55 protein-coding genes (1 of these 55 only partly in view) are annotated in these 55,123 nt (G+C 70.6%); 19 read left to right on the top strand and 36 right to left on the bottom strand.

Annotated elements, in window-relative coordinates:
- Nucleotides 1–54: 54 nt before the first annotated feature.
- Entirely contained in the window at nt 55–936 is an 882-nt protein-coding gene (locus ACFQMF_RS05035) for a nucleoside phosphorylase (RefSeq protein WP_256408653.1), read from the top strand.
- A gap of 80 nt (nt 937–1,016) precedes the next feature.
- A complete protein-coding gene (locus ACFQMF_RS05030) occupies nt 1,017–2,198 on the top strand; it encodes an NAD(P)/FAD-dependent oxidoreductase (protein WP_256408654.1) in 1,182 nt (393 codons plus the stop codon).
- A 164-nt stretch (nt 2,199–2,362) separates the two neighbouring features.
- Here ACFQMF_RS05030 and ACFQMF_RS05025 read toward each other — a convergent pair whose 3' ends face one another.
- Both ACFQMF_RS05025 and ACFQMF_RS05020 read right to left on the bottom strand, forming a co-directional pair.
- A complete protein-coding gene (locus ACFQMF_RS05025; RefSeq protein ID WP_256408655.1) occupies nt 2,363–2,896 on the bottom strand; it encodes an Rrf2 family transcriptional regulator in 534 nt (177 codons plus the stop codon).
- 88 nt (nt 2,897–2,984) lie between these two features.
- A complete protein-coding gene (locus ACFQMF_RS05020; protein ID WP_256408914.1) occupies nt 2,985–3,296 on the bottom strand; it encodes a hypothetical protein in 312 nt (103 codons plus the stop codon).
- Nucleotides 3,297–3,400: 104 nt separating this feature from the next.
- On the opposite strand from ACFQMF_RS05020, the gene rocF reads away from it, so the two are divergent.
- Nucleotides 3,401–4,309, top strand: coding sequence for an arginase (gene rocF, locus ACFQMF_RS05015; protein WP_256408656.1), 909 nt, complete (start codon nt 3,401–3,403; stop codon nt 4,307–4,309).
- Between the two features lie 27 nt (nt 4,310–4,336).
- On the opposite strand, the gene ACFQMF_RS05010 is transcribed toward rocF, so the two are convergent.
- On the bottom strand, nt 4,337–4,633 hold the full coding sequence (locus ACFQMF_RS05010; protein ID WP_256408657.1) for a DUF7565 family protein: 297 nt from the start codon (nt 4,631–4,633) through the stop codon (nt 4,337–4,339).
- Between the two features lie 260 nt (nt 4,634–4,893).
- On the opposite strand from ACFQMF_RS05010, the gene ACFQMF_RS05005 reads away from it, so the two are divergent.
- Entirely contained in the window at nt 4,894–5,685 is a 792-nt protein-coding gene (locus ACFQMF_RS05005; RefSeq protein WP_256408658.1) for a PHP domain-containing protein, read from the top strand.
- A 73-nt stretch (nt 5,686–5,758) separates the two neighbouring features.
- Here ACFQMF_RS05005 and ACFQMF_RS05000 read toward each other — a convergent pair whose 3' ends face one another.
- Entirely contained in the window at nt 5,759–6,271 is a 513-nt protein-coding gene (locus ACFQMF_RS05000) for a metal-dependent hydrolase (protein WP_256408659.1), read from the bottom strand.
- A gap of 147 nt (nt 6,272–6,418) precedes the next feature.
- On the opposite strand from ACFQMF_RS05000, the gene ACFQMF_RS04995 reads away from it, so the two are divergent.
- Nucleotides 6,419–7,522, top strand: coding sequence for a pyridoxal phosphate-dependent aminotransferase (locus tag ACFQMF_RS04995; RefSeq protein ID WP_256408660.1), 1,104 nt, complete (start codon nt 6,419–6,421; stop codon nt 7,520–7,522).
- A gap of 341 nt (nt 7,523–7,863) precedes the next feature.
- On the opposite strand, the gene ACFQMF_RS04990 is transcribed toward ACFQMF_RS04995, so the two are convergent.
- The gene (locus ACFQMF_RS04990; protein WP_256408661.1) at nt 7,864–8,508 is read right to left on the bottom strand and encodes an FAD-dependent oxidoreductase; all 645 of its coding nucleotides are present in this window, start codon (nt 8,506–8,508) and stop codon (nt 7,864–7,866) included.
- A 389-nt stretch (nt 8,509–8,897) separates the two neighbouring features.
- On the opposite strand from ACFQMF_RS04990, the gene ACFQMF_RS04985 reads away from it, so the two are divergent.
- The 3 genes from ACFQMF_RS04985 to ACFQMF_RS04975 all read left to right on the top strand — a co-directional run bounded on the left by ACFQMF_RS04985 (nt 8,898) and on the right by ACFQMF_RS04975 (nt 12,923).
- The gene (locus tag ACFQMF_RS04985) at nt 8,898–10,655 is read left to right on the top strand and encodes a 2-oxoacid:acceptor oxidoreductase subunit alpha (RefSeq protein WP_256408662.1); all 1,758 of its coding nucleotides are present in this window, start codon (nt 8,898–8,900) and stop codon (nt 10,653–10,655) included.
- A 3-nt stretch (nt 10,656–10,658) separates the two neighbouring features.
- Nucleotides 10,659–11,522, top strand: a complete 864-nt coding sequence (locus ACFQMF_RS04980; protein ID WP_256408663.1) for a 2-oxoacid:ferredoxin oxidoreductase subunit beta — start codon at nt 10,659–10,661, stop codon at nt 11,520–11,522.
- A 165-nt stretch (nt 11,523–11,687) separates the two neighbouring features.
- Nucleotides 11,688–12,923, top strand: a complete 1,236-nt coding sequence (locus ACFQMF_RS04975; protein WP_256408664.1) for a digeranylgeranylglycerophospholipid reductase — start codon at nt 11,688–11,690, stop codon at nt 12,921–12,923.
- 51 nt (nt 12,924–12,974) lie between these two features.
- Here the strand turns inward: ACFQMF_RS04975 and citZ are convergent, their stop codons facing one another.
- From citZ to alaS, 5 genes are all read right to left on the bottom strand, one after another.
- Nucleotides 12,975–14,129 carry a citrate synthase gene (gene citZ / locus ACFQMF_RS04970; protein ID WP_256408665.1) on the bottom strand — a complete coding sequence of 385 codons (1,155 nt, stop codon included), beginning with the start codon at nt 14,127–14,129 and terminating at the stop codon, nt 12,975–12,977.
- Nucleotides 14,130–14,251: 122 nt separating this feature from the next.
- Nucleotides 14,252–16,150 (bottom strand): PINc/VapC family ATPase, encoded by a 1,899-nt coding sequence (locus tag ACFQMF_RS04965; protein ID WP_256408666.1) that lies wholly within the window; start codon nt 16,148–16,150, stop codon nt 14,252–14,254.
- A gap of 97 nt (nt 16,151–16,247) precedes the next feature.
- Complete coding sequence (locus tag ACFQMF_RS04960) at nt 16,248–16,964, bottom strand: type 1 glutamine amidotransferase (RefSeq protein WP_256408667.1); 717 nt, start codon at nt 16,962–16,964, stop codon at nt 16,248–16,250.
- 102 nt (nt 16,965–17,066) lie between these two features.
- Complete coding sequence (locus tag ACFQMF_RS04955; protein WP_256408668.1) at nt 17,067–17,873, bottom strand: alpha/beta fold hydrolase; 807 nt, start codon at nt 17,871–17,873, stop codon at nt 17,067–17,069.
- 25 nt (nt 17,874–17,898) lie between these two features.
- A complete protein-coding gene (gene alaS / locus ACFQMF_RS04950; RefSeq protein WP_256408669.1) occupies nt 17,899–20,679 on the bottom strand; it encodes an alanine--tRNA ligase in 2,781 nt (926 codons plus the stop codon).
- Between the two features lie 135 nt (nt 20,680–20,814).
- On the opposite strand from alaS, the gene ACFQMF_RS04945 reads away from it, so the two are divergent.
- From ACFQMF_RS04945 to ACFQMF_RS04935, 3 genes are read left to right on the top strand one after another with little or no spacing between them, the layout of a single operon-like run.
- Nucleotides 20,815–22,725 carry a histidine kinase dimerization/phospho-acceptor domain-containing protein gene (locus ACFQMF_RS04945; protein WP_256408670.1) on the top strand — a complete coding sequence of 637 codons (1,911 nt, stop codon included), beginning with the start codon at nt 20,815–20,817 and terminating at the stop codon, nt 22,723–22,725.
- Nucleotides 22,726–22,770: 45 nt separating this feature from the next.
- Entirely contained in the window at nt 22,771–23,049 is a 279-nt protein-coding gene (gene srp19 / locus ACFQMF_RS04940; RefSeq protein ID WP_092563260.1) for a signal recognition particle subunit SRP19, read from the top strand.
- Between the two features lie 2 nt (nt 23,050–23,051).
- The gene (locus tag ACFQMF_RS04935) at nt 23,052–23,282 is read left to right on the top strand and encodes an H/ACA ribonucleoprotein complex subunit GAR1 (protein ID WP_256408671.1); all 231 of its coding nucleotides are present in this window, start codon (nt 23,052–23,054) and stop codon (nt 23,280–23,282) included.
- Between the two features lies 1 nt (nt 23,283).
- On the opposite strand, the gene ACFQMF_RS04930 is transcribed toward ACFQMF_RS04935, so the two are convergent.
- The 18 genes from ACFQMF_RS04930 to aglJ form a co-directional block, all read right to left on the bottom strand.
- Nucleotides 23,284–23,763 carry a hypothetical protein gene (locus ACFQMF_RS04930; RefSeq protein WP_256408672.1) on the bottom strand — a complete coding sequence of 160 codons (480 nt, stop codon included), beginning with the start codon at nt 23,761–23,763 and terminating at the stop codon, nt 23,284–23,286.
- 94 nt (nt 23,764–23,857) lie between these two features.
- Nucleotides 23,858–25,390, bottom strand: a complete 1,533-nt coding sequence (locus ACFQMF_RS04925; protein WP_256408673.1) for an NADH-quinone oxidoreductase subunit N — start codon at nt 25,388–25,390, stop codon at nt 23,858–23,860.
- Nucleotides 25,383–26,915, bottom strand: coding sequence for a complex I subunit 4 family protein (locus ACFQMF_RS04920; protein WP_256408674.1), 1,533 nt, complete (start codon nt 26,913–26,915; stop codon nt 25,383–25,385). The genes ACFQMF_RS04925 and ACFQMF_RS04920 overlap by 8 nt, the downstream gene beginning before the upstream one ends.
- Complete coding sequence (nuoL, locus tag ACFQMF_RS04915; protein ID WP_256408675.1) at nt 26,912–28,954, bottom strand: NADH-quinone oxidoreductase subunit L; 2,043 nt, start codon at nt 28,952–28,954, stop codon at nt 26,912–26,914. Before nuoL ends, ACFQMF_RS04920 begins: the two co-directional genes overlap by 4 nt.
- A 1-nt stretch (nt 28,955) precedes the next feature.
- A complete protein-coding gene (nuoK, locus tag ACFQMF_RS04910) occupies nt 28,956–29,276 on the bottom strand; it encodes an NADH-quinone oxidoreductase subunit NuoK (protein ID WP_008004452.1) in 321 nt (106 codons plus the stop codon).
- Complete coding sequence (locus ACFQMF_RS04905; protein WP_256408676.1) at nt 29,273–29,632, bottom strand: hypothetical protein; 360 nt, start codon at nt 29,630–29,632, stop codon at nt 29,273–29,275. Before ACFQMF_RS04905 ends, nuoK begins: the two co-directional genes overlap by 4 nt.
- Nucleotides 29,629–29,895, bottom strand: a complete 267-nt coding sequence (locus tag ACFQMF_RS04900) for an NADH-quinone oxidoreductase subunit J (RefSeq protein ID WP_256408677.1) — start codon at nt 29,893–29,895, stop codon at nt 29,629–29,631. Before ACFQMF_RS04900 ends, ACFQMF_RS04905 begins: the two co-directional genes overlap by 4 nt.
- A 49-nt stretch (nt 29,896–29,944) precedes the next feature.
- Nucleotides 29,945–30,406 (bottom strand): NuoI/complex I 23 kDa subunit family protein, encoded by a 462-nt coding sequence (locus tag ACFQMF_RS04895; protein ID WP_004596401.1) that lies wholly within the window; start codon nt 30,404–30,406, stop codon nt 29,945–29,947.
- A gap of 1 nt (nt 30,407) precedes the next feature.
- Nucleotides 30,408–31,481 (bottom strand): complex I subunit 1/NuoH family protein, encoded by a 1,074-nt coding sequence (locus ACFQMF_RS04890; protein ID WP_256408678.1) that lies wholly within the window; start codon nt 31,479–31,481, stop codon nt 30,408–30,410.
- Nucleotides 31,481–33,145 (bottom strand): NADH-quinone oxidoreductase subunit D, encoded by a 1,665-nt coding sequence (locus ACFQMF_RS04885; protein WP_256408679.1) that lies wholly within the window; start codon nt 33,143–33,145, stop codon nt 31,481–31,483. The genes ACFQMF_RS04890 and ACFQMF_RS04885 overlap by 1 nt, the downstream gene beginning before the upstream one ends.
- The gene (locus ACFQMF_RS04880) at nt 33,142–33,840 is read right to left on the bottom strand and encodes an NADH-quinone oxidoreductase subunit B (protein ID WP_137782834.1); all 699 of its coding nucleotides are present in this window, start codon (nt 33,838–33,840) and stop codon (nt 33,142–33,144) included. Before ACFQMF_RS04880 ends, ACFQMF_RS04885 begins: the two co-directional genes overlap by 4 nt.
- The gene (locus tag ACFQMF_RS04875) at nt 33,840–34,256 is read right to left on the bottom strand and encodes an NADH-quinone oxidoreductase subunit A (RefSeq protein WP_092562085.1); all 417 of its coding nucleotides are present in this window, start codon (nt 34,254–34,256) and stop codon (nt 33,840–33,842) included. Before ACFQMF_RS04875 ends, ACFQMF_RS04880 begins: the two co-directional genes overlap by 1 nt.
- Nucleotides 34,257–34,959: 703 nt before the next feature.
- A complete protein-coding gene (gene purE / locus ACFQMF_RS04870) occupies nt 34,960–35,568 on the bottom strand; it encodes a 5-(carboxyamino)imidazole ribonucleotide mutase (protein ID WP_256408680.1) in 609 nt (202 codons plus the stop codon).
- A 437-nt stretch (nt 35,569–36,005) separates the two neighbouring features.
- Nucleotides 36,006–37,178, bottom strand: a complete 1,173-nt coding sequence (gene purK, locus ACFQMF_RS04865) for a 5-(carboxyamino)imidazole ribonucleotide synthase (protein ID WP_256408681.1) — start codon at nt 37,176–37,178, stop codon at nt 36,006–36,008.
- A gap of 102 nt (nt 37,179–37,280) precedes the next feature.
- The gene (locus ACFQMF_RS04860; protein WP_256408682.1) at nt 37,281–38,015 is read right to left on the bottom strand and encodes a hypothetical protein; all 735 of its coding nucleotides are present in this window, start codon (nt 38,013–38,015) and stop codon (nt 37,281–37,283) included.
- A 107-nt stretch (nt 38,016–38,122) separates the two neighbouring features.
- The gene (locus tag ACFQMF_RS04855; RefSeq protein ID WP_256408683.1) at nt 38,123–39,304 is read right to left on the bottom strand and encodes an FtsZ/tubulin family protein; all 1,182 of its coding nucleotides are present in this window, start codon (nt 39,302–39,304) and stop codon (nt 38,123–38,125) included.
- 46 nt (nt 39,305–39,350) lie between these two features.
- A complete protein-coding gene (locus tag ACFQMF_RS04850) occupies nt 39,351–40,475 on the bottom strand; it encodes an AI-2E family transporter (RefSeq protein WP_256408684.1) in 1,125 nt (374 codons plus the stop codon).
- A 97-nt stretch (nt 40,476–40,572) separates the two neighbouring features.
- Nucleotides 40,573–41,652: an S-layer glycoprotein N-glycosyltransferase AglJ gene (gene aglJ / locus ACFQMF_RS04845; protein ID WP_256408685.1), complete on the bottom strand. Its 1,080-nt coding sequence runs from the start codon at nt 41,650–41,652 to the stop codon at nt 40,573–40,575.
- A gap of 161 nt (nt 41,653–41,813) precedes the next feature.
- Between aglJ and ACFQMF_RS04840 the strand changes: the two genes are divergently transcribed.
- Complete coding sequence (locus ACFQMF_RS04840; RefSeq protein ID WP_256408686.1) at nt 41,814–42,194, top strand: DUF7522 family protein; 381 nt, start codon at nt 41,814–41,816, stop codon at nt 42,192–42,194.
- Nucleotides 42,195–42,224: 30 nt separating this feature from the next.
- On the opposite strand, the gene ACFQMF_RS04835 is transcribed toward ACFQMF_RS04840, so the two are convergent.
- The gene (locus ACFQMF_RS04835) at nt 42,225–42,584 is read right to left on the bottom strand and encodes a response regulator (protein WP_256408687.1); all 360 of its coding nucleotides are present in this window, start codon (nt 42,582–42,584) and stop codon (nt 42,225–42,227) included.
- Nucleotides 42,585–42,741: 157 nt separating this feature from the next.
- Between ACFQMF_RS04835 and ACFQMF_RS04830 the strand changes: the two genes are divergently transcribed.
- From ACFQMF_RS04830 to ACFQMF_RS04800, 7 genes are all read left to right on the top strand, one after another.
- Complete coding sequence (locus ACFQMF_RS04830) at nt 42,742–43,773, top strand: phosphate signaling complex PhoU family protein (protein ID WP_256408688.1); 1,032 nt, start codon at nt 42,742–42,744, stop codon at nt 43,771–43,773.
- A gap of 69 nt (nt 43,774–43,842) precedes the next feature.
- The gene (locus ACFQMF_RS04825; RefSeq protein WP_256408689.1) at nt 43,843–44,025 is read left to right on the top strand and encodes a DUF7525 family protein; all 183 of its coding nucleotides are present in this window, start codon (nt 43,843–43,845) and stop codon (nt 44,023–44,025) included.
- 52 nt (nt 44,026–44,077) lie between these two features.
- The gene (locus ACFQMF_RS04820; RefSeq protein WP_007998354.1) at nt 44,078–44,305 is read left to right on the top strand and encodes a DUF7123 family protein; all 228 of its coding nucleotides are present in this window, start codon (nt 44,078–44,080) and stop codon (nt 44,303–44,305) included.
- 157 nt (nt 44,306–44,462) lie between these two features.
- A complete protein-coding gene (locus ACFQMF_RS04815) occupies nt 44,463–44,891 on the top strand; it encodes a CoxG family protein (protein WP_256408690.1) in 429 nt (142 codons plus the stop codon).
- Nucleotides 44,888–45,694: a nitrilase-related carbon-nitrogen hydrolase gene (locus ACFQMF_RS04810; protein WP_256408692.1), complete on the top strand. Its 807-nt coding sequence runs from the start codon at nt 44,888–44,890 to the stop codon at nt 45,692–45,694. The genes ACFQMF_RS04815 and ACFQMF_RS04810 overlap by 4 nt, the downstream gene beginning before the upstream one ends.
- A 664-nt stretch (nt 45,695–46,358) precedes the next feature.
- Complete coding sequence (locus ACFQMF_RS04805) at nt 46,359–47,420, top strand: presenilin family intramembrane aspartyl protease PSH (protein WP_256408693.1); 1,062 nt, start codon at nt 46,359–46,361, stop codon at nt 47,418–47,420.
- A gap of 53 nt (nt 47,421–47,473) precedes the next feature.
- Nucleotides 47,474–47,911, top strand: coding sequence for a VOC family protein (locus ACFQMF_RS04800; RefSeq protein ID WP_256408694.1), 438 nt, complete (start codon nt 47,474–47,476; stop codon nt 47,909–47,911).
- 24 nt (nt 47,912–47,935) lie between these two features.
- Here ACFQMF_RS04800 and metG read toward each other — a convergent pair whose 3' ends face one another.
- From metG to pyk, 7 genes are all read right to left on the bottom strand, one after another.
- Nucleotides 47,936–50,065, bottom strand: coding sequence for a methionine--tRNA ligase (metG, locus tag ACFQMF_RS04795; RefSeq protein ID WP_256408695.1), 2,130 nt, complete (start codon nt 50,063–50,065; stop codon nt 47,936–47,938).
- Between the two features lie 87 nt (nt 50,066–50,152).
- Nucleotides 50,153–51,070, bottom strand: coding sequence for a thiamine-phosphate synthase family protein (locus ACFQMF_RS04790; protein ID WP_256408696.1), 918 nt, complete (start codon nt 51,068–51,070; stop codon nt 50,153–50,155).
- Complete coding sequence (dcd, locus tag ACFQMF_RS04785) at nt 51,067–51,690, bottom strand: dCTP deaminase (RefSeq protein WP_256408697.1); 624 nt, start codon at nt 51,688–51,690, stop codon at nt 51,067–51,069. The genes ACFQMF_RS04790 and dcd overlap by 4 nt, the downstream gene beginning before the upstream one ends.
- Nucleotides 51,691–51,793: 103 nt before the next feature.
- Nucleotides 51,794–52,540 (bottom strand): YIP1 family protein, encoded by a 747-nt coding sequence (locus ACFQMF_RS04780; RefSeq protein WP_256408698.1) that lies wholly within the window; start codon nt 52,538–52,540, stop codon nt 51,794–51,796.
- 87 nt (nt 52,541–52,627) lie between these two features.
- Entirely contained in the window at nt 52,628–53,284 is a 657-nt protein-coding gene (locus ACFQMF_RS04775) for an NfeD family protein (RefSeq protein WP_256408699.1), read from the bottom strand.
- Between the two features lie 94 nt (nt 53,285–53,378).
- Complete coding sequence (locus ACFQMF_RS04770; RefSeq protein ID WP_256408700.1) at nt 53,379–53,705, bottom strand: DUF7312 domain-containing protein; 327 nt, start codon at nt 53,703–53,705, stop codon at nt 53,379–53,381.
- Between the two features lie 65 nt (nt 53,706–53,770).
- Nucleotides 53,771–55,123, bottom strand: partial view of a pyruvate kinase gene (gene pyk, locus ACFQMF_RS04765; RefSeq protein ID WP_256408701.1) — the 3' portion only. 405 nt of this gene lie beyond the right edge of the window; only the last 1,353 of its 1,758 coding nucleotides appear in the window; its start codon lies beyond the right edge, outside the window; its stop codon occupies nt 53,771–53,773.

The raw sequence follows: 55,123 nt of genomic DNA, 5'->3' as shown, positions 1-55,123 counted from the left end.
ACGGACGGCCGCGAGGCGGAACCCCTTTGAAACGGCTCGCCGAAGGGCGGAGACATGACCGACGACGAGGCCCCCCACGAGACCGCCGGCGACGGCGGCGCCGACCCCGACGGCGCCGCGGGCGGCGACAGCGAGGACCCCAACGACGACGTCCAGTACCACGTCAAAGTGGGGCCCGGCGACGTCGCGGACGCGGTGCTCCTCCCCGGCGACCCCGAGCGCGTCGACAAGGTCACCGCGCTGTGGGACGACTACGAGGCGGTCGCGCACCACCGCGAGTACCGCACCGCGACCGGGACCTACGGGGACGCGCCGATCTCCGTGACCTCCACCGGGATCGGCTCCCCGTCGGCCGCCATCGCGGTCGAGGAGCTCGCGAGGGTCGGCGTCGACACGTTCATCCGGGTCGGGTCCTGCGGCGCGATCCAGCCCGGGATGGAGGTGGGCGACCTCGTGATCACGACGGGCGCGGTCCGCCAGGAGGGGACGAGCGACGAGTACGTGCGCGAGGACTACCCGGCGGCCGCCGACGGCGAGGTCGTCTCGGCGCTCGTCGCCGCCGCGGAGCGGCTGGGGTACGACTACCACACCGGCGTGACGATGAGCGCCGACTCCTTCTACGCCGGGCAGGGCCGCCCCGGCTTCGAGGGGTTCGAGGCGGCGGGCTCCGACGAGCTGGTCGCGGAGCTGCGGGAGGCGAACGTGAAGAACATCGAGATGGAGGCGTCGGCGATCCTCACGATCGCGAACGTCTACGGGCTCCGCGCCGGCGCGGTCTGTTCCGTCTACGCGAACCGCGTGACCGGGGAGTTCCGGACGGAGGGCGAGTCGCGCGCGGCCGAGGCCGCGAGCCTCGCCGTGAAGCTCCTCGCGCGGATGGACGAGGTCAAGCGGGAGGCGGGCGCCGACCGCTGGCACGCCGGGCTCTCGCTGTAGACCGGAAGCGGTCCGCCGGTCTCCGCCGCCGTCACGGACGTTCCAAAGCGACTTTACCCGCGCACCGCGGAGCGGCAGGCATGAGTACACAGGTCGTCGTCGTCGGCTCCGGGTACGCCGGCGCAGGGGCGGTGAAGGCGTTCGAAGACGAGGTCGGCGAGGGCGAGGCGGAACTCACGTGGATCTCGGAGCACGACTACCACCTCGTCCTCCACGAGGTCCACCGCGCCATCCGCAACCCCGCGGTCGCGGACAAGATCACGATCCCCGTCGACGAGATCAAGTCGCCCGAGTCCGACTTCGTGCAGGGCCGCGTCGTCGACGTCGACACGGACGAGCGCGTCGTCGAGACCGACGACGGGACGACCGTCGACTACGACTACCTCCTCCTGGGCGTCGGCTCCACGACCGCCTTCTTCGGCATCGACGGCCTAGAAGAGCACGCCCACCAGCTCAAGGGCCTCGACGACGCGAAGGCGATCCACGAGGACGTGCGGTCGGCCGCGGCCGACGCGACCCGCTCCGACCCCGCCGAAGTGGTCGTCGGCGGCGCCGGGCTCTCCGGCATCCAGACCGCGGGCGAGGTCGCGGAGTACCGCGACAAGCACCGCGCCCCGATCGAGATCACGCTCGTCGAGGGGCTCGACGAGGTCTTCCCCGGCAACGACCCGCAGCTCCAGGGCGCGCTCCGCCAGCGGCTGGAGGACGCCGACGTGGAGATCCTGACGGGCGACTTCATCTCGGAGGCCGACGAGGACGCGGTCTACCTCGGCGGCGGCGACGGAGAGGAGCCCGAGGAGCTCCCCCACGACGTCCTCGTGTGGACCGGCGGCATCACGGGCCAGCCGGAGCTGGAGAACGTCGACGTCGAGAAGGACGAGCGCTCGAACCGCGTCCACGCCGCCGCCGACTTCGCGACCAGCGACGACCGCGTGTTCGCCATCGGCGACACCGCCCTCGTCGAGCAGGGCGACGACGAGGTGGCGCCGCCGACCGCGCAGGCCGCCTGGCAGGCCGCCGAGGTCGCCGGCGAGAACCTCGCGCGGGCCGCCCGCGGCGCGCCGCTCCAGTCGTGGGAACACAAGGACAAGGGGACCGTCATCTCGGTCGGCGAGGAGGCGGTCGCCCACGACGTGATCGGGATGCCGATCAAGACGTTCGGCGGCACCCCGGCGAAGCTCCTGAAGAAGTCCATCGCGGTGCGGTGGATCGCGAAGGTCTCCTCGGCCGGGCGCGGCGTGAGCGCGTTCGGCGACATGTAGGGCCGGCGCGTACGACGCGGTCGAAGCGGCTTTTCGCGCTCGCGAGGGTTGGATTCGGCAGCGACGGCGCCCGGGCTCTCGGCGGACCTCTGGCTCTCGGCGGCCGAATGAGAAGAGAGGCGAGGAGAGAGGAAGGGAGAGGGGTCGGCGTCGGCGGCGAGCGGTCAGTGTTCGGCGGGCTCGTCGGGGGCGCGCATGTCGTCGATCCGGAGGATGAGGATGTTCGCGGTGTCGTCTTTCCCGTCGACCGTCCCGTCGATGACGAGCTTCGAGAGCGGCGTCGGACCGACGGTGACGGAGTCGCCCTCGTGGAAGTCCCGGACGGAGCCCTGAACGTGGATCTCGGCGCGGCAGAGCTCCGGGTGGTGGACGCTGGAGAGGTCGATCCCGTCGACGTTGACGCCCGTTACCTCCTCGCCCTCGTGGAAGATGGGGACGTCCGCGGGCTCGTCCATGCGCTGGATGTCGAGCGCCTCGTAGGCGTTCGAGGTGGGCTTGTAGCCGCCCTTCGGGCCGGGGACGCCCTCGACCAGCTGGAGGGCCTTCAGGCTCTGCATCTGGTTGCGGATCGTGCCGGGGTTGCGGTCGACCTCCTCGGCGATCGCCTCGCCCTTGACGGCGTCCTCCTGTTCCCCGTACAGGTTGATGAGGGCCGTGAGGATGCTTTTCTGACTGGATGTGAGCTCGATCGATGACATGGACGCGAATAGATGGCCGCACCGCTTAAATGCGATGGAAGGCCGTTATAAACGATCGCGCGGATTCCGCGTTCGCCGCCGTCGACGGCTACCCTCCGTATCGCCGGCGGAGCCGGACGTACGCGAGGGGACTGGAGAGCGCGACGGCGACGCCGACGCCGATCAGGGCCAGCCCGAGGTCGCTGACGAACAGCGCGACCCCGGCGCCGACGAGCCCGATCACGGCCCCGGTGAAGGCGACCGCGATCATGGCGCCGACCGGTTCGACGTCGCTGCCGGCGACGTCGGCGGGATCGAACTCCGGGGGCGCGTCGCCCGCGCCGAGGTCGTCGTCGTCAGTGTCCTCGTCGGGACCGGCGTCGTCATCGACGGGACCGGAGCCGCCGTCTGAACCGCTCATACCGGCCAATCGGGGCGCGGCGGCAAAACCGTGTGCGATCGCGTCCGATCGGTCGCCACCGCGGGACCGCACCATTCAAGCGTCGGGGCGTCGCGCGGGCTGGTATGACCACCGTCAGGATCATCGGCGCGCCGACCGACTACGGGGCGAACCGACGCGGCGTGGATATGGGGCCGTCGGCCATCCGATACGGCGGGCTCGCCGACCAGCTCGCGAGCGCGGGCGTCGGCGTCGTCGACGCGGGCGACCTCGCGGTCCCGCGCGCCGAGGAGCGCGACCCCGACGCGGACGCGCCGAGCGCGGGGAAGGCGAAGTTCCTCCGGGAGACGGCCGACGTCTGTCGGCGCCTCGCGGACGAAGTGAGCGGGACGCTCGCCGACGGCGCGGTCCCGCTCGCGCTCGGCGGCGACCACTCGATCGCCATCGGCTCGCTCGCGGGCTCCGCGCGGGACGCCGACGTCGGCGCGGTGTGGTTCGACGCCCACGCCGACCTCAACACGCCCTCGACGACTCCCTCGGGGAACGTCCACGGGATGCCGCTGGCGGCCGCGCTCGGCCTCGACGAGTTCGCGGGGTCGGAGTGGGCGAACGCGCCCGGGCTCTCGCCGGAGAACGTCGCGCTCGTCGGCCTGCGCTCCGTCGACGAGTCGGAGGTCGAGGTCCTCCGCGAGCGCGGCTTCGCGGCGTACACGATGTCCGACATCGACGAGCGCGGGATCACCGAGGTCACCGAGGAGGCGATGGCGACCGCGGGCGACGGCGTCGACGGCGTCCACGTCAGCCTCGACCTCGACTGGCTCGACCCCAACGAGGCGCCCGGGGTGGGGACGCCCGTCCGCGGCGGGGTCACCTACCGGGAGGCCCACAGCGCGATGGAGATCGTCGACGACGCCGACTCGCTCCAGTCGATGGAGCTGGTCGAGGTGAACCCGACGCTCGACCAGCACAACGAGACGGCCGAGCTCGCGACGGAGCTGGCGGCGAGCGCGTTCGGAAAGCGGGTGCTGTGGTGAGGGCCGGCGGAGCGAGGGGGGCGCCGCTCAGACGCCGCGGTCGAGCTCGTCGACGACGCGCTGGAGGTCGGCCTCCCGTTCGACCTCCCGCTTGATCTCCTCGCGGCGGCGGACCGCCGCGGAGTCGGCGTCGTACGCGCGGACGAACTCGGCGCGGGTGTGCTCGTCGAACGCGTGCCGGATCGCGAAGTAGCCGTCCGGGACGATCGTGCCGCACACCTTGCACTCGTGGCGCTGGTGGCCGTCGGTCTGGTGGACGATGGCCGACTCCACGTCGTCGAAGGCGGCGTCGCAGCCGTCGATTCCGCACGTCCAGCGGGGCATGATTCCCCGTCTCGCCCGCGGGGGATTAACCGTTTCCCCCGCGAGTCTTCCTTCACTCACTCCGTTCGTTCAGTCGTTCCCTCGCGTGGTCCCGTTCGGTACGCTCACGAGACCCCCGCGCGGCGGTGGGGGAGAGCGTCGGGGCGCGCCGGGACGGCGGCCGCGACCGCCGGCGTCCGACGCGTCCGCCGTCGCCGGACCCGGATCCCCTCGGAGTCAAACGATACGCCTTTGCTCGGGGACGCACACCGTCCGGTACCGTGACCCGATCGAGAACGCGCGTCGACGCCCACGTGAAGGTGCTCGACGACGACGTCGTGGCCCTCGCGAAGGAGCGGGGGATCGACGCGCTCGTCTACGCGCCGCACTTCACCCGGCTGACGACGGTCCGGGAGCGCGCGGCCCGGTACGCCGACGACGACCTGACGGTCGTCCCCGCCCGAGAGGTGTTTACCGGCGACTGGGGGAACCGCCGGCACCTCCTCGTCCTCGGCCTGGAGGACCCCGTGCCCGACTACATCACCTTCGAGGCGGCGATGGCCGAGTTCGATCGGCAGGACGCCGCCGTGCTCGTCCCGCATCCCGGCTTCGCCACCATCTCGCTCACCCGACCGGAGATCGCGGCCCACGCCGAGCGACTCGCCGCGGTCGAGACGTACAACACCAAGCTCCTTCCGCACCAGAACACCCGGACGCGGCGGATCGCCGAGGTGACCGACATGCCCGGCTTCGGCTCCTCGTACGCGCACCTGCCCGGCACCGTTGGGGAGGCGTGGACCGAGTTCGACGGCGACCTCGACGACGCCGACGCCGTCGTCGACGCCTTCCGCGAGGATCGTCCCCGGACCGTGGTCCACCGCGGCGGGGTCCGCCATCAGCTCCGCGGGCTCCTGGAGTTCGCCCACCTCGGCTACGAGAATACGTGGGAGAAGCTCGACCGCCTGTTCCTCTCCGGCGACGAGCCCACCCTCCCGACGAACGTCGTCTACGAGGGGCGGTTCAACGACGTGAGCGTCTACTCCGGGACGCTGTCGGACTACCGGCCGAAGTGAGGGCGTCGCCGCGTCGCGACCACGCCGACGGGACCGAAGCGAAGCGGACCGCGCCGAACCGAACAGAAACCGCTCAGATCCCGATCCCGGCCGCCGCCTCGCTCGCCGCCCGGGTCGCGGCCGAGACGTCTAGGTCGAGCGTCACGACGTAGGTGTGAAGCGCCCAGAACGCCGCCAGCTCCACCGCCGTGACGACCACCGTGACGAGGTCGGCGTACTTGCTGCTCGTCGTCACGCCGGAGGGGAGGCCGAACTCCCTGTCGGACAGGGGGTGGAACAGCGCGATGCCGCGCCGGCTCCCGACGACGTCGAGGAGGTAGTGGGTCAACACGCCGATCCAGACGTACTGGAGGTTCCCGAACACGATCGGGTACGCGAGGAAGATCCCGAGCACCGGGAGGCTGTGGAGCGTCTTCCGGTGGCGGCCGAAGGCGGTGTCGACGTCGGGGAACAGCGCCCCCAACACGATCGGAACGGTGATCTCGGCGACGGTCCGCGCGGTGGCCGCGCCGAGGCTCGGCTCGATGACGAAGCCGAGTCCGATCGCGAGCAGCAGGGCGTTGAGGACGTGGCCGCGTTTGTTCATACCACCGCGTGGCCGGGGCCGTAGGTGAAACCACCGGATTCCGGCGGTCGGGAAGGTGGTCGGCGCGTCGCTCGGACCGCCGAACGGATCCCTCACGCGCAGACGGGGAGTCGAAAGAGCCACGGGAGACGCCGCCCAGCGGTCCGTATGGAGTACGAGGAGCCGAAGTTCTTTCACGTGATGCAGTACGCGGCCGCGGCCGACGGCGACGTCATCGACATGGTGAGCGGCAACCCCGACTGGGAGCCGCCGGCCGCGCTTCGAGAGGCGCTCCGCGACTACGCCGACCTCCCGCCCGACGACTTCCAGTACCCGCCGAGCGAGGGGTTACCGGAGCTCAGGGAGGCGATCGCCGAGCGCCGGAACGTTGACGCCGACCGCGTCGTCGTCACCAACGGGACCGGCGAGGCGAACTACCTCGCGATGGCGCGCGCGTTCGAGCGCGGCGCGGGCGACGAGGCGGTCCTCACCGACCCCGTCTACCCGTACTACCCGGGGAAGGTGGACATGCTCGGCGGCGAGGCGACGCTCGTCCCGACCGAGCGCGACGGCGGCCTCGACCTCGCGGCGATGCGCGAGGCCGCGAGCGACGACACCGCCCTGATCGCCCTGAACACGCCGAACAACCCGACCGGAGCGATATACGACCTCGACGCGGTCCGCGAGGTCGTCGAGATCGCGCACGCGGTCGACGCCCTCGTGATGGTCGACGAGGTGTACGACCACTTCGACCTCACCGGCGAGTTCGAGTCGGCGCTGACGCTCGACTCCGACCGGGTGATCGTCACCAGCGGCTTCTCGAAGTCGATGGCGATCACCGGGTTCCGGGTCGGCTACGGGGTCTTCCCCGAGGCGCACGTCGGCGAGGCGAAGACGCGACACATGCTCGTGAACGTCGCCGGCGCGCGCCCCTCGCAGTACGCGGTCCACCACGCGCTCGCGGAGACGCCGCCGGGCTACTACGCGGAGGCCCGGGAGCTGCTCGCCGACCGCGTCGACGCCTTCACCGACGCGCTCGACGCGGCCGGGGCGGAGTACAGCCGCCCCGAGGGCGCCTTCTACGTCCTCGCGCGCTTCGAGGGGTTCCCCGGGACGATGGCGAACGTGAAGCGATTGGTCGACGAGGCCGGGGTCGCGGGGATGCCCGGCGAGGCGTTCGGCAGCGCGCGCGACGAGTGGATCCGGTTCGCCCTCGTCACGCCCCGGGCCGTCGAGGCCGCGGAGCGACTCGCCGACTACTTCGGCGACTGATCCGGAGACGAATTGCGGTGGCGCGTGCCGATGAGCGCCCGGAGGGCGCGAATCGCACGCGCGAGGGACGCGGCGAGCGAGGGCGACCGGAGGGAGTACCGAGCGAGCCGCGAGGCTGGGGAGGTGTGAGGTGCGGTCGCGGTGCTGTGCGGGTGGGGCTCAAAGGGGCAGCCGCGAGGACGAAGCACGGCGCAGCAAGCACCGCAGCGAAGGAGCGGTAGCGACTGAGCGAGGAGCGCAGCAAGCCGCGCGAGTCGTCGCGGCTGGGGCTTTGGAGGCCATCACCGTCGATCCACGGACAGCCACTCACGAATTGACGGCCGAAACGTCTCGAACCGCGTCTAACCGAAGTTCTCGACCTTCGCGGCGTCGGCGTCGCCGCCGGCTGCCTCGACCGCGGCCTCGGCGTCGGCCACCAGATCGGCGAAGCCGTAGACGAAGACGGTCTCGCCCTCGCTTCCCGTCAGCGCCTCGGCGACCGCCTCGTCCAGCGCCTCGTCGGCGTCGAGGAGGTGGACCGCGGCCCCGCGCTTTTTTAAGCGATCCAAGCGGTCGGCGTGCGACACGTCGTCGTCGCGGTAGACCACTGCGGCCTCGGCCCCGTCGTCGAGCGCGCGCTCGGCGATGGCGACCGCCGGGCCGACGCCCGGCCCGCCCGCGATGACGACCGCGCGCGGCTCGCCGTCGTAGTGCTGGTCCCCGAACGGCCCGGAGAGCGTCATCTCCGTGCCCGCCTCGGCGCCGGCGAGGAACCCGGAAAAGTCGCCGCCCTCCTCGGGGTCGATCCCGACCGTGACCTCGAACGTGTCGCCGACGGTCGGCGACGAGAGGGTGTAGAAGCGGGCGACCGACTCGCCGTCGATCTCCGTGCCGAGCTTCACGAACTGCCCGGGTTCGGCGGCGAACCCGTCGGGCGCGTCGAACCGAAGGGCGTACGTGTCGCGGCCGACTGACTCGACCGCGCTGACCGTCGCTGTCGTGTCCATACGCCCGATCCGGTCGGCGGACACAAACGTGTTCCCGTCCGCGTCGGCGCCGCCCGTCGTCGAACGCGTGCGAGGCGCGACGAGCGCGACGACCGGACCCCGGAACGATCGGACTTCGAGTTATCCGGACTCCGGGCCGACCGGACACGGGGACGGACTCCGGAACGTCCGGACGCCCCCACAATAGTTCGACGAACGTCGAAAGTCAATGCGACGAAGTGGGTCGATCGTGAGGATTAGAGAAAACGAATGTCCAAATAATACCTATATATTTCAGTTTACAAAATAATCTCGGCTATATTTGCAAATTGCTGACCGATCGTCCGAGAAGGCGTCGGTAGCTCCTTCCAGAAGTCTTTTGATGAGTCCGGCGAAAGCCCCGTCATAGCATGGCCGCGGACTTCAATTGGGCCGTCGGCGGAGAGGCCGGCGACGGCATCGACTCGACCGGGAAAATCTTCGCGCAAGCGCTCTCTCGGGCGGGTCGACACGTGTTCACGTCGAAGGACTTCGCCTCGCGGATCCGGGGCGGCTACACCGCGTATAAGGTGCGGACCTCCGTCGACAAGGTACAGAGCGTCGTTGACCGGCTCGACGTGCTCATCGCGCTGACCCCGCGGACCATCGAGGAGAACCTCGACGAGCTCCACGAGGGGTCGGTGATCATCTACGACGGCGAGCGGACCACGATGCAAGACGTCGAGATCCCCGAGGAGATGGTCGGGATCGACGTCCCGCTCAAGCGGCTCGCCGAGGAGGCCGGCGGGGCGATCATGCGGAACGTCGTCGCGCTCGGCGCGGCCTGCGAGGTCGCCGAGTTCCCCATCGAGAACCTCGACTCCGCGCTGGAGAAGCGGTTCAAGGACAAGGGGCAAAAGCTCGTCGACAACAACAAGGAGGCCGCCCGCGCGGGGCGGTCGTACGTCGCCGACGAGTACGACCACGAGTTCGACTACGACCTGGAGACCACCGACGAGGACTACGTGCTCCTCAACGGCGACGAGGCCATCGGGATGGGCGCCATCGCGGCCGGCTGCCGCTTCTACGCCGGCTACCCGATCACGCCCGCGACCGACGTGATGACGTACCTCACCGGCCGGATCGAGCACTTCGGCGGCCACGTCGTGCAGGCGGAAGACGAGCTCTCCGCGATCAACATGGCGCTGGGCGCGGCCCGCGGCGGCGCCCGCGCGATGACCGCGACCTCCGGCCCCGGGATCGACCTGATGACCGAGACGTTCGGGCTCATCGCCACCTCGGAGACGCCGCTCGTCATCTGTAACGTGATGCGCTCGGGCCCCTCGACGGGGATGCCGACGAAGCAGGAGCAGGGCGACCTGAACCAGATGCTGTACGGCGGCCACGGCGAGGTCCCCCGGTTCGTCCTCGCGCCGACGACGATCGACGAGTGCTTCTGGAAGACGGTCGAGGCGTTCAACCTCGCCGAGAAGTACCAGCTCCCGGTCTACCTCACCGCCGACCTCTCGATGGCGGTCACCGAGCAGACGTTCTCCCCGGACACCTTCGACATGGACGCGGTCGAGGTCGACCGCGGCTTCGTCGTCGACGAGGCCGACGTCGACGACCACACGAGCGACACCGACGGCTTCCAGCCCCACGAGATCACCGACGACGGGATCTCGCCGCGGGCGTTCCCCGGCACCGCCGACGGCGCGCACATGTCGACGGGCCTCGAACACGACGAGCAGGGCCGCCGGACCGAGGACACCGACATGCGCGTCGCGCAGGTCGACAAGCGCAACCGGAAGGTGGAGACGGCCCGCGAGCGCGAGGACTGGAGCCCGCGCGAGTTCGGCGACGCCGACGCCGACACGCTCGTGATCACGTGGGGGTCGAACGAGGGCGCGCTCGCTGAAGCGGTCGAGCTCCTCGACGACGAGGGGCGGGACGTGCGGGTGCTCTCGGTGCCGTACGTCTTCCCGCGACCGGACCTCTCCGAGGCCGTCGCGGCCGCGGAGAACGTCGTGGTGGTGGAGTGCAACGAGCGGGGACAGTTCGCGGACCTCGTCGAGCACGACGTGCTCGAACGGGTCGACCGCGTCAACAAGTACAACGGCGTGCGGTTCAAGGCCGACGAACTCGCAGCGGAGATCAAAGCGACCCTCACGGAGGGGGTGGAGGCGTAACCAATGAGCTCAGACATCCGATTCACCGACTTCAAGTCCGACAAGCAGCCGACCTGGTGCCCGGGATGCGGCGACTTCGGCACCATGAACGGCATGATGAAGGCGCTCGCGGAGACGGGCAACGACCCCGACAACACCTTCGTCGTCGCCGGCATCGGCTGCTCCGGCAAGATCGGTACGTACATGCACAGCTACGCGCTCCACGGCGTTCACGGACGCGCGCTCCCGGTCGGGACCGGCGTCAAGATGGCCCGGCCCGACATCGAAGTGATGGTCGCCGGCGGCGACGGCGACGGCTACTCCATCGGCGCGGGCCACTTCGTCCACGCCGTCCGGCGCAACGTCGACATGACGTACGTCGTGATGGACAACCGGATCTACGGGCTGACGAAGGGGCAGGCGTCGCCCACCTCGCGCGACGACTTCGAGACCTCGACGACCCCGGACGGACCGAAGCAGCCGCCCGTCAACCCGCACGCGCTGGCGCTGGCGTCGGGCGCGACGTTCATCGCCCAGTCGTTCTCCTCCGACGCGCTCCGCCACCAGGAGATCATCCAGAAGGCGGTCGAGCACGACGGGTTCGGCTTCGTGAACGTCTACTCGCCGTGCGTCACGTTCAACGACGTCGACACCTACGACTACTTCCGCGACTCGCTCGTCGACCTGAAGGAGGAGGACCACGACCCGTCGGACAGGGACGCCGCGAAGGACGTGATCCTCGACTCCGAGCAGGAGTACCAGGGCGTCATCTACCAGGACGAGGAGTCGGTGCCGTACCACGAGCAGCACGGCGTCGACGAGGACATGTCCGTCATCCCGGACGGCGCGCCCGAGGGCGCGACGGACCTCGTCCGCGAGTTCTACTGACGGCGCCGCCCGTTCTTCCGACCCGTCTTCCGCGATCGGCGACCGCGGCGACCGCCGGTATTCCGACCTCCATCGATCGCCAAATTTCGGCGACCCAGCCGGGTCACGGCCCGTTCCCGACCGGTTTCAGCAAGCCTAATTACGTGGGTCCGAATTACGTGGTATATGAGTGATCGCTACGACGTCGTCGTCGCGGGCGCCGGTCCGGCGGGGGCGCAGTGCGCCCGCGACCTGGCGACGCGCGGCTACGACGTCGTCGTCCTCGAAACGGAGTCCGAAGACGGGTTCCCCCGCCAGAGCAACAAGTCGACCGCCGGGACGTTCCCGTCGATGATGTCCGCCTTCGGGATCCCCGACGACGTCGTGATGTCGTACACCGACGACGTGGTGTTGGAGTCGCCGAACAGCTACTACGAGAGCTACCAGCCGGGCGCCGTCCTGGAGTTCGCCGACTTCAAGCGGTTCCTCGTCGCGGACGGGCGCGAGAACGGGGCCGAGTACCGGTTCGACTCGCGGGTCTCCCGGCCGATCCTCGACGACGACGGCGTCATCGAGGGCGTCCGGTACGACGGCGACGAGGAGGTGTACGCCGAGGTCGTCGTCGACGCCACCGGGCCGGCCGCGCCGATCGCGAGCGCGCTCGACGTGGTCGACCTGGAGCGGGAGAACCAGGCGATCGGCATCGAGTACGAGATGGAGGGCGTCGAGATGAACCACCCCGAGTACGCCGACCTGCGGCGGGCGATGATGCTCCGGCTCGACCACGACATCGCGCCCGGCGGCTACTCGTGGATCTTCGCGACGGGCGAGGACACCGCGAAGGTCGGCATCTGTTACATCCAGAACGACCGCCACCGCGAGTTCGCCGAGGAGGGCAAGACCGTCGACGGCTACCTCGAGGACTGGATCGAGCGGGACCCCCGGTTCGCCGACGCCGAGCAGATCGGCGACACGGTCCACCGCGGCTCGGCGCACATCCAGATGCCGGACGAGATGCACACCGACCGGTTCCTCGCGATCGGCGACACCGTCCCCACCATCGACCCGCTGTGGGGCGAGGGGATCCACAAGGGGATGAAGTCGGCCCGCGCCGCGGCCGCCACCATCGACCGCTGTCTCACGGACTCGGAGCGCCGCCTCGACGCCGAGAGCCTCGCCGTCTACGAGCGGCTCTGGCACCGCGACGTGGCCCCGCGGATGCGCGCCCGACTGATGCTCACCCGGCTGCTGTACCTCGCGCCGAACGAGCGGTACGACCGGTTCATGGAGGACCTCCGCCGGACGGACGACGACACCCTCGAACGGGCGAACCAGGGGGACAAGAGCGCGATGGCGAAGCTGCTCCACCTCGACGACCTCCCGCTCCTTGCGAAGTTCGCCCGCGAGCGGCTTGGGTCGTAGCCGGCCTGTTTTTAAACAAAGCGTTCGGGCGTCCGGAACCCGCTGCGTCTCCTATCGCTCGTCGATCGGGACGAAGTCGGCGCTCTCGGGACCGACGTAGCGGGCGCGCGGGCGGATGAGGCGGTTGTCGGCCTGGTACTCGACCATGTGGGCGATCCAGCCGCCGGCGCGGCTCATGGCGAAGATGGGCGTGTACATGTCGACCGGGATCCCGAGCGTGTCGTAGACGGAGCCGGAGTAGAAGTCGACGTTCGGGGCGATCCCCTTGTCGAGGAGCCCCTGGTCCGTTAGGTACTCCTCGATCGCGGTGGTGTAGTCGAGCCACTTCGTGTCGCCGGAGGACTCGGAGAGGTCGCGGAGCTTCTCCTGAAGGATCTTCGCGCGGGGGTCCTTCACCTTGTACACGCGGTGACCGAAGCCGGGGATGCGGCGGCCGTCCTCGCGGGCGTCTCGCACCCACGAGATGGGGTCCTTCGACGAGTCGTCGATCTCGTGGAGCACCTCCATCACGTCCTGGTTCGCGCCGCCGTGGAGCGAGCCCGAGAGCGCGCCGATCCCGCCGGTGACGCCGGAGTAGACGTCGGCCAGCGTCGAGCCGATCACCATCGCCGTGAACGTCGAGGCGTTGAGCCCGTGGTCGGCGTGGAGGGTCAGCGCCATGTCGAACGTCTCCTCGCTGACGGCGTCGGGCTCGGTCCCGGTGAGCATGTAGAGGAAGTTCCCGGCGTACGAGAGGTCGGGGTCGGGGGAGACGGGCGGCTCGCCCTGTCGCGCGCGCTCGAACGCGGCGAGCACCGTCGGGACCTTCGCCGTGATCCGGCGGCCCTGCCGGCGCGCCGTCTCGGTGGGGTGATCGTCGCCGAGCGCGTCGGCGTCGTCGTCGTACGCCGACAGCATGGAGGTGGCCGTCCGGAGCGCGGCCATCGGCCGCTCGTCGGCGTCGGCGAGCGTCCGGACCGTGTCGAGCACGTCGTCGTCGACGGCCCGCTCCGCGGCCAAGTCCGCGGCGAACGCGTCGAGCTCCTCGCGGGTCGGCAGCGAGCCGTGCCAGAGGAGGTATAACACCTCCTCGTAGCTCGCGCCCCGGGCGAGGTCCTCGATGTCGTACCCGCGGTACACGAGCTTTCCGACCTCGCCGTCGACGTGGCTCAGCTCCGACTCCGCGACGAGGACGCCTTCGAGCCCGCGCTTTAACTCGTCTGACATGGAGTGACGTTCCGACCACCGCCAAAAAAGCGTTATCTTTCAGGAGGGATGGAATACGACGATCGACGAACCCCGTGGAGTCGAACGACGGCGGCGGAGCGAGCGGGATCCCGCCGGCCGAGTCAGCGCGCCGGGACGACCGTGACGGTCCGCTTGCGGTCGATGGCGTCCTCCAGCTCCTCGGCGATCGCGGAGCCGCGGGACACCTGCACCTCGCCGCCGCGGCCGACGGTGGCGGTGAAGAGGTACTCCCCGTCCGCGCGCACCTCGACCGTCTCGCCGACGCCGTCGTCGACGTCGATGACGACGTGTCGGGAGGTGATCTCCGGCCGGACGACGGTGCCGCGCTCCTCGCCGACCTGGCCGCCCCGCCCGTCTCCCTGCCCGTTCGCGCCGCGGCCGTCGCTCCCGGCGCCGCGGGAGTCCTCCGGCTTCTCGTCGTGGGTGCGGACGTCGATCTCGATGCCGAGCCGGTTCTCGATGTCGCTGATGCGGCCGCCGCCCTTGCCGATGACGGTGCCGATGTCGCCCTCCGAGACGTAGACGACCGCCTCGTCGTTCCCCTTGAGCTCGACGTCGACGTGGCCGTGCGCGACCGACTTGATCTCGCGTTCGATCTCCTTCTTGGCGATGCGGCCGACCCCGGTCTCGCTCTCAGCCTCGCCGCCCTCCTCGTTCAGCGGGACCGTGACGACCTGCCGGTTGAACGTGTAGATCTCGTACTCCGGGCGGCCGGTCTCGAAGTTCGACACCTGAATGACCGGCCGCGCGAGGTCCTCGGCGGTGAGCCCGGCGGGTACCTTCACTTCGGTCGTCACGTCGTAGACGGTGTGGACCTCGCCGGCCTCGATGTAGACGACGGTGTCGACGATCTGGGGGATCATCCCCAGCTCGACGCGGCCGACGAGCCGCTGGAGCGCGTCGATGGCGCGCGAGGCGTGGACGACGCCGACCATCCCGACGCCGGCCATCCGCATGTCCGAGAACACCTCGAAGTCGTTCGTCTTCCGGACCTCGTCGTAGATGGTGTAGTCGGGCCGGACCAGGAGTAGGGAGTCCGCCGTGTTCTCCATCTCGCCGCCGAGCGCGCCGTACTGGGTGATCTCCGGGCCGACCTGGAGGTCGCGCGGCTTCTCCATCGTCTTCACCGCGTAGTCGCTCTCGTTGAGGAACTCCGCGACCGCCTGCGCGAACGTCGACTTCCCGGCGCCGGGCGACCCCGAGATGAGCACGCCGCGCTTCCGCTCCACGAACCGCTCGCGGAGCTCGTCGGCGAACTCGTAGTCGTCGAGCGTCGTCTTCGCGATCGGTCGGACCGCCGTGATCTCGATCCCGTCGGCGAACGGCGGCCGCGCGACCGCGATCCGGTAGTTCCGGAACTGGACGATGTCCATCCCGTCGTCGGAGAGCTCGATGAACCCCTCGTTGGACTGGCGGGCCAGGTCGACGATGGCGGTCGCCCACTCGTCCATCTGCGCCTCGCTCGTCTCCGCCTCGTCGATGACCTCGTACCGCATCTCGCCGAGGCTCCCGCGCTTCGCCTTCGGCTTCGTGCCCGTCTTGAGGTGAACCGACATCGTCTCGTCGGTGAAGAGGTCCTGAATCGGGAGCTCGTCGACGACGCCGCGGGCGACCGGCTCGACGTACTCGACGGCGATCCCCTTCGCCCGAGCGACCTCGGCCTGGACGATGTCGCTGGAGAGGAGCGTGGCGTCGCGGTCGGCGGCGATGTCGCGGATCAGGGCGTCGACGTCGCCCTCGTGGGCGTTCGAGCGGGCGTCGCCGCTCGCGCGCTCGCCGACGTACCGCAGCTCGATCGTCCCGTCGTCGGCGAGGTCGGCGAGGCGCTTGAGCTCGCTCAGCCCGTCCCAGCCCGACTCCAGCCCGTCGTTCGCCTGCGACTCCAGCTCGCCGACGACGGCCTCGGGGACGAGCACCGTCGCCCCCTCGTAGGTCCCGTCCGCGACGCGTTCGGACACGCGGCCGTCGACGACCGCACTGGTGTCCGGTACTACGTTCATACCGCCGTTCCGGGCGGGAACGGTATAAGGGTGTTCGACCCGAGCGGCGGCCCCGCCGGCGGCGAGCGCGTCCGTCGAGCGCCGGCGACGCCCCCGCTCAGTCGTCGGCCGCCGCCCGCGACTCCCGCTCCGCCCGCAGCCGCCGGGCGTACTCGGTGAAGTTGTCGAACAGCGCCTTCGCCTCGCAGGCGGCGTCGTGCGCGGCCGGGGTGATCTCGCCGAGGACGGCGTCCACGCGCGCGTCACCGAGGCGCTCGCGCTTCCCCTCGGTGACCTCGCGGGCGGTGTCGACGTCGTACTCCGGGTGGAACTGCACGCCCCAGCAGTGGCCGTCGCGGAACGCGTGGACGCCGTGGTCGTTCTCGGCGAGCAGCGTCGCGCTCGGCGGGAGCTCGACCACCGTGTCGCCGTGAGTCGTGAAGGCGGTGAACTCCTCGGCGATCCCGTCGAACAGCTCGTCGTCGCCGCGCCGGCGCACCGCGTTGTACCCGATCTCGAACTCGTCCATCCCCGCCACGCGCCCGCCGAGCGCCTCCGCGAGCACCTGGTGGCCGTAACAGACGCCGAGCACCGGGACGCCCGCGTCGGCCGCGTCCGCGACGTAGTCGACGAGCGGGGGGATCCACGCCTCGTCCCAGTAGACGGACGACCGCGAGCCGGTGACCACGACCCCGTCGAACTCGGTGTGGTCGGGGAGGTGGCCGTCGGTCGCGTCGAACTCGACGAGGTCGGCGTCGAGCTCCCGTCGGAAGTTCCGCCGGGTGTTGGCGCCGTCGTGGGCCGCGTTCAGCAGGGCGAACCGGAGCCGTGTCATTGGCACCAATGAGACGCGACGGACGCAAAACGGTTGCGGCGACGGGGAGCGCTACCGGCGTCGAGGAGGGCGGGAGACGACCGCCCGGCGGAGACGGACGACCTACCCGGAGAGCGGGTCGGCGCCGTGCTCCGCGAGCCACCCGACCAGCGCGTCGTTGACCGCGGCCGACGCCTCGACGCCGACGAGGTGGCGCGCGCCCTCGACCGCGCGGAGCTCGCCGCGCGGGAGGCCCTCGGCGAGCGTCTCCGCCGCCGACGCCGGGCAGACGGCGTCGTCGGTCCCGTGGACGACGAGCGTCGGCGTCGTGAGCTCGTACAGCCGGTCCGAGAGGTCGAACCCCTCGACGGCCGCCCGGTGGGCCTCGAACGCCTCGCGGCCGGCGTCCTCGGCGAGCCGCCACTCGGCGATCCGCGACAGCGCGTCGGGGTGCGCCTCGCGGAAGTCGGCGGAGAGGAGGCCATGGAGCGACCCCTCCACCGCCGTCGGGTCGGCGGGGTCGGCCCACACGGCGTCGGGCTTGTAGGCGTCGCCGGCGGGCGGCGTGCCGAGGACCGTCAGGCTCGCCGGGCGCGAGGAGGCGAGCGCGGCCGCGAGCGCGACCATCCCGCCGAGCCCGTACCCGACGAGGTGGGCGTTCCGGACTCCCTCCGCGGCGCACACCGCGTCGACGTCGGCGACGAGGTCCTCGACCGCGTACGGCCCGGGCGGCGCGTCCGACCGGCCGACGCCGCGCGTCTCGGGCGTGACGACCGTGTGCGGCCCCGCGAGCGCGGCATGCTGCCAGCCGAACTGCCACGCGCCGAGCCCGACGTCGCCGCAGAAGACGACCGCCTCGTCGGGGTCGCCGGCGTCGGGCGCGTCGACCTCGTAGCGGATCGAGACGCCGCCGTTGTTCGCGCGTGGCATGGATGAGAGACGTGGTGCGAGGCCGTCAGGCCTCCTGCAGGCTACGGAGGACGTCCGGCGCCGCCGCGAGCGCGTCGTCGAGCGCGTCGACGTCCGGGCCCCCGCCCTGCGCGAAGTCCGGCGGGCCGCCGCCGCCGCCGCCGACGCGACCGGCGAGCTCGGCGACGACCTGCCCGGCGTTGACGTCGACGCCGTCGGGGACGCCGACGACGAAGCTCGCGGAGCCGTCCGCCCCGCTCCCGACGACCGCGACCTTCCCGTCGTCGACGTGGGCGTTCGCGGTCGCGCGGAGCTCGTCGGCGTCGCCGTCGAGCCGCTGGATCACGGCCGTGGCGCCGCCCAGGTCGACCTCCTCGGCGTCGGCGCCGCCGGAGGCGCGCGCGGCCGCGAGCTCCTCTTTCAGCGACTCGACCTCCTTGCCCCGCGCCTTCCACTCCTCGAAGAACCGCTCGGCCGTCTCGGGGACGTCGAGCGGGTCCACGTCGAGCGCGCTCGCGGCGTCGTACAGCGCGTCCTCCGTGCGCTGGGTGGCCTCGATCGCCGCGCCGCCGGCCGCGAACACGATCCGCTCGACGCCGTCCTGCACGGGCTCCGTCTTCAGCACCTTCACGGCGCCGACCTCGCCGGTGCGCTCGACGTGGGTGCCGGCGCAGGCCTGCACGTCGGCGTCGCCGACGTGGATCAGCCGGACGTTCGTCCCCGGCGGGACGCCGCCCTGATAGAGGTCGAAGCCGTGCTCGGCCTCGGCCTCGTTGCGGTCGGGCCACTCCTGTCTGACCGGCACGTCGTCGCGGACGAGCTCGTTGGCGACGCGCTCGATCCGCTTGACCTCCTCGCGGGTGATCCGCTCGTAGTGGCGGACGTCGAGCCGCGAGGAGTCGATCCCCTTCTGCGCGCCCGCCTGCCGGACGTGCTCGCCGAGCACCTCGCGGGCGGCGTGGCCGATCAGATGCGTCGCCGTGTGGTGGGCGCGCAGCCGGTCGCGGCGCTCGCCGTCGACCTGTCCCGTGACGAACTCGCCCTTCCCCGGGTCGGCGTCGGTCCGGTGGAGCACGACGCCCGCCTCCTCCTGCACGTCGACGACGTCGACCGTCGTCTCGCCGACGGTGAGCTGGCCCCGGTCGGCGGGTTGGCCCCCGCCCTCGGGGTAGAACATCGTCTGGTCCAAGACGACGTCGTACCCCTCCCCGCGCTCGAACACGTCGAGGACGACCGCCTCGAACTCGGTGCGGCCCTGGTCGTCGTAGAACAGCTTCTCCGTCTCCGGGAGGTCGCCGAGCCGCTCGTCGGCGTCGTCCGCGGCCTCCTCGCCGTCCGCCTCCTCGTGGCGGTCGGCGACGAGCGCGTAGAAGTCGTCCGGCACGTCGACCGTCGCGCCGCGTTCCTCGGCGATGTCGGCGACCATGTCCGGCTGGATCCCGTGGGAGTCGTACAGCTCCAGCAGCGCCTCGGTCGGGATCGGCTCGCCCGTGCCGGCGTGCTCGTCGGCGAGCGACTCGACCTTGCGGGAGCCGCGTTCGAGGGTCCGCCGGTACTTCCGCTCCTCGGTGCGGACGATCTCGCGGATCGTGTCGCGGTTCTCGTAGCCGAGCCGCTCCGCCTGCATGTCGACCAGCTCGTCGAGCGGCGCGTCCACGTCGACCTCGTCGACGAGCCGCTTCGTCCGCCGGAGCACCATCCGGGCGAGGTAGCCCGTGCCGACGTTCGAGGGGACGATCCCGTCGCCGAACATGTACGCCAGCGTCCGCGAGTGGTCGGCGATCGCGTAGATGGATTCGAGCGGCTCGACGAGCTCGCGCAGCCGGTCGACCCCGACGTCGAGCCGGTCGGCGATCTCGCCGCGGGCGTCCTCCACGTCGTCGACGTCGTCGATGTCGAGCCGGCCGGAGAGCTTCGCGGCGCGGTGGACGAGCCGCTGCTCTTCCTCGGTGTGCTCGATCCCGGCGTTCTCCTTGAGGAAGTCGATCGCGTCCGGGTAGACCGCCTCGTAGACGGTCGCGGTCCCCTGGCTCATCCACGTCCACCGTTCGAGCCCGTAGCCGGTGTCGACGATGTACGTGTCCATGAACGAGTACGTGTTCCCGTCCTTCATCTCGTACTCGCCGTCCGGGTCCCGCTCCATGCACATGAAGACGAGCGTCGCCAGCTCGGCGCCTTTATAAATGACTTCGATCGCCGGCCCGGCGTTGCCGCCGCCGACCCACGGGTCCTCGATGTAGGTGATCTCGTTCAGGTCGGCGCCGAGGCTCTCGAACAGCTCGTCGCAGTACGCGACCGTCTCGTCCTTCCAGTACACCTCGCCGTGGTAGGCGTACTCGTCCTCGTCGACCGCCTCGCGGGTGTTGAACGCGTGGTGGGCCATCATCTCGAACGCCATCGTGTGCCGGCCCGTCTTCCCGACGTTGTCGATGTCCTGCATCCGGATGCAGGGCTGCGAGATGGTGAGGGGGTTCGCCGGCGGGGGGGTCCGCCCCGACGTGACGAGCGGCTGGAAGTCGTAGATCGACGCCTGCGTTAAGAGCACGTCGTCGCGCCAGCGGTTCGCCGCGACCGGGTACGGCTCGATCCGCTCGTGGCCGTGCTCCTCGAAGAAGGAGAGGAACGCCTCCCGCATCTCCGACAGCGAGCGCGGCTCCGGGAAGCCGGGGTCGTCGATGAAGCTGTAGTCCTCGCACGGCGGCTCCCCGCAGAGCTCGCGGTCGCCGTCCCGGGTCCAGAAGTGCGCGCCGCAGGAGGTACACTCCCTCCGGACGAACCCCTCCTCCTCGAAGTAATCGAGACGGTACTCCGCTTCGAGATCGCTCATTAGGGGAACGTGACCCGTGTTCGTGCAAAAGGGTTCCGGGGTGGCCCGAGGGCGAACGCGTCGGGGCGAGCGCCCCGCGGAACGCCCCGTCGAAAGGAAAATTTATGCTCGCGGCGGGCGGTACGGAAGTACGTCGTGGAAACCGTATCGAGCGGGGATCCGGTCGCCGTCGTCCTCGCCGCGGACCCGCGCGCCGCGGCGCCCCTCCCCGACGACGTGACGGGCCGAACCGTCGATCCCGCCGACGCCGACGCCGACGCGTTCGCCGACGCCGCCCTCTCAGTCGTCCGCGACGCCGACGGGCTCGACCGCGTCCGCGAGCACGGCGGATCGGTCCCGGTCGTCGCCTCGGTCGACGACCCGACGGGCGACGTGGCCACGGCCCCCGGCGTCGACGCCGTCGCGACGACCGCCGAGGACCTGTCGGCGACCGTCCGGTGGGTCCTCGCGCGCGACGGGACGGTCGGGGCGCCGCCGGCCCGGACGCCGTCGCGGATCGAGCGGCTCAACGCCGGCGCGACGCGGCTCGCGTCTGTCCGGTCGACCGAGGCGGCCCACCGGGCCGTCGTCGCGATCGCGGACGAGGTGTTCCCGGCCCACCGCTGCGTCGTCGGCGTGCGCGACGGTGAGTGGGTTGAGCCGGTCGCGGCCTCGGCCGACGTGCCGATCGAGGACTGCAACCGCGTCCGGGTCGGAGCCGAGTCCGCCGAAACCGTCGTGGAGACCGACGAGCCGGTGATCGAACCGAATCCGAACGGTGAGCGCCCGTACGACACGCTGCTCGGCCTGCCGGTCGGCGACGACACGGTCTTCCAGCTCGTGACGGCCGGCCCGGACGGGTTCGACGACGACGACCGCCGGCTCGCCGGCCTGCTCGCCTCGCACTTCGAGGAGACGCTCGACCGGATCCGCGTCGACGAGGCGCTCAGGACCGAGCGCGACCGCCTGCTCGCGCTGTTCTCGAACGTCCCCGACCCCGCGGTCGCGTACGACTACGCCGACGGCGAGCCGATCGTCCACCGGGTCAACGACGCCTTCGAGGAGACGTTCGGCTACGACGAGGCGACGGTCGTCGGCGAGTGCGTCGACGACTACATCGTCCCCGAGGAGGAGGCGGCGATCGAGGAGGCCGTCGAGCTCAACGAGCGGCTGCGGCGCGGCGAGAACGTCCGGCGGGAGGTGACCCGGACGACGGTCGACGGCCCTCGGCACTTCATCCTCCACGTCGTCCCGATCCGGCTCAACGAAGAGAACGTCTCCGGGTACGCGATCTACACCGACGTCACGGAGCGGCGCGAGCGCGAGGCGACGCTCCGGCGGCAGAACGAGCGGCTCGACGAGTTCGCGAGCATCGTCTCGCACGACCTCCGGAACCCGCTCGCCGTCGCTCAGGGGTACGTCGACCTCGCGAGCGACACCGGCGACCCGGCGCACGTGGCGAAGGCGGAGGAGGCGTTAGAACGCATGGACGAGCTCGTCGGCGACCTCCTCTCGCTCGCGCGGCAGGGCCGGTCGGTCGGCGAGACGGAGCCGGTCTCGATCGGAGCGCTCGCGAGGGACGCCTGGGAGGGCGTCGACACCGGCGGGGCCGAGCTGGTGATCGAGAGCGACGTGACCCTCGACGCGGACCTCGCTCGGACCCGCGAGCTGCTGGAGAACGTCTTCCGGAACAGCGTCGAGCATGGCTCGACTGGCAATCGGACAGAGTCCGATGACAGCGTGGAACACGGTTCCACGAGCAGTCGGGCGGAGCCCGACGACAGCGTCGAGCACGGCCGCGACTCGGCAGACGCCCTCACCGTCCGCGTCGGCGAGGCCTCGTTCCGCTCCGACGGGGGCGAGGGGACCGGCTTCTTCGTCGAGGACGACGGTCGGGGACTCCCGGAGGAGGGGGACCGCGTGTTCGAGAGCGGCTTCACGACGGACGAGGGAGGGACCGGGCTCGGCCTCGCGATCGGTCGACGCATCGCCGAGGCCCACGGCTGGGAGGCGCGCGCGCTCACCGGCGAGTCCGGCGGCGCCCGGTTCGAGTTCCGGACCTCGTGAGCGCGGGTCCGAAACGACCTTAGGCCGCGCGCTCGCCTCTCCGGTATGGTCGAGAACGTCGTCTATCCCGCGTACTTCGACGCCGAGCGGTCGCGCTCGGAGGGCCGTCGCGTCCCGACGGACCTCGCGGTCCCCGAGCCCACCGTCGACGAGATCGCCAAGGCGGTCCAGCAGGTCGGCTACGACGCGGTGATCGAGCGCGACAAGACGTACTCCCGCGAGTTCGAGCCGCGGGGCGCGGTCGTCGTGCGGGGGACCGAGGACACCGCGAAGAACGACCTCGTGCAGGCGGTCGCCGCCTACCTCGGGGTCATCCGCGAGTGACGATGCGGCGAGTCGGCACCGTCGTCCGCACCGCCGGCGGACTCGCGATCGCGCGCGGCGACCGCGGCGAGGAGCCGCCGCGGATCGGCGCCGCCGTCGTCGACGAGTCGCTCTCGACGGTGGGCCGCGTCGTCGACGTGTTCGGTCCGGTCGACAGACCGTACGTGGCGGTCACGCCGAGCGACGGCGACGGGCTCGCGGCGCTCGTCGGCGGGAAGCTGTACGCGCGCTGACTCAGTCGCCGGCCGACGCCTCGCCGTCCCCGGGCGTCGGTCCGCCGCTCTCCGTCGACGTGTCCCCGCTCTCCGGCACCGCGTCCTCGTTCTCGGTCGACGCGTCTCCGCCCTCCGGCGCGTCTCTGTTCTCGCCCTCGGCCGGCGCTTCCCCGGTCTCGGCCGACGCTTCCCCGGCCGACGCCTCCCTGCCTCCTACCGGCGCGTCCCCCTCGACGACGTCGAAGTCCGCCAGCGTCTTCGTCGAGCGGACGAGCCGCTCTGCGACGACCAGTTTCTCCGTCCGGTCCAACCGCTCCCAGTCGATCTCCGCCGGCGGCGACTCCTCGAACGCGCGGAACTGCTGGAACACCGCGTCGTTGACGAACCGCTCGAACGAGTCGCAGCTCGGACACGTCACCGAGAGGTGCGACACGTCGAACGTCCGGCTCACGGTGTGCTCCAGACAGTTCAGACAGCGGTACGTCCGATTCCTACTCATACGCGAACGACGCGCCGGAGGCGGGAATACCTGCGGGTACCGGACGCGTAGTCGAAGCGAAACGGACGAAAGCGGTGCAGGGACCGCGAGACCGTTAGAACAGCGCCGACGCGGCCGCCTCGGCGGTCTCGATGACGGGCCCGAAGCCGGGGAGAAGCAGCACCGTCGCGACCGCCGCGAAGACGACCGCGGCGTACAGCGCCGTCGGCCGCACGTCGATCGCGTCCAGCGCGGTCGCCGACGCGGGGTCGTCGAGGAACAGCGCCTTCACGACTCGACTGTAGTAGTACAGCGAGATCACGCTGTTGACGGCGCCGACGGCCGCCAGCCACACGAACCCGTTGTCGATGGCGCCCATGAACAGGAAGTACTTCGAGAAGAAGCCGGCGAACGGCGGGAGCCCGGCCAGCGAGAACATGAACACGGCCATCGCCGTCGAGGCGACGGGCGCGCGCTTCGCGAGCCCGGCGTAGTCCTCGAAGGTCCGCCCGACGCCCCAGCGCTCCGCCATCGCGACGAAGAGGAACGCGCCGGTGTTCATGAAGCCGTAGACGAGCAGGTGCGCCATCGCGGCGCCCATCACCGCGCCGTTCCCGCTCCCGTCCGCGGAGAGCGCCGCGACGCCGATGAGCGCGTAGCCGGCGTGACCGATCGAGGAGTAGGCGAGCATGCGCTTGACCTCCTCCTGTACGGCCGCCGCGAAGTTCCCGAGCGTCATGGTCACGGCCGCGAGGATGCCGAACGCGAGCACCCAGTTGACGTCGGCCGACAGCGACGCGCCGACCGGGAACGCCTCGGTGAACACGCGGAACGCGACCACGAAGCCGGCCGCCTTCGAGGCCGACGAGAGGAAGGCGCTCACGGGGGCGGGCGCGCCCTCGTACGCCTCCGGCGCCCAGAAGTGGAACGGGACGGAGGCGGTCTTGAACGCGACGCCGCCGAGGATCATCACGACCCCGAGGCCGGCGATCCCGCTTCGGCTCCCGATCCCGTCGGCGTTCGAGGCGATGTCGCCGAGGACGCCGGCCACGTCGCCGAGCATCAGCGACCCCGTCGCCGCGTACACCAGCGAGATGCCGAACAGGAAGATCGCCGAGGAGAGCGCGCCGACGAGGAAGTACTTCAGCCCCGCCTCGACGCTCCCGCGGTTCTGCTTCAGGAACGCGACGAGCACGTACGACGGCAGCGACACCATCTCCAGGGCGACGAACACGACCGCCAGCGAGTTCGCGACCGCGAGCAGCGACATGCCGGTCGCCGCGAACAGCGTCAGCGAGTAGAACGTCGCCGGGTTCGGGTGGTCGTGGAAGTAGTCGTGGGCCGCGACGACGACGAGCGACGTCACGGACGCGAAGATGGCCGTGAAGAACAGCCCCAGCGTGTCCACCTTGACCGCGTCGGCGAACAGCAGGATCGCGCCGCCGGTGTCGCCGCTCCCGGTGCCGGAGGCGACGAACCAGACCGTCGCGGCCAGCGAGGACAGCGCGCCGAGCGCGCTCACGACCGCCATCGAGGTGTTCGACCGCGCGTCGGGCGCGACGGTGTCGACGAGCAGCAGCGCGAGCCCGGTGAACCCGAGCAGCAGCGCAGGCAGCAGCGCCGTCACCTGCGGGAGCGCGTTAACCATCGACGCTCACCCCCTCGACCACGGGGACGGCGGCGTCGCGGATCATCTCGAAGAAGATGTCCGGCGCGACGCCGAGCACGATGATCGCGATCAGCAGTGCCGCGAGGGGAGCGACGTCGTGGAACGGCGCGGGCCCGATCTCGTAGTCGGTCGCGAGCTCGAACGGCCCGAACAGCGTGCTCTGCATCGCCGACAGCAGGTAGCCGGCGACGATGACGATGCCGAACATCGCGAGCGCCGTGAACAGCGGGGCGTACGGGAGCGCCGGCGCCGAAAAGGAGCCCACGAAGATGAAGAACTCGCCCGCGAAGCCGGCCATCAGGGGCAGCCCCATGTAGCCGAACGCGCCGGCGACGAGGATGCCGACCGTGACCGGCATCCGGTCGGCCATCCCGGCCATGTCGCCGACCATCCGCGTGTGCGTCGCGTTGTAGACGACGCCGACGGCCATGAACATCAGCCCCGAGATGAGGCCGTGCGCGACCATCTGGAACGTCGCGCCGCCGACGCCGTACTCGGTGAAGACGACCAGTCCGAGGATGACGTACCCCATCGACGAGACGGAGGAGTAAGCGACGATGCGCTTGAGGTCCTTCTGCGCCAAGGCCAGCATCGCGCCGTAGATGACGCTGACCACGGCGACAGCGGCGATCGGGACCGCGAGCGCGGACGCCTGGTCCGGCAGCATCGTGAAGTTGAACCGGAGCAGCGCGTACGTCCCCATCTTCAGGAGGACGCCCGCCAGGAGCACCGACACGGGCGTCGGCGCCTCCACGTGGGCGTCCGGCAGCCACGTGTGGAACGGGACGATCGGGACCTTCACGGCGAACCCGAGGAACATCGCGAGGAACGCGACCGTCGCGATCGTCCCGGGCGCGACGCCGAACCACGTCCCGAGGCCGCCGTCCGCGATCGCCTGGGTGATCTCCGGGAGCGCGAACGAGCTCACGGAGTCGCCGAGCGCGAACGTCAGCGACATGAACCCGATGAACATCAGCAGCGACGCCGCGTTCGTGTAGACGAAGAACTTGATCGCGGCGTACTTCCGCCGGGGACCGCCCCAGATACCGATGAGGAAGTACATCGGGACGAGGACGGCCTCCCAGAAGACGAACCAGAGGAAGAAGTCGAGCGCCGTGAACACGCCGAGGAGGTTCGCCTCCATGAACAGCATGAGCCCGTAGAACTGGCTCTGGCGCGCGTCGATCGGCGTCCACGCGCTCACGATCGCGAGCGGCACGAGGAACGTCGTGAGCACGACGAGCGGGAGACTGATGCCGTCCAGCCCGACGAACCACGAGACGGAGCGGCCGCCGACTTCGAGCCACTCGATCTGCGTCCGATACGCGATCTCGCCGCCGGTGAGGGCGTTCCCGGAACCGTCGAAGCCGGACCAGAGGTATAACGACCCGAGGAACGGGATCAGGCTCAGCGCGAACGCGAGCCGTCCCGCCCACTCGTCCGGGGAGAGGAGGACGACGAGCGCGCTCGCGAACGCGACCGCGATGAGCGCTTCGAGTATCACAGGAACCACCCCCCGGAGACGCCGAGCACTAAGATTAGCGCGACCAGCCCCAGCGTGAGCAGCGCGGCGTACTGCGAGACGACGCCGTTCTGGATCTGCCGGACCCGGTCACCGCCGATGAGACTCACCGAGGAGACGCCGTTGACGACGCCGTCGATGATCCCTTGGTCGAAGGTGTCGGCGCCGCCGGCGACGTCCTCGGTGCGATACGCGAGCCATACCTGCAGTTCGTCGAGGTAGTAGTTGTTGTACAGCACGTCTTTGATCCCGCCGAGCTTCGCCGTGTGCTCCGTCGGCGACGGAACGTTGTAGAGCCGCCACGCCACCAGCAGACCGGTCAGCGCGAGGCCGAGCGAGACCGCCGCGCCGGCGAGCACCGTCGCGACCTCGCCGCCGACGAGGTACTGGCTGCTGTACGGGCCGACGTCCGCGTAGTGGTGCGAGGAGAGCCCCTCGATCCCGCCCCACTCGTTGTCGAGCCAGCGGTGGAGCAGGTCGATCCCCTCCAGCCCGAGGACCTTCTGGACCGGCACCATGTTGATGAGACCGGTGACGACCGCGAGCGAGCCGAGGACCGTCAGCGGCCCCTTCACGTTCCAGCGCACGGGTTCGGGGTCGCGTGCGGTGTCGGTGCGCGGCTCGCCGTGGAACGTCAGGAACACCATCCGGAAGGTGTAGAACGCCGTGACGGGGACCGCGAGCAGCCCCATCAGGTAGCCGCCGAACAGCAGCGGCTCGCCGGGCGCGTGAACGAGCGCCTCGTAGAGGATCTCGTCTTTCGACCAGAACCCGGCGAACGGGAAGATGCCCGCGAGCGCGAGCGAGCCGGCGAGGAACGTGTAGTAGGTGACTGGCAGCTTCGACTTCAGCCCGCCCATGTCCCACATGTCCTCGTTGTGGTGCATCGCGATGATCACCGCGCCCGCGCCGAGGAACAGCAGCGCCTTGAAGAAGGCGTGCGTGGTCAGGTGGAACACGGCGGCCACGTAGCCGCCCGCGCCGAGCGCGAGCATCATGTAGCCGTACTGCGAGATGGTGGAGTACGCGAGCACCTGCTTCAGCTCGTCTTTCACGACGCCCATCGTCGCCGCGAACAGCGCCGTGAAGCCGCCGATGAAGGCGATCACCGCGAGCGTCGTCGGCGTCAGCGCGTAGAAGCCGTACATCCGCGCGACGAGGTAGACGCCGGCCGCGACCATCGTCGCGGCGTGGATCAGCGCGGAGACGGGCGTCGGGCCCTCCATCGCGTCGGGGAGCCACGTGTGCAGCGGGAACTGCGCCGACTTCCCGACCACGCCGCCCAGCACGAGCAGGCCGACGACGGTGAGCCACGTCTGCAGGTCGAGCCCGCCCGGCGTCCACGCGACCGACGCCTCGCCGGCGAGCGCCGCCTCGGCGAGCGCCGGGAACGACTCCGGCCCGGCGAACTGCGCCGTGCCGAACGTCCCGATGACGGCGACGACGCCGATCAGGAAGAAGTAGTCGCCGAACCGCGTGACGAGGAACGCCTTCTTCGCCGCCGACGGCGGCCCGGGCTCCCGGAAGTGGAAGCCGATGAGCAGGTACGAGCAGAGCCCGACCAGCTCGAAGAACATGAACGCCATCAGCAGGTTGTCGGCGACGACGAAGCCGAGCATCGACGCCGTGAACAGGCCGAGGCCGGCGTAGTATCGCGGCAGCCCCGTCTCGCCCTCGTCGTTCATGTAGCCGAGCGAGAACACGTGCACGAGCAGCGCGACGAGCGTCACGATGACGAGCATAAGCGCCGACAGCGGGTCGACTAAGAGTCCGAAGGAGAGCTCGACGTCCGTCGGGCCGATCCCGCCGGCGCTCGCCCACGTGTAGATCGTGCGGTTCGCCGCCGCGCCGCCCGCGACCGTCGCGAGCACCCACAGCGAGAGCAGGAACGACCCCGCCGTCGCCGCGATGCCCCCGAAGGCGCCTCCCTTGGGGAGGTACTTGCCCGCGCCGAGCGCGATCAGGAACGAGAAGAACGGCAGGAGGACGATCGCCGGAACGTATGAGAACACGTCTATCATGTTACCACCTCATCTCCGTCGGAACGGTCACGTCGGTGACGCCGAAGTTGCGGTACAACACGAGGATGATGCCGATCCCGATCGCGACCTCCGCGGCCGCGAGCGCGATGACGAACAGCGCGAACACCTGTCCCGTGAGGTCGCCGTAGTACAGCGCGAAGGCGACGAAGTTGATGTTCGCGGCGTTCATCATGAGCTCGACGCTCATCAGGAAATACAGCGCGTCGCGCCGCGTGAGCACGCCGAACAGCCCGATACAGAAGACGGCGGCCGCGAGCAGCAGGTACCACTCCGGCGGGATCGAGGAGGCGACGGCGGTCACGGGCGGTCACCCCCGTCGCGGCCGCCGTCCGTGAACGCCTGCCCGACGGCGGCGATGATCGAGCCGCCCTCCTCGCGTTTCGCCAGGTACACCGCGCCGTCGACGGCGACGTCGAGCGCGACGGCGGCGATCAGGAACGCGGCGAGGAACCCCTCGGAGGGGATCGTCGCGACGTCGTACTCGCCGAGGTTGAAGAGGGCGTACCCGATGTTGTGGACGACCGACGCGTCGGCCGGGAAGCCGGCCGCTCCGCCGGTGAAGTCGGCCGAGAGCGCCGTCAGGGCCAAGGTGACGAAGAGGAGTCCGACGGCCGCGGCGGGGACGAGGCGTCCCCCGGGGCCCGAGTCGTCGCTCATGCGCTGTTCACCTCCGTTTCCGTCTCCGATCGCGTGAGCATCACGCCGAACGTGACGAGTATCAGGACCCCGCCCACGTAGACGAGGATCTGCATGGCGGCGATGAACTCCGCCTGTAACATCACGTAGTGCACCGCGACGCTCGTCAGGGCTCCGCCCAGAAGCAGCGCGGCGTGGAACACGTCGCGCGCTAAGACGACCCCGAGGCCGAACGCCAGCGTGACCGCGGCGAACAGCCCGAACGCGATGGTAGCATAAACCATTGTGTTTGTCTCCTATGAGAACCCCTTTGAAGATTTCGAGACGCGCCCGCTACTGGTAGTCGACCTCACCGTCGCCCTCCCCGATCCACGCGCCGCGATCGGGGTTCCGGGACTCCAGCGGGTCGATTCCCTTGTACCACGGGACGTTCTTGAGCTGTTCTTTGTTGAACACGAAGTCGTCCTTCGTGTCCGCGGTGAACTCGAAGTTCTGCGTCAGCAGGATGGCGTCGACGGGACAGACCTCCTCGCAGAGCCGGCAGTAGATGCACTGCCCGATGTGGAGGTTGTACTGCTCCCCGTTGCGCTGGTCGTCCTGCACGATCTGGATCGTGTCGTTCGGGCAGACGTTCTCGCACTGCCGACACCAGATACACCGCTCTTGGCTGAACTTGTGGACCCCGCGGAACCGGGGGCTCACCTCGGGCGCGTCCTCCGGGTATTCCACCGTGAACGTCGACCCGTCCAGCGCGTGTTTCATCGTCGTCGCCATGGATTTCATGAGTCCGATCATGTTACGCGATCACCCCCACGATTACGGCCGTGAGCACCAGGTTCGCGAACGACAGCACGAGCATTCCCTTCCAGCCGATCTCGATCAGCTGGTCGATGCGGACGCGCGGCAGCGCGGAGCGGGCCCACTGCGTGAACAGGAAGAAGCCCCAGATCTTCACCACGAACCAGATGAAGCCGATGCTCTCCGGGCCCGGCCCGGAGGCGCCGCCGAGGAACGTCACGGCGAGGATGGCGCCCCCGAGGAAGATGTGGACGAACTCGCCGAGGTAGAAGAGGACGAAGTACGCCGAGGAGTACTCCGTCTGGTAGCCGGCGACGATCTCCGTCGGCGCCTCCGGGATGTCGAACGGGTTCCGGCCGATCTCCGCCATGTTCGCCGTGAGGAACAGGACGAACGCGAACGGGTTCACGAAGGCGTACCACGCCGGGATGTCGATCCCGGCGACCGTCACCAGCGTCGTCGTCTGCGCGCCGACGATGCCGCTCATCTGGAGCGTGCCCGCGAAGATCACGACGGACATCGCCGTGACGATGAGCGGGATCTCGTACGCGAGGTTCTGCGCGACCGCGCGGAGCCCGCCGAGCAGCGAGTACTTGTTGTTCGACGCGTAGCCGGCCATCACCAGCGAGACGGAGGCGATGGAGGCGAACGCGAACACCAGCGCGAATCCGACCTCCGGGTCGGCGAGCTGGAAGTTGATCGGCCCGAGCCGCCCCATCGGGATCACCGAGAAGCCGAGCAGCGCCGACGCCGGCAGGATGACCGGCGCGATGTCCCAGGTGGGCCGGTCGACGCCCTCGGGGACGATGAGCTCCTTCGCGAGCAGCTGAACGGCGGACGCCGGGATGATCAGGAGCCCGAACGGGCCGACCCGGTTGACCGCGATCCGGTCGGTGAACGCCGCCGTGATCTTCCGTTTCGCCCACGGGCCGGCGACGCCGGTGAACGCGAGGACGATGTTCCCGACGACGGCGGCCGCGATCAGCGCCGCGACGACCTCGCCGAGCACGCCCGGCAGCCCGAACGTGTCGACGAGGAACTCCGGGAACAGCTGTGCGGGTGCCGTCCCCATCAGCGGTCCACCTCCCCGAGCACGATGTCGAGGCTCCCGAGCGCCGCGATGACGTCGGGGATGTACTCGCCGTTCGCCATCTCCGGCAGCGTCTGGAGGTTCGAGAAGCACGGCGACCGGATCTTGAACCGGGCCGGCTTGTCGGTGCCGTCGGAGCGGATGTAGATGCCGAGCTCGCCCTTCGCGGCCTCGACGGCCCGGTAGATCTCGGCGTCGTCGTCCGGGCGGAGCGTGCGCGGCACGTTCGCCTGGATGTTGCGCTCGTCCTCGGGCCAGTCCTCGAGCAGGTCGACGCACTGCTCGATGATCTTCGCGGACTCCTCGACCTCGCGCATCCGGACGAGCAGGCGGCTGAAGTTGTCGCAGCCGTCCTCCGTGACGACGTCCCAGTCGAGCTCGTCGTAGTAGCCGTACGGGTCGTCGCGGCGCAGGTCGTAGTCGACCCCCGAGCCGCGGGCGACGGGACCGGTCGCGCCGTAGTCCTTGGCGACGTCCGGCGGGAGGATGCCGGTGTCGATCGTCCGCATCTGGAAGATCTCGTTGGAGGTGACGAGGTTGTGGTACTCCTCGACGGACTCCGGCAGCTGGTCGAGGAAGTCGCGGGTCTTCGAGAAGAACTCCTCGCGGGGCTCGGGGAGGTCCCAGACGACGCCGCCGAGCCGGAAGTAGTTGAACATCAGCCGCTGGCCCGTCAGATCCTCCAGTAGGTCCTGGACGCGCTCGCGGTCGTTGATGGCGTACATGAACGTCGCCGTGAAGTCGCCGTTCACGTCGAGCGCGAACGTCGCGAGCGCGAGCATGTGCGCGGCGATCCGGCACATCTCGGCGCCCATCGTCCGGATGACCTGCGCGTACTCCGGGACCTCGATGTCGGCGAGGTCCTCGGCCGCGCGGGCGTACGCCCACTCGTTGAGCAGGCCCGCCGAGATGTAGTCCCAGCGGTCCGGGTACGGCATGATCTGGTGGCGGTACGTCCCGGACTGAGCCATCTGCTCCTCGCTGCGGTGGAGGTAGCCGATGTCGGGCTCGACGTCGACGACCTGCTCGCCGTCGAGCGTCGTCTTCAGGTGGAGGACGCCGTGCGTCGCCGGGTGGTGCGGCCCGATGTTGAGGAACATCGTGTCGGACTCGCTGTCCTTGTGGTGCTCCTGCAGCGGGTTCGCGTGCTCCGGCAGCGTGGCGATCTGCGGCCGGTCCCTGTCGTAGTCCATCGACAGGGGGTGACCCTGCCACGTCTCCGGCAGGAGGATCCGGCGCAGGTCGGGGTGGTCGTCGTAGTCGATGCCGATCAGGTCGTACGCCTCGCGCTCGTGCCAGTCGGCGGTGCGGAAGACGGGCTCGGCCGACTCGGAGACGGGGTCGTCCTTGTCGGCGGGGACGACGACGCTGACCTCCTGCGTCGGGTCGTCGAACTTCTTCAGGTGGTAGACCGACTCGTAGCGGTTCTCGTACTCCTGCGCGGTGACCACCGAGAGGTGGTCGTATCCGGCCTGCCGTTTCAGGATCGAGAGCGTCTCCTGGACGGTGTCCGGGCGAATGACGAAGCCGGGGGCGTTCAGGTGGTCGTCGCGCTCGACGACGAGGTCGCCGAGGAGCGCCTCCAGCTCGTCGGGCGTGCGCTCGATCGCCGCGTCGTCGGGGGCGTCCGGTCGTTCGAGGCTCATGGTGAATCAGCGAAGTTGTACCGCATGACGAGTTCGTCGTCGTCGATCTGGTCGGCGAGCTTGTCGACGAGCTCGTCGCGTTCGAGGTCGGAGAACTCCTCCAGCTCGTACGGCTTGACCGTCACGGGCGAGGCCTCGCCGTTGGCGACGCGCTCCTGCAGCTTCACGACGCCGTAGACGAGCGCCTCGGGACGGGGCGGACAGCCGGGGACGTGGATGTCGATCGGGATGACCTCCTCGGCGCCCTTGATCACGTTGTACCCCTCCTGGAACGGGCCGCCGGAGATGGTACACGAGCCCATGCCGACGACGAACTTCGGCTCGGGCATCTGGTCGTAGACGCGCTTCATCCGCGGCGCGAACTTCGAGACGATCGTCCCGGGGACGATCATCACGTCGGCCTGTCGGGGCGAGGCGCGGGGGACGCCCGACCCGAAGCGGTCGAGGTCGTGTTTCACCGCGTAGGTGTGCATCATCTCGATGCTGCAGCAGGCGATGCCGAACTGCAGCATGAACATCGAGGAGCCGCGACACCAGTTCAGGAACTTGTCGAACTTGGTGAGGATGAACGGCGAGGAGCCGAACGCCTCGCGGAGCCGGGAGTTAAACCGGTCTCCCTGCCCGGTCATCCGGGCGTCCCGCGTCTCGGTCACGACTTGCGATTCGTCGGTGATGAATGGTTGGTCGCTGCTCATTAGTTGAGGTCACGCTCCGTTTTTCTGCTGGTCGCGCGGGGGCTGCGGGCCCAGCTGATCGCCCCCGACCGCCACGCCCAGACGAGCCCGATCGCGAGGATCCCGACGAAGGCCAACATCGGCCACAGCAGGGCGGTCATCGGCACGCCGGCCTGGATCGCCGGGCGGTAGATGACGGCCCACGGGAACAGCAACACGGTCTCGATGTCGAACACGACGAACAACAGCGCGACCATGTAGTACTGGATGTTGAACCGGATCTTCGTCCCGCCAGTCGGGGTCTCGCCGGACTCGTAGGTGGTGCTTTTACCGGTCTCAGGCACGCTCGGACGGAGCAACGCCGACACGGTCATCATCCCGATCGGGATGAGCAGGCCGACGGCCGCCAAGGCGCCGATCGCTATCCAATCGCTCATATAGGTCTCCGTAACGTGCTGGCGTTTGGACCGCCCCCTCATAAGCGTTGAGTCTTGTGCGTCCGCGGGCGTGCGGGCCGATATCGGCCGTTCGCGGTCGAAGCGGCGGCGAACCCTCGAAGAGCGGTCAATCCGGTGATCGACCGTAGCGAGGAGTGGCCGTCGCCGGCGCCGAGGGCGAGTGGAGCAATATCGGAACACGCGGTGCGGTCGGCGCGTGCCCGTGAGCGGCCGAAGGTCGCGAGCGGCACGCGCGAGGGACGCGGTGAGCGACGGGGCGACGCAGGGAGCCCCGAGCGAGCCGCGAGGCTGGGGAGGCGTGAGGTGCCGTGCGGGGCGGTGCGGGGTGGGACTCGAAGGGGCAGCCGCGAGGCCGCCGTAGGCGACGCGAGCAGGGTGGCGCTACGCGCCACGGGCAGCCGGCGGCGAAGCCGCCGGCGACACCGCAGCGAAGGAGCGAAGCGACTGAGCGAGGAGCACAGCGAGCGTACGGCGGCCTCGCGGCTGGAGCTGTGGCGGTGTTCGCCGGCAATCCGGTGGCAACCGCGTGGAGCCGAGCGGCTGGGGCTGTGGCGGTGTTCGCCGGCAATCCGGTACCAGCCACGTATCGCTGAGCAGCCGTGGCTTCGGAAGCGGTCGCAATGACCTCTAATCAGACGTAAACGGTCGGGGCTCTACGGCGGGCCACCGCGCCGGCAACCGCTTACCGATCCCGGAACCCGTCGATACCGAGGTCGTGGAGGTCCGCGGAGACGTCGGCGACGCCGCCCTTGAGGTCCTCGTGGTACTCGATCAACCGCTCCTCGACCTCGTCGTGCTCGCGCGCGAGCACCTGCGCGGCCGAGAGGGCGGCGTTGAACGACTTCCCCGCGTCGACCGCGACGATCGGCGCGCCGGTCGGCATCCCGATGACGGAGTCGACCGACTTCTCCTGGACCGGGACGCCGATGACGGGCACCGGGTACGCGATCGAGGCGGTCATGTTCGGGAGGTCGGCAGACTTTCCGCCCGCGCCGGCGATTATCACGTCCAGCCCGCGCGCCGTCGCCGTCTCCCCGTACGCGTACATCAGCTCGGGGGTGCGGTGCGCGGAGACGACGTAACTCTCGTAGGTGAACCGGGCGTCGGGGGCCGCGTGGAAGTCGGTCTGCTCCGCGAAGCCGAGCTCGTCGAGCGCCTCGTACGTGCCCTCCATCGTCGGGAGGTCCGAGTCCGAGCCCATGACGATCCCCACGTCCGGGGTGGTGTCCGGGTCGGCGTCGGCCGCCGCCTCCGCTTCGAGCCGCTCGATCAGGTCGTCCACCGTGGTCATACGCGTGGGTTCGGCGGAGGGTTACAAGGAACTCCCGGATGCGGCGACTACGCGGATCAGTGGGTAGCCGCGGTTGCCGTCGCGGTCGACACCGACAAAGTCCCAGCCGCTCGGCAATACGTGGTCGCTGCCACAGGAACACCGCCAAAGCCCCAGCCGCGAGGACTCGATGCGCTCGTTGCGCGCTTCGGTCGTTCGCTTCGCTCACTCCCTCCAGTGCTTACGTCGCGCGTCTTCGTCCTCGCGACTGCCCCTTTGAGTCCCGCCCCGCACCGTTCTGCACCGCAGCCTCACGCCTCCCCAACCTCGCGGTTCGCGCTCTTCGAGCGCTCACCGCTCCCTCGCGCGTGCTGACTCGCGGCCGCCGAGGGCGGCCGCTCGCAGGCACGCGCCACCGCAGTTCGTTCATAAACGGTCGTCGCCGTTGCTCCCGAAATCTACGCGTCCCGGAACGTCAGCCCGTCGCGGAGTTCTCGCGCCCGAGAGAGCAGGGCGTCGCGGTCGGCGTCCTCGGGGTCGCCGCCCGTTTCGGCCACCGTCAGGTGCCCCATCTTCCGGAGCGGGCGGGCGTCGGCCTTCCCGTACCAGTGGAGGTCGGCGTCGGGCGCGGCGAGGACCTCGTCGACGCCGCGGAGCGTGGCGGGCCGGGTCTCGTCGACGTCTCCGAGGGCGTTCGCCGTGACCGCGGGCGCGACGAGGTCGGTCGGACCGAGCGGCCACCCGAGCACCGCGCGGACGTGGTTCTCGAACTGCGAGGTGCGCGCGCCCTCGATCGTCCAGTGGCCGGAGTTGTGCGGGCGCGGCGCGATCTCGTTGACGAGCACCTCGCCGTCGCGGGTCTCGAACAGTTCGATCCCGTAGACGCCGCGACCGTCGAGGAACTCCAGCACGTCGCGGGCGACCGACTCGGCCTCGGCGACGACCGCGTCGTCGGCGCGGGCGGGCGCGACGCTCTCGCGGAGGATCTCCTCGCGGTGGATCGTCTCTGTGACGGGATAAGTGCGCGTCTCGCCGTCGGCGCCCTTCAGCCCCATCACGGCGATCTCGCGCTCGAAGTCGAGGAGCTCCTCGGCCATCGCGTTCCCCCCGACCTCGTCGAGCGCGTCGGCGGCGTCGGCGAGGCCCTCCACCGGGACGTTCCCGCGGCCGTCGTACCCCCCCTCGCGGGCCTTCAGCATGACGCCCCCGAACTCCTCGACGACGCGTTCGAGCCCCTCGGCGGTCGCGACCGCAACGAACTCCGGGACGGGGATCCCCGCGTCCGCGAGCGCCTCCTTCTGGACCAGCTTGTCTTGGATCGTTTCGAGGGTCCCGGGGTCCGGCTGGACCGGGACGTCGTGCTCGGCGCTCGCCTCGGCCAGCAGCGCCGGGTCGGCCAGCTCGATCTCGAAGGTGAGCGCGTCGGCCCGGCTCGCCAGCTCGTGGACCGCGTCGGGGTCGTCGAAGTCGCCGACGATCTGCTCGCTGACGACGGGCGCGGCCGGGCAGTCGGGCGTCGGGTCCAGCACGACGACCTCGACGCCGAGCCGCGCGACCGCCTCGCCGATCATCCGACCCAGCTGTCCGCCGCCGACGACGCCGAGCGTCGGTCCCGGCAGGGTGATAGACATGCGCGGCGGTACCGAACGTTACTGCATAAATATTCCCACATCGACCGGTACAATAGACACGTTCGTGTGTACACGACCGGTTCGGTCGCGGGCGCCGACCGCCTACAGGTCGACCGTCGCGAGGTCGCTCTCCAGCTCGTCGACGTACTCGTTGTACGCGTCGACGAACCCCCTGAACGAGTCGGCGTACTCGCGGACGTCGGCCGCGGAGGGCGCCTCGTACTGCGAGAGGAGGTAGAGCCCCCCGGAGCCGCCGACGCGGAGGTACGAGACGGCCCCCTCGTCCCACTTCAGCTCCCAGCGGTCGCCGTCGACGCGGGCGGTGTAGGTCCCGTAGTCGTCGCCCTCGTACCGGTGTATCTCCCCGGCCATGACGGAACAGGCCTCGCGGATCCGGTCCAGCACGCGGTCGCGCTCGGCGACGACGCCGTCGGTCGAGGCGGGCTCGGGGAACTCGGCGCTCACGCCGTCGAGGACGCCCGACAGCGACTCGACGTACTCGTTCCACGCCGCGACGAACGCCGCGTAGTCGTCGAGCGCGGCCGCGAGCTCCTCCGGGTCCGGCGGCCGCTTCGTCGAGATCACGTACACGTCCGAGCCCGATTTCGGCGAGAACAGCAGGAACTCCAGCTCCCCGGCCTCGTGTTTGACCGTCCACGTCCCGCCCGGCGTCGACAGCTCGCGACGCCCGTAGTCGCCGCCCTGGAGCTTCGCGAGCTGGTAGGCGATCGCTCCGGCATGGTCGCGGACCGCGGCGACGAGCTCGTCGCGCCGGTCGGCGATTGCGTCCGCGTCACGCACGTCGAGGTCGAGCCCGAGGTCGGCGTGGGTGGTCACGGCCGATCTGGGCGCCACACGGGGTTAATCGGTTCGGGTCGGAGCGAGGCCGGCGGGGCCGGGCTGGGCTGGTGCGGCCGGCGGAGCCTCGGACCCGCGCCCGCCGGTCACGCGATCGACTCCCGGAGCTCTCGGACCCGCGCCGGCTCGTCGATCCCGGAGCGCAACACGACGGCGAACACCGCCTCGCCGTCCGGCTCCGGCGCGTCCCCGCTCAGGATCGCGCCCGACCCGGTCTCCTCGGCGAGCCACCGCCGCCCGTCGGCGATCGCCTGTCGGTTGAGCCACGCCGGCGGTCCCCCGACAACGAGCAGCGTCCGGTCCGCGCGCCCCTCCGGGACCTCGACGGTCGACTTGCCGCGGGCCGCCTTCCGGATCGTCGTCTCGATCGCCGACACCGCGGCGCTCGCGTCGACCTCGGCGGGCTCGTCCGAGCCGAACAGCCCGAGCCCGAACCGGGACCCCGACTCCGGCGGATCGACCGCCTGCGTCGCGTGCCCGACCGCGGCGATCTCCCCGTCGTCGCCGACCGCGCGGGCGATGTCGCTCGCGTCGAGCACCTGCTGCGGGGTCGACTCCGCCTCGCCGGAGTCGCCGGCCCCGAACAGCGCCGCCACCCGCTCGGCGACGACCTCGTTCAGCCGACCCCGCCCGTCGCGGAGCGTCTCTCCCGGCCGAAGCCACGCGTCGTTGTCGAAGGGGAACAGGGCCGCACAGCGGTCGGAGAGGGCGTCGAGCGTCCGGGCCGCGTTCTTCTCCGCGAGGGGGCGCCGAGGCTCGCGGTCCTCGGACTCGGGCGCGCTGCCGCGGGCGGCGTCGGTCCGGTCGACCGCCGATTCCGCCGACTCGCCTGACCCCGCCGACGTCCCCGACTCCGCCGGCGTCGGAAGGAGTCCGACGGCGTACACCGGGGCGTCGTAGAGCCGCGACAGCTCCTCGGCGAGCGCGGGGGCGGCGCCCGCGCCCGCGCCGCCGCCGAGACCGACGACGAGCACGAACGCCTCCGCGACGGACGGGTTCTCGTCGTCCATGGCGCGGCCGAGCTCGCTCGCGTGGGCGTCGCCGAGCCGCCGGGCGGCGTGGAGGTCACCGTCGAGCCCGCTCCCGTCGGCCGCGTCGCCGAAGCGGTAGCGGCGCGACTCGTCGACCGACCGGAGCGCGTCGAGGGCCGCCGCGTCCGTGTCGAACGCGTTGATCCCGTGCAGGAACCGCTCGTGGCCGTGATCGGCCGCGAGCCGGTCGACGATCCGGCCACCGGCGCCGCCGAGACCGATGACGTGAAGGCGCATACGTCACCCGGTCGGCGAGCGGGGGCTTATCTCTTCGGCTCGGCGGTCAGAACTCGTCGAGTCGCCGCTGTCCGCGGGGGACCGCCGCGGGGTCTCCCTCGGCGCCGACCTCGTTCGGATCGCCGCCGAGCAGCCGGATCAGCGCCGTGTCGGCGAACGTGAGCGCCAACACCAGCACGATGGGCGCGAGGAACAGCCCGTGGAAGCCGAAGACGACCGGACCGAAGATGTACGCGAGCATGAGCAGCCCGACGTGAGTCGTCTTCCCGCTGAAGTACGGCCGGAGCACGATGTCGGGGATCGTGTCGACGACGACGGCCGCGACGACGAGGAAGCCGGCGACGTAAGCGAGCAGCGAGACGTCGCCGCCGCCGAGGAGCGTCGGCACCGAGGTCACCGCCGCCAGCGGGAGGTACACGATCTTCATCCCGATCACGGGGATCAGGCTCGCGACGCCGGTGAGCGCGCCCGCGAGCGCCGGGTACGGGACCTCGACCGCGGCTGGCACGGCCACGTTGTACGCGGTGTACGTGACGACCGCGATGATCGAGATGGCGATGACGTTGAGCAGGTTTCCGTACAGCACCGCCTCCAGCTCGTCGTCGGCGGTTTCGAGGTACTCGCGGACCACCGCGTCGTCGTCGAAGGTGAGCAGCCACTCGTGGAACTTCGAGCCGTCGAGCAGCAGGTAGTAGGTGACGACGACGACGATCAGGAGGTTGAGGGCGAGCCCGGAGAGCGTGCTCGCGAGCAGCGGCGCCTGCTCGGAGACGAACTCGATCAGCGGGTCGAGCTGCCCCGAGCGATAGGCGGCGACGAGCCCGTCGAGCGTCGGGTCCGAGAGCTGAGCCAGGTCTCCGACCCAGGAGTCCTCCGCGCCGACCGTCTCCGCGACCGGGTACCGCTCGATGAACCGCCGCGCCTCGATCAGCACCAGCAGCACGGTGTAGCCGATGAGCCCGACGAGCGGGACCCCGATGAGCGACAGGGAGAGCACGGCCCTGGCGCGGGCGGGGAGTCGGAACCGTTCGAGCCGGTGGAAGAGCCGGCGCGTCGAGTAGTAGAGGAACACCGCGACCGTGAGCGGGGCGACGAACCGGTACCCGATGAACCCGACGACGAGCGCGACCGCGAGACCGAAGAGGGCGATGACGAACCGCTTCTCGTCCATGGCCCCGCGTCTCGGTGTGCCGACATAAACTATGTGCCTTCGCTCCGGGACGGAAACGGGCGTTCGGCCGTCCCCGCGGCCGTTCGACGGGCGCGCGTCAGTCGTCGTCCCCCTCCGGCGGACGCTCGATCCGACCGCCGTCTCGGTCGCCGTCCCGCTCGCCGTCTCGGTCGCCGTCCCGCTCGCCGTCTCGGTCGCCGTCCCGCTCGCTGCCTCGGTCGCCGTCCCGCTCACTCTCCCGCGAACCGTCGGGCCCGCGCTCCTCGATCGCCCGCTCAAACCGGGTCACCTGCTCCCGGTGCAGCGAGAGGATCATGTCCGCCAGCACGCCGAAGATCAGGAGCTGGATCCCGAGGACCGCCGAACCGACGGCGCCGATGGCGATGACCTCGTGGGTGATGCCGTACGCGAACCACTCGTAGAGGACGTACGCGGTCATCGCCGCGCCCACCGCGGTCGACACCGCCCCGACGCTGCCGAAGTAGAACAGGGGGTTGTTCGTCTTCGCCTTGCGGTACAGCTCCAGGAAGATCACGCCGCCGTCGCGGATCGGGTGGAGGTTGGTCGCGGAGCCGCCGGGACGCTCGCGGTAGGTGATCGGGACGACCGCGACGTCGACCTGGTTCTTCACGCATTCGACCGCCATCTCGGTCTCGATCCCGAAGCCGTCGGCGGTGAGGCGGAGCCGGAGGAACGACTCGCGGGTGAACGCCCGATACCCCGAGAGGATGTCCCGATAGCCCTCCCGGTGGATCGCGCGGAACGCGAGGTTGATGATCCGGTTGCCGACCCGGTTCAGCCGGGTCATCGCCCCCGGTCGCATGTCGGCGAACCGGTTCCCGATGACGTGGTCGGCCTCGCCGGCGAGCAGCGGGTTGAGCATCGCGTCGACGTCGGCCGCGTCGTACGTCGCGTCGGCGTCGGCCATCACGACGTACGGCGCGTCGACGTGGTCGCGGACCGCCTCGCGGACGGCCTGTCCCTTCCCGCGGCCCGACTGTTCGACGACGCGCGCGCCGGCCTCGCGGGCGGCCGCCCTGGTCCCGTCGGTGGAGCCGCCGTCGACCACGAGGACGTCGTCGATCCCGGCGTCGCGGAAGGCCTCGACGACGCGCGCGACCGTCTCGACTTCGTCCATCGCGGGCAGCAGGACGCAGACGTCGTCGTAGTCGCCCATGGCGGGTCGACGGCGGGGGAGTCCCTAAACTCTGCCCTTCGGGCGCGGTCGACGGAGCGCGAAGCGCCCTAGTTCGGCGCGACGATCGGTCCGCTCACCGGTTCGACGACGGTCCTGCGGCCACCCACACGCTCATGTACCCCACGATAGATCGTGTTAGCATGTCGCAGCCACCCGACCCTCACGTCGACGAGCTACTCAGCGCGGCGCGGACGGCGACCGGCGACGAGCTCCGGAGTCTCACCTACTTCACCGAGGACGACGTCACGCAGCTGTACCTCCGCAGCGACCTGAGCCGGACCGCGGACCTCGTCGGGTTCGCGGAGAACGAGCGCCAGGGGTTCCACTCGCAGTCGCTGTACGCCAACACGCAGCTCGGCGACTACCGGTTCACCGTCCGCGTGTTCGAGAACGGGTACCTGACGCGCGTCATCGCGGGGGAACACGGCGTCTGGGTGACGACCGACTCGATGGAGATCGACCGGTTCGAAGAGCTCGCCAGCGCGCTCTCGTCGATCCTCCGGTCGTTCGACCCGGCGTGACCCCTGCGAGCCGACTCCGGTCTCCGCCCGTCAGCCGAGGTGACTCTCTATCTCCGGGACCAGCTCGTCGGGGTCGACCGGCTTCGTGACGTAGCCGTCGGCGCCGGCCTTCACCGCCGCCATCATCTTCTCCCGCTGGTCGACGCTCGTGCACATCACGACCACGGCGTCCGGCCGCCGCTCCTTGATGGCGCGCGTCGCCTCGATCCCGGTCATCTCCGGCATGACGACGTCCATCGACACGGCGTCCGGCTCGTACGCCTCGAACAGCTCCACGGCCTCCGCGCCGTTCTCCGCCTCGCCGACGACGTCGAACGACCCCTCAAGCGCGTCCCGGACCACGGTCCGCTGGAACGAGGAGTCGTCGACGACGAGCACCCGGGCTGTCATGACCGATGATCGGCGGCTGAACGACAAAAGCGCGCGGATCGTCGGACGGTCGGAGCCGTCGAGCGCGTCCGATCCCCACACAACACCTTGTATATTCGATCAAGCGTATAATGAACATAGGAACAACGTTAAGGTGTATCCCGCGGTACGTCGCGACATGGAAACGCGGAAGGTCCAACGGCTGGGTCCGTCGACGCTGGCGATGACCCTCCCCGCCGAGTGGGCGCAGGAACACGGCGTCAACAAGGGCGACGAGGTGTCGCTCCGGATGGGCGGCAAGGGAACGCTCACCGTGCTCCCGGAGTCGGTGAGCACGGAGGAGTCGGAGGCCGTCATCAACGCCGACGGGCTCGACGCGCGGTCGCTGGAGCGGGCCATCGTCGCGCAGTACGTGCTCGGGCGGCGCGTGATCCACGTCCGGAGCGAGGGGACGCTCGACAGCGAGCACATCAACGCCGTCTACAAGGCCGAGACGCAGCTGATGGGGCTCGGCGTCATCGAGGAGACGCCCGAGGACATCTCCATCCGCTGCTCGGTCGACCCGGAGGACTTCACCCTCGACAACCTGCTCGAACGGCTGGAGAACACCGGGTCGACGATGCGCGGCGAGGCCGTGAAGGCGCTCGCGCACGGCAACCCCGACCTCGCGCAGCGCGCGCTCAACCGCGAGCGGCAGGCGAACAAGATCTTCGTCCTCCTGCTCCGGCTCATCTTCACCGCCTACCAGAACCCGAACCTCGCGCGTGCCGTCGGCCTGGAGGAGGGGTTCCCCCTCATCGGCTACCGCTCCGTGGCGAAGAACTTAGAGCTCACCGCCGACAACGCGGAGGACATCGCCGACATCGTGATGGAGGCCGACGGCCACACGCTCGACGTCGACAGCGCGACGATGCGGCAGATCCGCGAGTTCACCGATCAGGTGGACGAGCTGACGGCGCTCGCGGTCCGGGCCGTCGTCGAGCGCGACTACGACCTCACCGTCGAGTGCCGCGACCTGTTCGCCCGGCTGGAGGACCGCGAGCAGGAGATCCTCGCCGAGCTGCCGGACGACCTCGACAACGAGACGCTGCTGATGACCCGCGAGGTGCTCGTCAGCCTCCAGCACACCGCCGAGTACGCGATGCGGAACGCCGAGATCGCCGCGAACCTCGCCCTGAACGAGGAGTCGGAGCACGTCGAGATCATCTGAGAGCGCGGATCTCGTCGGCGCGGTCGCGCCCTTCGCATGAACTAAGTAGCCGCCCGCGAAGCGACGGGTATGAGCGAGGGATCCATCGAGTCTGACATGGAGATCGGCGTGGCGCTCGCGTTGGGGGCCGTCGCGCTCGTCGGGACGGTGCTGATGTTCGGGTACCCGTCGCAGATCGGTCGCGCGTGGGGGTTCGCGGCGGCGTTCGTCTTCGCCCTCTGTTCGGTCGCCGCCGTGCAGCTCTTCGACTGAGCGACCGGGAGACGAGAAACCGTTAAGGACGTTAGACGCCAACGTTGGCGACATGAGCGAGTACACCGAGGAGGAGCAGCGGATCCTCGCGTACCTCACGGACAGCGTCACCCGTGGCGAGCGCTACGTCCGCTCGAAGACGATCGCCGACGCCATCGGCCTCACGGCGAAGCAGGTCGGCTCGCGGCTCCCCCGACTCGCCGAGAAGTCCGACGACGTCGACATCGAGAAGTGGGGCCGAGCGCGGTCGACGACGTGGCGCGTGACGCCACAGGGCTGAGGTCGCGCGACGCCGCCGGGCCCGCTTCGTCCCCGCGTTACCGATCCCGCCGTCTCCGTTCCACCGGATCCCCGCCGCCTCCTCGCCGTCGGACTCCCGCCGCCTCCGCGCCGTCGGACTCGCGTGTTTTTAACCCCCGTGGCACCAACGGGCGGGTATGACCGTCCGAGTCTCCCGGACGTTCGAGTTCGACGCGCCCGCGGACGACGTGTGGGCGTTCATCTCGGACGCCGAGAAGCGCGCCGGCGCGATAAGCGTGGTCGACACCTTCGACGTCCACGGCGACGGGCGCGCGACCTGGCACGTCGCGCTCCCGATCCCGATGATCCGTTCGACCATCTCCGTCGAGACCGAGGAGGTCGAGCGCGACCCGCCGAACCGGGTGAAGTTCGTCGGCAAGTCGAAGGCGTTCCGCGTGACCGGCGAGCACACGATCACCGAGACCGACGGCGGCTGTCGGCTCGCCAACGAGTTCGTCGTCGACGGCCGGCTCCCGGGCGTCGAGTCGTTCTTCGAGCGCAACTTCGACGAGGAGCTCGACAACCTGGAGGACGCGCTGCGCGCCTCGCTGGGCCCGACGGCATGAGGGTCGCCGGCGTCCAGCTCGGCGTCGAGGGCGGCGCCGTCGCGGACAACGTCGAGAGCGCGGTCGAGCGCGTCCGGGCGGCCGCCGCCGACGGGGCGGACCTCGTCGTCCTCCCGGAGCTGTTCGACGTTGGCTACTTCGCGTTCGACTCGTACGCCCGCGCCGCCGAGAGCCTCGCCGGCGACCGGCTGTCGCGGTTCGCGGCCGTCGCGGCCGACGCCGACGTCAACGTCCTCGCCGGGACCGTCGTCGAGGACCTCGCGGCCTCCGCCGCGGACGGGATCGACGTCCCGGCCGAGGCGGGGCTCGCGAACGCGGCGGTCCTCTTCGACCGGGACGGGGAGCGTCGACTGGTCTACCGGAAGCGGCACCTGTTCGGGTACGGCTCGGAGGAGACCGACCGCATGGTCCCCGGCGAGCGCGTCCCGGTCGTCGACCTGGAGGGCGTGCGCGTCGGCGTCACGACCTGTTACGACCTCCGCTTCCCGGAGCAGTTCCGCGAGATGGCCGCGGCCGGCGTCGACTGCGTGCTGGTGCCGAGCGCGTGGCCGTACCCCCGCGTCGAGCACTGGCGGACGCTCGGCCGTGCGCGGGCCATCGAGAACCTCGCGTACGTCGCGACCGTCAACGGGAGCGGCGCGTTCGAGTCGGACGCGCTCTGCGGCCGGACGACCGTCTACGACCCGTGGGGGACCACCCTCGCGTCCGTGGGCGAAGAGCCGACGACGGTGACCGCCGAGATCGACCCGGAGCGGGCCGCGGCGGTGCGCGAGGAGTTCCCGGCGCTGCGGGACCGGCGCTGACTCCCGGCCCGGCGCTCCGACCCCCGTTCCGATCCGGATCCCCGAGCCCGGACCGTCTGGTTTATACCGGAGAAGCGACTACGTGGAGTTGCCGAAGTCCGACGCTTTTCTCGTTGGAGTTCGGCGACAACACCGCGCGCCCGTCCCGACCGCTCGGGCGGCGACGCCGACGACAGCCCGGGGGTCCGCTGTCCGGCCGCCGCCCGCCCGCCTCCCGTCCCGCCTTCGCCGCGTTTCGCCTCCCTTCCCTTTCCGCGCGTGACTCGCGACGACGCTTCCGGTCGCGACCGCCGCGTTCGTCGCTAAGAATATCTGATTTGATAATCTGGACGGTAGCTTCTTGTTCCGCATCGGGCTGGTCGTACACGCCGCGGACGAAACCGGCCGGCCCGCCTAACGTCGGGCGGGCCGGCCGGACACTCGCTTCCACCGTCCGTCGTCCGTCGGCTCTCGGGTCCGGGTCCGACCCGCTCCCACACCGTACCCGGACCCCTTCTGCGGCGCGCGACGGCGTGCCGTCGGCGTTCGCGGCACCGGATCCCTCTCGCGGCGAGCGAGCGCGTCCCGGAGCGACTCTGGCAGAGCGGTCCGACCGGAGCGACCCGACCGGCCCGCCGACGCGAAGCGCAAGGACGAAACCTCCGGACGCCGAACCCTCGGTCGAATGTTCCCCCGGGAGTACCGCGGCGTCGCCTTCGTCGTCGGACTGTTCCTCGCCGTGCAGCTGGGCGCGCTGGCGCTGGTCCCCGAGTTCGCCGAGAGCGGGTATCAGGCGGTCGAGAACCCCGACGACCCGACGAACAGCGTCGTGTACGTCCTCGCGATCCTGGTCATGACGGGGGTGATGCTCGCGGCTTTCAGGTACGACTTCGACGGCGCGGTCCGGCTCCTCATCGTCGGCACCTCCGCGTGGCTCTCGTGGTACGTCTTCTCCGCGCTGGTGTCGCCGCTGGCGGCGGCCGTGCCGGCGGCCGCGGTCGGCGTGGGGCTGCTCGTCTACCCCGAGTGGTACGTGATCGACGCGGCCGGGGTGTTGATGGGCGCCGGGGCGGCCGGACTCTTCGGCATCTCGTTCGGGCTGCTCCCCGCGCTGATCCTGCTCGCGTTCCTCGCCGTCTACGACGCCGTCTCGGTGTACGGCACCGAGCACATGCTGTCGCTCGCGGAGGGCGTGATGGACCTGAACATCCCCGTGGTGCTCGTGATCCCGCTGTCGCTGTCGTACACGCTGCTCGGCGACGACGAGGAGGGGGGCGCCGGCGGTCCGGACGACGCGACCGACGCGGAGGCCGACGAGGCGGACGGCGCCAGCGAGGCGGCCGGGGACGACGGGAGCGTCGGAAGCGATGGGGCCGCTGGCGACGACGGGACCGCCGGAGACGACGAGGCCGCCGACGTCTCGGACCCCACGCCCATCGAGGAGCGCGACGCCTTCTTCATCGGGCTCGGCGACGCCGTGATCCCGGCCGTGTTGGTCGCGAGCGCGGCGACGTTCTCCCCCGCCGCCGGGCTCGCGGTCCCGCTCCTCGGCGTCAACCTCCCCGCGCTGCTCGCGATGGTCGGGAGCCTCGCCGGGCTCCTCGTCCTGATGAGCTGGGTGATCGAGGGCCGGCCGCACGCCGGGCTCCCGCTGTTGAACGGCGGCGCCATCGGCGGCTACCTGATCGGCTCCGTCGCCGCCGGCGTCCCCCTCGCGAACGCGGTGGGGCTCGCCGGGGTCCTCTGATACGGGGACATCTGGGCCGACACGATTTTTAAATCGCTCGCCGTCGTTCGACCGTGTCCGATCCGACCCCACACCACGTCGGCCTCACCGTCGCCGACCTCGACCGCGCCGTCGACTTCTACGCCGAGACGTTCGACCTCGACCTCGCCGCGGAGTTCGCCGTGGGCGGCGAGGCGTTCGCGGACGCCGTCGCCGTCGACGGCGCGGCCGCAGACTTCGCGCACCTCGTCGCCGGCGGGGAGGGCGACGGTAACGAGACGATCGTCGAGTTGGTCGCGTACGACCCCGAGGGCGAGCCGACACCCGATCCGGAACTGAACCGACCGGGCGCGGTCCACCTCGGGCTCTCCGTCGACGACGTGGAAGCGTTCCACCGCGGGCTCGACGACGACGTGGAGACCCTCAGCGAGCCGCGGACGACCGAGAGCGGGACCACGGTCCTGTTCGTCGTCGACCCCGAGGGCAACCTGATCGAAGTGCTGGACGCGTGAGATCGGGAAGATCGGGACCGGCTCTCACTTGACCTTCGTGCCCGGCCCGGCGTCCCCGTGGGTGGTGAGGAGGTCGGCCTCCTCGCCGGCCGCGAGCACCATCCCGTTCGACTCGACGCCGAACAGCTCCGCCTTCTCCATGTTGGCGAGCACGACCACCTTCGTACCGGGCAGGTCGTCGACGTCGTGGAGCCGCTTCAGCCCGGCGACGATCGTCCGGGTCTCGGCGCCGAGGTCGACGCGGAGCCTCAGGAGGTCGTCGGCGCCCTCGATGCCCTCGGCCTCCTCGATCCGGCCGATCCGGATGTCCAGTTCCTGAAAGTCGTCGAAGCCGATCCGGTCGTCGCTGAGGGGGTCGACGTCGGTCGCGTCGGGGTCGTCGGTGGCGTCGTCTGCGTCTCCGCCGTCGTCCTCGTCATCTGGCTCGTCGCCCTCCTCGTCGCCGGCCTCCGCCTCGGCGACCCGCGACTCCAGCTTCTCGTTGAGCGCCTCGACGCGCTCGTCCTCGATCTGATCGAACAGCTCGGTCGGCTCCGCGAGATCGCCGGCGGGCCCCTCGCGGGCGGCCTCGACCGTGACCTCGTGGACCGAGCCGTCCTCGCCGAGCTGGGCCCACAGGCGCTCGCACTTCTCGGGGGCGATCGGCTCGAACAGCACCGCGATCGCCTTCGCGACCGCGACGCAGTCGTGGATGACCCGCGCGGCCTCGTCGGGGTCCTCGTCGACGAGGTTCCACGGCTCGTTCCGCTGGATGTACTCGTTGCCGAACCGCGCGAGGTCGGTGACGGCGTCGCCGAGCGCGCGCACGGAGTAGTCGTTGACGGCCGCCTCGACGTCGGCGATCGCCGCCTCGATCCGCGCTTCGACCTCGTCGCTCGTCGCGTCCGCGATCGGCGCGTCGTCGTAGTTGCGGTGGGCGAACAGCAGGGATCGGTAGAGGAAGTTGCCGACGGTCCCAACCAGCTCGGTGTTGACGCGGTCGCGGAACTTCTCCCACGAGAAGTCCACGTCCTGCTGGAACCCGCCGTTGGTCGCGAGGTAGTAGCGCAGCGGGTCGGGGTGGAACCCCTCGTCGAGGTACTCGTCGGCCCAGACGGCGCGGTCGCGGCTCGTCGAGAACCCCTTCCCGCCGAGGGTGACGAAGCCGCTCGCCATCACCGCGCGCGGCTCGGCGTGGTCGGTCGCCTCCAGCATCGCGGGCCAGAAGATCGTGTGGTGCTGGATGATGTCGCGGCCGATCACGTGGACGATCTCGCCGCCCTCGGGGTGGGCGTCGCTCGCCCCCTCCAGCCAGGCCGCCTCCCAGTCGTACTCGTCGGCGCCGACGCGCTCGGAGTACTGCTTCGTCGAGGAGATGTACTCGATCGGGGCGTCGACCCAGACGTAGAGGACGAGGTTTTGGGGATTGTCCCCCGGATAATCGATCCCCCAGTCCATGTCGCGGGTGATACACCAGTCCTGGAGCCCCTGCTCGATCCACTCGCGGGGCTGGTTCCGGGCGTTCGAGGTGCCCTCCAGCCGGTCGAGGAAGCCGGAGAGGTACTCCGAGAACTCCGAGACCGCGAAGAACTTGTGGGTGCGCTCGCGGTACTCGGCGGGGTTGCCGGTGATCGTCGAGACGGGGTCCTCGACCTCGCCGGGTTCGAGGTGGCGCTGGCACCCCTCGTCGCACTCGTCGCCGCGGGCGTGCGCGCCGCAGTACGGGCAGGTCCCCTCGACGTAGCGGTCGGGGAGGTACTGGTCGTCGACCGGGTCGTACGCGACCATGATCTCCTTCTCGTAGACGTGGCCCGCGTCCTCCAGGTCGCGGACGAGCTCCTGGGTGACCGCGGTGTTCGTCTCGTCGTGGGTGTGGCCGTAGTTGTCGAACTCGACGTTGAACTTCGGGAACGTCTCGGCGTACCGCTCGTGCCAGTCGAGCGCGAACGCCTCGGGGGAGACGCCCTCCTGCTCGGCGTTGACCGCGACGGGCGTCCCGTGCATGTCCGAGCCGGAGACGAACGCGGTCTCCTGGCCGAGTCGCTCGAGCGCGCGGCTGTACACGTCGCCGCCGACGTAGGTGCGCAGGTGGCCGATGTGGAGGTCGCCGTTGGCGTACGGCAGCCCGCAGGTCACCACCGCGGGTCGGTCGGTGGGGAAGTCGTCGTGGCTCATGTGGTGCGTGTATCGAGTTGTCGTGGATACGGGCCTAAAGCCCGCTGGTTCGGGGCCGAGCGGACGGCCCGGACGTTTCGGGAAGACTCACAACAGGTCGCGAACGATCCGCGCCGCGTCGGCGGCGGTCGGCGCGAGCACGTAGACGATGGGCTCGACGCCGACCGCGCCCGTCTGGTAGCAGACGAGCGTCGCCGCGTCTCCCCCGGTCGCCGAGGCGTCGGCGCCCGCGACCGCGTCGGCGACCGCCGCGCGCGTCCCGCGCTCGGCGTCGAACTCGACGGTCGGATACGACTCGGCGAGCGCCGCGACGGTGTCGGGGTCGTACCGGACGTTCACGGCGCCGCGAGCGGTCGCGCCCGCCTCGCGCGCCGCGAGCAGCACCGTGGCGACGTGCTCGCTCACGCCGAACTCGGGCTCGCCGGGGACCATGGCCCGCCCCTTCACGTCGACGAGGCGGCCGGGGACCGCGGCGACGTCGTCGATGGTCCGCGCGTCGTCGAGGCACTCGGCGACGTTGGCCCCGACGTTCGGGATGAGCGCGGCGAAGCCCGAGGCGTTCGTCAGGGTGCGGAGCCCGCGCCGCACCGAGCCGAGGACGCGCTCGCGCTCGCGGAGCCCGCTGTCCGGGTCGTGGACCGAGAACTCCACGTCGGCGTCCGCGAGCGCCGGCATCGCTTCCTCGTGGAGCTCCGCGAGGAGGTCCCCCTCCTCCAGCCGCCGGATCAGCACCTCGATCTCGACGAGCGCGCCGACCGGGCTCAGGTCGCCGTCGGCGAGCCCCTCGCCCACCCGATCGACGAGGTCGCGGACGCGCTCGTCGGCGACGATCCGGTCGTGGCGCGCCACGTCGCCGTGGGCGTACTTCGAGACCGCGGACTGCGAGATGCCGAGCGCGTCGGCGACCTCGCGCTGCGTGAAGCCGCGGTCGCGGAGGTCCTCCGCCAGCATCGAGCGCACGGTCGGGAGGAACTCGTCGACGACGACCTCCTCGATGAACTTCATGACTCGGCCTCCGCATTCCCGCCGACCTCCTCGTTCCCCTCGCCGTCGAACTCCGGGTCGTCGCCGATCCGGGACGCCTGCGGCCCGTCCTGATCCTGGTACTTCGAGCCGCGCTCCGCGCCATACGGGCGGTCGGCGGGCGACTTCAGCTCGGTGAACGTGAGCTGCGAGACGCGCATCCCCGGCGAGAGCGCGACGGGCGCGGTGCCGAGGTTCGACAGTTCGAGCGTGATCTGCCCCTTGTAGCCGGGGTCACAGAGGCCGGCGGTGGCGTGCACGACGATCGCGAGCCGTCCGAGCGACGAGCGGCCCTCGACGTGCGCGACGAGGTCGTCCGGGATCTCCACGCGCTCTGTCGTCGTCCCGAGGACGAAGTCGCCGGGGTGGAGGATGAACTCGCCGCCCTCGTCGACGGTCGTCTCCGTGACGTACTCGCCGACCTCGTCGGCCTCGGTCGGGTGGATGCAGGGGATGTTGGTGCGCTGGAACTCCAGGAAGCGCTCGCCGAGCCGCAGGTCGACGCTCGCGGGCTGGACCTGCTGGTCGACGTCGCCGAGCGGCTCGACCACGAGGTCCCCGTCCGCGAGCCGGCCGAGGATGTCCGCGTCCGACAGGATCATACCGAGAGGGGGAGCGCCGGCGGGTTAAAAACTCCCGAATGCGGCGGCTCGCGGCGCGGGGGATCGCGGGTCGCGTCCGGTGTCGCGAGTGCGAGGCCGGCGCTCACACCGCCGCGAGCAGGAACCCGAGCGCGGCGAGGACGCCGGCGACCGTCCCCGCGGTCCCGCGGTCGAGGTCGTGGGTCGCCTCCAGCCCGCCCGTCACGATCGCCCACTGGACCGCGATCACGACCGCCGAGGCGGCGAGCAGGGGGACTCGCACCGTCCCGATCGCGGCGACGACCTCGTTCGCGATCGCCTCGACCGTCGCGCCGTCGACGGTCGTCGTCGCGAGCGCGCGCCAGATCGCCGCGAGCCCGGCGGTCAGCCGGAGGACCTCCGGCACGATCGCCCACGCCGCGATCGCGAGCGAGTCGCCCAGAGAGCCGCTCCCGCCGGCGAGGCGCGCGCCGCCGTGGAGGACGAGCGCGAAGATCCCCCACCAGATCGGCACGCCGAAGGCGGCGTACGCGGCGTAGTCGCCGGTCGCGTCCCGGAGCTCCTCGCCGACGTCGACGTCGACCCGTTCGGGCCGGTCGCACTGCTCGGCGAACACCGAGTCGTCGTCGCCGAACGCCTCGCAGGTCGTCTCCGGCGGCCGGTCGGGGTTGTCGACGGTGACCTCTCGGTCGATCGTCGCGTCGAAGGCCGCGCCGAGCGCGAAGACCCCGGCGACCGTCGCGAGGGTGACGAGCAGGACGAGCCCGGCCGCGACCGCGCCGGACCGCGGCCGGACCGCCTCGAAGTGGTCGCGGGAGCGGTCGAGGAGCGAACCGACGGCTCCGGAGAGGGGGGCGAGCGGGGAACGCATGGCCGAGGGATCCGCGAGACCGAACAAGTGTCTTGTCCATCCGGACCTCGGTGCCCCGGTCCGGACCGCGGTCGGCCCCGATCGCGGTCACCCGCGCTCGGTCTCGGTTTCCGCGTCGATCTCGGTCTCCGCGTCGGCCTCGGTCCCCGCGTCGGCCTCCGCTTCCCCCTCCGCGGCCTCCTTCCGGGCCCGGTCCGCGGCGAGCTCCCTGTCGATGTCGTCCTCGACGTAACCCATCGACTCCACGGTGACGACGTTGCCGCCGCCGGGGTCGACGACCATCACCTCCTCGCCGGCCTCGATCTCGCCCTCGATCGACCGCGCGGAGTAGTAGGGGTTGAAGCCGCCGCCGGAGAGCTTCACCTCGCCGCCGGAGGGCGTCACCGGCTCCGTGACGGTGCCGGTCTTCCCCTTCAGCGAGTCGCTGTCGCTGGTCTGCTGTTGGCCCTTCCCGCCGTACAGGTCGAACTCGTGGTAGCCGTAGAAGGCGGCCGCCCCGACGACGAGCGTCAGCAGCGCCATGACCAGCGTGAGTCCCGCCCCCGCCACGCCGAGCGACGTCAGCAGGAGCCCGCCGAGCCCCGCGCCGATCAGCGCGATGCCGACGACGATGAAGTTCGCGCCCGGCGCGAGCGCCTCCGCCATAGAGAGCAGCAGGCCGGCCGTCAACAGCAGGAGCGGCAGCGTGTCCGGACCGATCAGCCCGGACTGGAGGAGCGGTCCGAGTCCCGAGAGCAGATCCATGTCCGGACGTACGGCCGCGTCGGTATAAGTGATGGTGCGCGCGGGGCCGTCGGCGGTCGGGAGGCCCCCGCGACCCCGGCGATCCGGACGGGGTTCAGAACCCGAACAGCAGCACGGCGACCGTGATCGCGACGCCGAGCGCGACTAGGGCGGCGTTCTCGGCGTCGATCGACCCCGGCTCGATCGGCTCGTCCTCGGGGGTCCCGGTGTCCTCGGTGACGCCGTCCGGCCCCACGTCGTCGACGGCGAACCGCCACTGGCGCTCGTCCCCCGCCTCGGCGTCGGCCCGGGTCTCGTTCGCCCGGACCCGGGCGTCGTCGGTGGCGTCGGCGCCGCTGGCGTCATCACCGGTGACGGCGTCGGCGCCGTCGGTGTCGGTGGCGTCGGCGTCGTCGCCGGCGGCGTCCCGGTCGCTTGGCATACCCGCCGGTAGGCGCGTCGGCGGTAAATGGCTGGCGGGGGGATCCCGGTCGGCGCGAGGCGCGGCTATCGCTCGCGCGCCGCCGCGATCACGTCGCCCTCGTAGACGATCCCGCGCTCGCCGTCGAGCGTGACGACGTTGCCGTCGGCGACGCGCTCGGGGAGCGTCGCGCCGGAGACCATCGGGACGCCGAGCTCGCGGGCGACGACCGCGGGGTAGCCGGTCATCCCGTCGTCGGCGTCGACGATCCCGGCGAGGGCGTCGAGGTCGCCGGAGAACTCGCCCTCGAAGCCGGGACTGAGCGCGACGATCGACCCGTCCGGGACCGCGCTCAGGTCGCCGTCGTCGGTCCGGTAGACGGGCGCGGCGACGCGGCCCGCGACGGCCGCCTTCCCGGTCACCAGCGTCTCGGCCGCGACGTGGACCTTCAGCGTGTTCGTCGTGTTCGTCCCCTCGAACTCCGTCAGCATGCCGGAGAGCACGACGAGCGTGTCGCCGGAGGCGGCGCCGCCGATGTCGAGCGCGGCGTCGACCGCGTTGTCGAGGATCGTCTCCATGTCGTGGGCGTACTCCGTCAGCACGGGGCGGACGCCCCACGAGAGCGCGAGCTGTCGCCGGACCCGGTCGTTCGGCGTCGTCGCGACCACGGGGACGCCCGGGCGGAACATCGCCGTCTTGCGGGCGGTGAAGCCGGACTCCGAGACCGCGACCACGGTCGAGGCGCCGATGTCGCGGGCGAGGTAGCGCGCCGAGCGCGCCAGCGCCTCTGTCCGGGAGCCCTCCGCGGCGGCCGGGACGCGCTGCTCGCGCGTCTCGGCGTACTCCTCGCTCGACTCGACCTCGCGGACGATCCGGTCCATCGTCTCCACGACGTTGACCGGGTCGTCGCCGATCGCGGTCTCGCCGGACAGCATCACCGCGTCGGTGCCGTCGAGGACCGCGTTGGCGACGTCGGAGGCCTCCGCGCGGGTCGGCCGGCGGGAGTGGACCATCGAGTCGAGCATCTCCGTCGCGGTGATGACCGGGACGCCCGCGTTGACGCATTTGCGGATGATCCGCTTCTGGATGACGGGCACGTCCTCCAGCGGGCACTCCACGCCGAGGTCGCCGCGCGCGACCATCACGCCGTCGGCGGCGTCGACGATCCCGTCGAGGTTCTCGACCGCGCCCGCCCGCTCGATCTTCGCGACGATCGGGATGTCGCCGCCGCCGCGCCCCTCCAGCTCGTCGGCGATCTCGTAGACGTCGTCGGCGTTTCGCACGAAGGAGGCCGCCACGAAGTCGGCGTTCGTCCGGACGGCCAGGTCGAGCTCCGCCTGATCCTCCGGCGTGATCAGGTCGACGTCGATCGCGACGCCCGGGAGGTTGACGCCCTTCCGCGAGCTGAGCTTCCCGCCGGAGACGACGGTCGCGACGAC

Origin of the sequence: Halorubrum rutilum, from assembly GCF_042665015.1 — an archaeon.
Taxonomy (GTDB): Archaea; Halobacteriota; Halobacteria; order Halobacteriales; family Haloferacaceae; genus Halorubrum; species Halorubrum rutilum.
This window is presented reverse-complemented; position numbering and strand designations above follow the sequence as displayed.

Coding starts and splice junctions, on each gene's coding strand:
- ACFQMF_RS05035 (WP_256408653.1), top strand. CDS start 55: ATGACCGACGACGAGGCCCCCCACGAGACCGCCGGCGACGGCGGCGCC.
- ACFQMF_RS05030 (WP_256408654.1), top strand. CDS start 1,017: ATGAGTACACAGGTCGTCGTCGTCGGCTCCGGGTACGCCGGCGCAGGG.
- ACFQMF_RS05025 (WP_256408655.1), bottom strand. CDS start 2,896: ATGTCATCGATCGAGCTCACATCCAGTCAGAAAAGCATCCTCACGGCC.
- ACFQMF_RS05020 (WP_256408914.1), bottom strand. CDS start 3,296: ATGAGCGGTTCAGACGGCGGCTCCGGTCCCGTCGATGACGACGCCGGT.
- rocF (WP_256408656.1), top strand. CDS start 3,401: ATGACCACCGTCAGGATCATCGGCGCGCCGACCGACTACGGGGCGAAC.
- ACFQMF_RS05010 (WP_256408657.1), bottom strand. CDS start 4,633: ATGCCCCGCTGGACGTGCGGAATCGACGGCTGCGACGCCGCCTTCGAC.
- ACFQMF_RS05000 (WP_256408659.1), bottom strand. CDS start 6,271: ATGAACAAACGCGGCCACGTCCTCAACGCCCTGCTGCTCGCGATCGGA.
- ACFQMF_RS04995 (WP_256408660.1), top strand. CDS start 6,419: ATGGAGTACGAGGAGCCGAAGTTCTTTCACGTGATGCAGTACGCGGCC.
- ACFQMF_RS04990 (WP_256408661.1), bottom strand. CDS start 8,508: ATGGACACGACAGCGACGGTCAGCGCGGTCGAGTCAGTCGGCCGCGAC.
- ACFQMF_RS04985 (WP_256408662.1), top strand. CDS start 8,898: ATGGCCGCGGACTTCAATTGGGCCGTCGGCGGAGAGGCCGGCGACGGC.
- ACFQMF_RS04980 (WP_256408663.1), top strand. CDS start 10,659: ATGAGCTCAGACATCCGATTCACCGACTTCAAGTCCGACAAGCAGCCG.
- ACFQMF_RS04975 (WP_256408664.1), top strand. CDS start 11,688: ATGAGTGATCGCTACGACGTCGTCGTCGCGGGCGCCGGTCCGGCGGGG.
- citZ (WP_256408665.1), bottom strand. CDS start 14,129: ATGTCAGACGAGTTAAAGCGCGGGCTCGAAGGCGTCCTCGTCGCGGAG.
- ACFQMF_RS04965 (WP_256408666.1), bottom strand. CDS start 16,150: ATGAACGTAGTACCGGACACCAGTGCGGTCGTCGACGGCCGCGTGTCC.
- ACFQMF_RS04960 (WP_256408667.1), bottom strand. CDS start 16,964: ATGACACGGCTCCGGTTCGCCCTGCTGAACGCGGCCCACGACGGCGCC.
- ACFQMF_RS04955 (WP_256408668.1), bottom strand. CDS start 17,873: ATGCCACGCGCGAACAACGGCGGCGTCTCGATCCGCTACGAGGTCGAC.
- alaS (WP_256408669.1), bottom strand. CDS start 20,679: ATGAGCGATCTCGAAGCGGAGTACCGTCTCGATTACTTCGAGGAGGAG.
- srp19 (WP_092563260.1), top strand. CDS start 22,771: ATGGTCGAGAACGTCGTCTATCCCGCGTACTTCGACGCCGAGCGGTCG.
- ACFQMF_RS04935 (WP_256408671.1), top strand. CDS start 23,052: ATGCGGCGAGTCGGCACCGTCGTCCGCACCGCCGGCGGACTCGCGATC.
- ACFQMF_RS04930 (WP_256408672.1), bottom strand. CDS start 23,763: ATGAGTAGGAATCGGACGTACCGCTGTCTGAACTGTCTGGAGCACACC.
- ACFQMF_RS04925 (WP_256408673.1), bottom strand. CDS start 25,390: ATGGTTAACGCGCTCCCGCAGGTGACGGCGCTGCTGCCTGCGCTGCTG.
- nuoL (WP_256408675.1), bottom strand. CDS start 28,954: ATGATAGACGTGTTCTCATACGTTCCGGCGATCGTCCTCCTGCCGTTC.
- ACFQMF_RS04905 (WP_256408676.1), bottom strand. CDS start 29,632: ATGAGCGACGACTCGGGCCCCGGGGGACGCCTCGTCCCCGCCGCGGCC.
- ACFQMF_RS04900 (WP_256408677.1), bottom strand. CDS start 29,895: ATGGTTTATGCTACCATCGCGTTCGGGCTGTTCGCCGCGGTCACGCTG.
- ACFQMF_RS04895 (WP_004596401.1), bottom strand. CDS start 30,406: ATGATCGGACTCATGAAATCCATGGCGACGACGATGAAACACGCGCTG.
- ACFQMF_RS04890 (WP_256408678.1), bottom strand. CDS start 31,481: ATGGGGACGGCACCCGCACAGCTGTTCCCGGAGTTCCTCGTCGACACG.
- ACFQMF_RS04885 (WP_256408679.1), bottom strand. CDS start 33,145: ATGAGCCTCGAACGACCGGACGCCCCCGACGACGCGGCGATCGAGCGC.
- ACFQMF_RS04880 (WP_137782834.1), bottom strand. CDS start 33,840: ATGAGCAGCGACCAACCATTCATCACCGACGAATCGCAAGTCGTGACC.
- ACFQMF_RS04875 (WP_092562085.1), bottom strand. CDS start 34,256: ATGAGCGATTGGATAGCGATCGGCGCCTTGGCGGCCGTCGGCCTGCTC.
- purE (WP_256408680.1), bottom strand. CDS start 35,568: ATGACCACGGTGGACGACCTGATCGAGCGGCTCGAAGCGGAGGCGGCG.
- purK (WP_256408681.1), bottom strand. CDS start 37,178: ATGTCTATCACCCTGCCGGGACCGACGCTCGGCGTCGTCGGCGGCGGA.
- ACFQMF_RS04855 (WP_256408683.1), bottom strand. CDS start 39,304: ATGCGCCTTCACGTCATCGGTCTCGGCGGCGCCGGTGGCCGGATCGTC.
- ACFQMF_RS04850 (WP_256408684.1), bottom strand. CDS start 40,475: ATGGACGAGAAGCGGTTCGTCATCGCCCTCTTCGGTCTCGCGGTCGCG.
- aglJ (WP_256408685.1), bottom strand. CDS start 41,652: ATGGGCGACTACGACGACGTCTGCGTCCTGCTGCCCGCGATGGACGAA.
- ACFQMF_RS04840 (WP_256408686.1), top strand. CDS start 41,814: ATGTCGCAGCCACCCGACCCTCACGTCGACGAGCTACTCAGCGCGGCG.
- ACFQMF_RS04835 (WP_256408687.1), bottom strand. CDS start 42,584: ATGACAGCCCGGGTGCTCGTCGTCGACGACTCCTCGTTCCAGCGGACC.
- ACFQMF_RS04830 (WP_256408688.1), top strand. CDS start 42,742: ATGGAAACGCGGAAGGTCCAACGGCTGGGTCCGTCGACGCTGGCGATG.
- ACFQMF_RS04825 (WP_256408689.1), top strand. CDS start 43,843: ATGAGCGAGGGATCCATCGAGTCTGACATGGAGATCGGCGTGGCGCTC.
- ACFQMF_RS04820 (WP_007998354.1), top strand. CDS start 44,078: ATGAGCGAGTACACCGAGGAGGAGCAGCGGATCCTCGCGTACCTCACG.
- ACFQMF_RS04815 (WP_256408690.1), top strand. CDS start 44,463: ATGACCGTCCGAGTCTCCCGGACGTTCGAGTTCGACGCGCCCGCGGAC.
- ACFQMF_RS04810 (WP_256408692.1), top strand. CDS start 44,888: ATGAGGGTCGCCGGCGTCCAGCTCGGCGTCGAGGGCGGCGCCGTCGCG.
- ACFQMF_RS04805 (WP_256408693.1), top strand. CDS start 46,359: ATGTTCCCCCGGGAGTACCGCGGCGTCGCCTTCGTCGTCGGACTGTTC.
- metG (WP_256408695.1), bottom strand. CDS start 50,065: ATGAGCCACGACGACTTCCCCACCGACCGACCCGCGGTGGTGACCTGC.
- ACFQMF_RS04790 (WP_256408696.1), bottom strand. CDS start 51,070: ATGAAGTTCATCGAGGAGGTCGTCGTCGACGAGTTCCTCCCGACCGTG.
- dcd (WP_256408697.1), bottom strand. CDS start 51,690: ATGATCCTGTCGGACGCGGACATCCTCGGCCGGCTCGCGGACGGGGAC.
- ACFQMF_RS04780 (WP_256408698.1), bottom strand. CDS start 52,540: ATGCGTTCCCCGCTCGCCCCCCTCTCCGGAGCCGTCGGTTCGCTCCTC.
- ACFQMF_RS04775 (WP_256408699.1), bottom strand. CDS start 53,284: ATGGATCTGCTCTCGGGACTCGGACCGCTCCTCCAGTCCGGGCTGATC.
- ACFQMF_RS04770 (WP_256408700.1), bottom strand. CDS start 53,705: ATGCCAAGCGACCGGGACGCCGCCGGCGACGACGCCGACGCCACCGAC.